Source organism: Tenacibaculum sp. 1B UA (assembly GCF_033978845.1).
In the GTDB taxonomy this organism is placed as follows: Bacteria; Bacteroidota; Bacteroidia; order Flavobacteriales; family Flavobacteriaceae; genus Polaribacter.
In genome coordinates this window covers 1-57,671 of record NZ_JAKVUA010000013.1, presented here as the reverse complement: position 1 = coordinate 57,671, position 57,671 = coordinate 1, and the positions used below count along the sequence as shown (strand labels likewise).

At 30.9% G+C, this 57,671-nt stretch carries 57 protein-coding genes, 2 tRNA genes, 1 other RNA gene and 1 pseudogene (1 of these 61 running past the window's edge); 35 read left to right on the top strand and 26 right to left on the bottom strand.

The window, feature by feature from the left end; translation table 11 throughout:
- Together clpB and MK851_RS10935 are read left to right on the top strand one after the other, a co-directional pair.
- Window positions 1-663: the 3' end of an ATP-dependent chaperone ClpB gene (clpB, locus tag MK851_RS10940; RefSeq protein ID WP_320243881.1), read on the top strand. It extends 1,941 nt beyond the left edge of the window; only the last 663 of its 2,604 coding nucleotides appear in the window; the start codon falls outside the window, past its left edge; it ends in the stop codon at window positions 661-663.
- Between the two features lie 96 nt (window positions 664-759).
- The gene (locus tag MK851_RS10935) at window positions 760-1,272 is read left to right on the top strand and encodes a SixA phosphatase family protein (protein ID WP_303508228.1); all 513 of its coding nucleotides are present in this window, start codon (window positions 760-762) and stop codon (window positions 1,270-1,272) included.
- Here the strand turns inward: MK851_RS10935 and MK851_RS10930 are convergent.
- Window positions 1,269-1,991, bottom strand: coding sequence for a DUF6503 family protein (locus tag MK851_RS10930; protein WP_303508231.1), 723 nt, complete (start codon window positions 1,989-1,991; stop codon window positions 1,269-1,271). The genes MK851_RS10935 and MK851_RS10930 overlap by 4 nt on opposite strands.
- A gap of 133 nt (window positions 1,992-2,124) precedes the next feature.
- On the bottom strand, window positions 2,125-2,760 hold the full coding sequence (locus MK851_RS10925; protein WP_303508234.1) for an OmpW/AlkL family protein: 636 nt from the start codon (window positions 2,758-2,760) through the stop codon (window positions 2,125-2,127).
- A 122-nt stretch (window positions 2,761-2,882) separates the two neighbouring features.
- On the opposite strand from MK851_RS10925, the gene smpB reads away from it, so the two are divergent.
- The 5 genes from smpB to MK851_RS10900 all read left to right on the top strand — a co-directional run bounded on the left by smpB (window position 2,883) and on the right by MK851_RS10900 (window position 6,534).
- On the top strand, window positions 2,883-3,341 hold the full coding sequence (gene smpB, locus MK851_RS10920; RefSeq protein WP_303508237.1) for an SsrA-binding protein SmpB: 459 nt from the start codon (window positions 2,883-2,885) through the stop codon (window positions 3,339-3,341).
- Window positions 3,341-4,237, top strand: a complete 897-nt coding sequence (locus MK851_RS10915) for a hypothetical protein (RefSeq protein WP_303508240.1) — start codon at window positions 3,341-3,343, stop codon at window positions 4,235-4,237. Before smpB ends, MK851_RS10915 begins: the two co-directional genes overlap by 1 nt.
- On the top strand, window positions 4,224-4,805 hold the full coding sequence (locus MK851_RS10910; RefSeq protein WP_303508242.1) for a Maf family nucleotide pyrophosphatase: 582 nt from the start codon (window positions 4,224-4,226) through the stop codon (window positions 4,803-4,805). Before MK851_RS10915 ends, MK851_RS10910 begins: the two co-directional genes overlap by 14 nt.
- Before the next feature lie 54 nt (window positions 4,806-4,859).
- On the top strand, window positions 4,860-5,810 hold the full coding sequence (locus MK851_RS10905; RefSeq protein ID WP_320243875.1) for a transketolase family protein: 951 nt from the start codon (window positions 4,860-4,862) through the stop codon (window positions 5,808-5,810).
- A gap of 112 nt (window positions 5,811-5,922) precedes the next feature.
- On the top strand, window positions 5,923-6,534 hold the full coding sequence (locus MK851_RS10900; RefSeq protein WP_320243873.1) for a porin family protein: 612 nt from the start codon (window positions 5,923-5,925) through the stop codon (window positions 6,532-6,534).
- 69 nt (window positions 6,535-6,603) lie between these two features.
- Here MK851_RS10900 and MK851_RS10895 read toward each other — a convergent pair whose 3' ends face one another.
- Window positions 6,604-7,473, bottom strand: a complete 870-nt coding sequence (locus tag MK851_RS10895) for a peptidylprolyl isomerase (protein ID WP_320243870.1) — start codon at window positions 7,471-7,473, stop codon at window positions 6,604-6,606.
- 79 nt (window positions 7,474-7,552) lie between these two features.
- Here MK851_RS10895 and MK851_RS10890 point away from each other — a divergent pair, with 79 nt between their 5' ends.
- Both MK851_RS10890 and MK851_RS10885 read left to right on the top strand, forming a co-directional pair.
- Window positions 7,553-7,942 carry an RNA-binding S4 domain-containing protein gene (locus MK851_RS10890; protein WP_320243868.1) on the top strand — a complete coding sequence of 130 codons (390 nt, stop codon included), beginning with the start codon at window positions 7,553-7,555 and terminating at the stop codon, window positions 7,940-7,942.
- A 31-nt stretch (window positions 7,943-7,973) separates the two neighbouring features.
- Window positions 7,974-8,477, top strand: a complete 504-nt coding sequence (locus tag MK851_RS10885; RefSeq protein WP_320243866.1) for a phosphoribosyltransferase family protein — start codon at window positions 7,974-7,976, stop codon at window positions 8,475-8,477.
- Here the strand turns inward: MK851_RS10885 and MK851_RS10880 are convergent.
- Complete coding sequence (locus MK851_RS10880; RefSeq protein WP_303508259.1) at window positions 8,469-8,987, bottom strand: shikimate kinase; 519 nt, start codon at window positions 8,985-8,987, stop codon at window positions 8,469-8,471. The genes MK851_RS10885 and MK851_RS10880 overlap by 9 nt on opposite strands.
- Before the next feature lie 107 nt (window positions 8,988-9,094).
- Here MK851_RS10880 and MK851_RS10875 point away from each other — a divergent pair.
- A tRNA-Lys gene (locus MK851_RS10875) sits at window positions 9,095-9,167 on the top strand.
- A 37-nt stretch (window positions 9,168-9,204) separates the two neighbouring features.
- Window positions 9,205-9,290 (top strand) — tRNA-Leu (locus tag MK851_RS10870).
- Window positions 9,291-9,416: 126 nt separating this feature from the next.
- Here the strand turns inward: MK851_RS10870 and MK851_RS10865 are convergent.
- A complete protein-coding gene (locus MK851_RS10865; RefSeq protein WP_320243863.1) occupies window positions 9,417-11,135 on the bottom strand; it encodes a thiol-activated cytolysin family protein in 1,719 nt (572 codons plus the stop codon).
- A gap of 223 nt (window positions 11,136-11,358) precedes the next feature.
- On the opposite strand from MK851_RS10865, the gene MK851_RS10860 reads away from it, so the two are divergent.
- The 4 genes from MK851_RS10860 (at window position 11,359) to MK851_RS10845 (ending at window position 18,539) form a co-directional block, all read left to right on the top strand.
- Window positions 11,359-12,141 carry a carboxypeptidase-like regulatory domain-containing protein gene (locus tag MK851_RS10860; RefSeq protein ID WP_303508264.1) on the top strand — a complete coding sequence of 261 codons (783 nt, stop codon included), beginning with the start codon at window positions 11,359-11,361 and terminating at the stop codon, window positions 12,139-12,141.
- A gap of 80 nt (window positions 12,142-12,221) precedes the next feature.
- Window positions 12,222-13,688, top strand: a complete 1,467-nt coding sequence (locus MK851_RS10855; RefSeq protein WP_303508268.1) for a S41 family peptidase — start codon at window positions 12,222-12,224, stop codon at window positions 13,686-13,688.
- Between the two features lie 111 nt (window positions 13,689-13,799).
- Window positions 13,800-17,468, top strand: a complete 3,669-nt coding sequence (purL, locus tag MK851_RS10850) for a phosphoribosylformylglycinamidine synthase (protein ID WP_320243859.1) — start codon at window positions 13,800-13,802, stop codon at window positions 17,466-17,468.
- Between the two features lie 645 nt (window positions 17,469-18,113).
- Window positions 18,114-18,539 carry a helix-turn-helix transcriptional regulator gene (locus MK851_RS10845; protein ID WP_320243857.1) on the top strand — a complete coding sequence of 142 codons (426 nt, stop codon included), beginning with the start codon at window positions 18,114-18,116 and terminating at the stop codon, window positions 18,537-18,539.
- A 237-nt stretch (window positions 18,540-18,776) separates the two neighbouring features.
- Here MK851_RS10845 and fabG read toward each other — a convergent pair whose 3' ends face one another.
- The 8 genes from fabG to MK851_RS10805 form a co-directional block, all read right to left on the bottom strand.
- Entirely contained in the window at window positions 18,777-19,523 is a 747-nt protein-coding gene (gene fabG / locus MK851_RS10840) for a 3-oxoacyl-[acyl-carrier-protein] reductase (protein WP_303508275.1), read from the bottom strand.
- An 82-nt stretch (window positions 19,524-19,605) separates the two neighbouring features.
- On the bottom strand, window positions 19,606-20,478 hold the full coding sequence (gene sucD / locus MK851_RS10835; RefSeq protein WP_303508278.1) for a succinate--CoA ligase subunit alpha: 873 nt from the start codon (window positions 20,476-20,478) through the stop codon (window positions 19,606-19,608).
- A 74-nt stretch (window positions 20,479-20,552) separates the two neighbouring features.
- A complete protein-coding gene (locus tag MK851_RS10830) occupies window positions 20,553-21,473 on the bottom strand; it encodes a UDP-3-O-(3-hydroxymyristoyl)glucosamine N-acyltransferase (protein ID WP_320243854.1) in 921 nt (306 codons plus the stop codon).
- Between the two features lie 39 nt (window positions 21,474-21,512).
- Complete coding sequence (gene efp, locus MK851_RS10825; RefSeq protein WP_303508284.1) at window positions 21,513-22,079, bottom strand: elongation factor P; 567 nt, start codon at window positions 22,077-22,079, stop codon at window positions 21,513-21,515.
- Between the two features lie 45 nt (window positions 22,080-22,124).
- Window positions 22,125-22,910: an acyl-ACP--UDP-N-acetylglucosamine O-acyltransferase gene (lpxA, locus tag MK851_RS10820; protein ID WP_320243852.1), complete on the bottom strand. Its 786-nt coding sequence runs from the start codon at window positions 22,908-22,910 to the stop codon at window positions 22,125-22,127.
- Between the two features lies 1 nt (window position 22,911).
- Window positions 22,912-24,303 (bottom strand): bifunctional UDP-3-O-[3-hydroxymyristoyl] N-acetylglucosamine deacetylase/3-hydroxyacyl-ACP dehydratase, encoded by a 1,392-nt coding sequence (locus tag MK851_RS10815; protein WP_303508288.1) that lies wholly within the window; start codon window positions 24,301-24,303, stop codon window positions 22,912-22,914.
- Window positions 24,296-25,336 (bottom strand): UDP-3-O-(3-hydroxymyristoyl)glucosamine N-acyltransferase, encoded by a 1,041-nt coding sequence (lpxD, locus tag MK851_RS10810; protein WP_303508292.1) that lies wholly within the window; start codon window positions 25,334-25,336, stop codon window positions 24,296-24,298. Before lpxD ends, MK851_RS10815 begins: the two co-directional genes overlap by 8 nt.
- 65 nt (window positions 25,337-25,401) lie before the next feature.
- Window positions 25,402-26,634 (bottom strand): HD domain-containing protein, encoded by a 1,233-nt coding sequence (locus MK851_RS10805; RefSeq protein WP_320243849.1) that lies wholly within the window; start codon window positions 26,632-26,634, stop codon window positions 25,402-25,404.
- A gap of 152 nt (window positions 26,635-26,786) precedes the next feature.
- Between MK851_RS10805 and MK851_RS10800 the strand changes: the two genes are divergently transcribed.
- The 5 genes from MK851_RS10800 to MK851_RS10780 are packed head-to-tail and all read left to right on the top strand — an operon-like array spanning window position 26,787 to window position 31,013.
- Window positions 26,787-28,334: a bifunctional response regulator/alkaline phosphatase family protein gene (locus MK851_RS10800; protein ID WP_320243939.1), complete on the top strand. Its 1,548-nt coding sequence runs from the start codon at window positions 26,787-26,789 to the stop codon at window positions 28,332-28,334.
- A gap of 30 nt (window positions 28,335-28,364) precedes the next feature.
- On the top strand, window positions 28,365-28,946 hold the full coding sequence (locus MK851_RS10795; RefSeq protein ID WP_320243847.1) for a DUF1287 domain-containing protein: 582 nt from the start codon (window positions 28,365-28,367) through the stop codon (window positions 28,944-28,946).
- Between the two features lie 41 nt (window positions 28,947-28,987).
- Complete coding sequence (tsaE, locus tag MK851_RS10790; protein WP_320243845.1) at window positions 28,988-29,401, top strand: tRNA (adenosine(37)-N6)-threonylcarbamoyltransferase complex ATPase subunit type 1 TsaE; 414 nt, start codon at window positions 28,988-28,990, stop codon at window positions 29,399-29,401.
- Window positions 29,402-29,407: 6 nt separating this feature from the next.
- Entirely contained in the window at window positions 29,408-30,604 is a 1,197-nt protein-coding gene (locus MK851_RS10785) for an alanine dehydrogenase (protein WP_320243843.1), read from the top strand.
- A gap of 37 nt (window positions 30,605-30,641) precedes the next feature.
- Entirely contained in the window at window positions 30,642-31,013 is a 372-nt protein-coding gene (locus MK851_RS10780) for a DUF4258 domain-containing protein (RefSeq protein ID WP_115901364.1), read from the top strand.
- Here MK851_RS10780 and MK851_RS10775 read toward each other — a convergent pair.
- Genes MK851_RS10775 through MK851_RS10765 form a run of 3 tightly spaced genes read right to left on the bottom strand, consistent with a single transcriptional unit; the run spans window position 31,010 to window position 34,243 of the window.
- Complete coding sequence (locus MK851_RS10775) at window positions 31,010-31,603, bottom strand: YdeI/OmpD-associated family protein (RefSeq protein ID WP_320243841.1); 594 nt, start codon at window positions 31,601-31,603, stop codon at window positions 31,010-31,012. The two genes, MK851_RS10780 and MK851_RS10775, sit on opposite strands and share 4 nt — an antisense overlap.
- Window positions 31,603-32,031, bottom strand: a complete 429-nt coding sequence (locus tag MK851_RS10770) for a VOC family protein (RefSeq protein WP_320243839.1) — start codon at window positions 32,029-32,031, stop codon at window positions 31,603-31,605. Before MK851_RS10770 ends, MK851_RS10775 begins: the two co-directional genes overlap by 1 nt.
- A gap of 16 nt (window positions 32,032-32,047) precedes the next feature.
- Window positions 32,048-34,243, bottom strand: a complete 2,196-nt coding sequence (locus MK851_RS10765) for an ATP-dependent DNA helicase RecQ (RefSeq protein WP_320243837.1) — start codon at window positions 34,241-34,243, stop codon at window positions 32,048-32,050.
- A 146-nt stretch (window positions 34,244-34,389) separates the two neighbouring features.
- Between MK851_RS10765 and MK851_RS10760 the strand changes: the two genes are divergently transcribed.
- The 4 genes and pseudogenes from MK851_RS10760 to lptB form a co-directional block, all read left to right on the top strand.
- Window positions 34,390-35,361 (top strand): KpsF/GutQ family sugar-phosphate isomerase, encoded by a 972-nt coding sequence (locus MK851_RS10760; RefSeq protein ID WP_320243835.1) that lies wholly within the window; start codon window positions 34,390-34,392, stop codon window positions 35,359-35,361.
- Between the two features lies 1 nt (window position 35,362).
- Window positions 35,363-36,184 carry a twin-arginine translocase subunit TatC gene (gene tatC, locus MK851_RS10755; protein ID WP_320243833.1) on the top strand — a complete coding sequence of 274 codons (822 nt, stop codon included), beginning with the start codon at window positions 35,363-35,365 and terminating at the stop codon, window positions 36,182-36,184.
- Window positions 36,159-36,506, top strand: a complete 348-nt coding sequence (locus tag MK851_RS10750; protein ID WP_303508322.1) for a carboxymuconolactone decarboxylase family protein — start codon at window positions 36,159-36,161, stop codon at window positions 36,504-36,506. The genes tatC and MK851_RS10750 overlap by 26 nt, the downstream gene beginning before the upstream one ends.
- A gap of 87 nt (window positions 36,507-36,593) precedes the next feature.
- Window positions 36,594-37,328 (top strand): annotated as a pseudogene (lptB, locus tag MK851_RS10745) (LPS export ABC transporter ATP-binding protein); the annotation flags it as partial.
- 556 nt (window positions 37,329-37,884) lie between these two features.
- Here the strand turns inward: lptB and MK851_RS10740 are convergent.
- Entirely contained in the window at window positions 37,885-38,637 is a 753-nt protein-coding gene (locus tag MK851_RS10740) for a CDP-alcohol phosphatidyltransferase family protein (protein WP_320243830.1), read from the bottom strand.
- Window positions 38,638-38,736: 99 nt separating this feature from the next.
- On the opposite strand from MK851_RS10740, the gene MK851_RS10735 reads away from it, so the two are divergent.
- Complete coding sequence (locus MK851_RS10735) at window positions 38,737-39,714, top strand: YheT family hydrolase (protein WP_320243828.1); 978 nt, start codon at window positions 38,737-38,739, stop codon at window positions 39,712-39,714.
- An 82-nt stretch (window positions 39,715-39,796) separates the two neighbouring features.
- Window positions 39,797-40,984, top strand: a complete 1,188-nt coding sequence (locus MK851_RS10730; protein WP_320243826.1) for a DUF4105 domain-containing protein — start codon at window positions 39,797-39,799, stop codon at window positions 40,982-40,984.
- On the opposite strand, the gene aroQ is transcribed toward MK851_RS10730, so the two are convergent.
- The 3 genes from aroQ to MK851_RS10715 all read right to left on the bottom strand — a co-directional run bounded on the left by aroQ (window position 40,961) and on the right by MK851_RS10715 (window position 42,678).
- Window positions 40,961-41,377 carry a type II 3-dehydroquinate dehydratase gene (aroQ, locus tag MK851_RS10725; RefSeq protein ID WP_320243824.1) on the bottom strand — a complete coding sequence of 139 codons (417 nt, stop codon included), beginning with the start codon at window positions 41,375-41,377 and terminating at the stop codon, window positions 40,961-40,963. The two genes, MK851_RS10730 and aroQ, sit on opposite strands and share 24 nt — an antisense overlap.
- 98 nt (window positions 41,378-41,475) lie before the next feature.
- A complete protein-coding gene (locus MK851_RS10720) occupies window positions 41,476-41,961 on the bottom strand; it encodes an outer membrane beta-barrel protein (RefSeq protein ID WP_320243822.1) in 486 nt (161 codons plus the stop codon).
- A gap of 195 nt (window positions 41,962-42,156) precedes the next feature.
- Window positions 42,157-42,678 carry a hypothetical protein gene (locus MK851_RS10715; RefSeq protein WP_320243820.1) on the bottom strand — a complete coding sequence of 174 codons (522 nt, stop codon included), beginning with the start codon at window positions 42,676-42,678 and terminating at the stop codon, window positions 42,157-42,159.
- 96 nt (window positions 42,679-42,774) lie between these two features.
- On the opposite strand from MK851_RS10715, the gene MK851_RS10710 reads away from it, so the two are divergent.
- A complete protein-coding gene (locus MK851_RS10710) occupies window positions 42,775-43,695 on the top strand; it encodes a tyrosine recombinase (protein WP_320243818.1) in 921 nt (306 codons plus the stop codon).
- 20 nt (window positions 43,696-43,715) lie between these two features.
- On the opposite strand, the gene ffs is transcribed toward MK851_RS10710, so the two are convergent.
- Window positions 43,716-43,814, bottom strand: an RNA gene (ffs, locus tag MK851_RS10705) — signal recognition particle sRNA small type.
- Between the two features lie 176 nt (window positions 43,815-43,990).
- On the opposite strand from ffs, the gene MK851_RS10700 reads away from it, so the two are divergent.
- From MK851_RS10700 to MK851_RS10685, 4 genes are all read left to right on the top strand, one after another.
- Window positions 43,991-44,518 carry a DUF4199 domain-containing protein gene (locus MK851_RS10700; protein ID WP_320243816.1) on the top strand — a complete coding sequence of 176 codons (528 nt, stop codon included), beginning with the start codon at window positions 43,991-43,993 and terminating at the stop codon, window positions 44,516-44,518.
- A gap of 79 nt (window positions 44,519-44,597) precedes the next feature.
- Complete coding sequence (locus MK851_RS10695; protein WP_320243814.1) at window positions 44,598-45,554, top strand: glycosyltransferase family 2 protein; 957 nt, start codon at window positions 44,598-44,600, stop codon at window positions 45,552-45,554.
- Between the two features lie 33 nt (window positions 45,555-45,587).
- Window positions 45,588-47,297, top strand: coding sequence for a phospho-sugar mutase (locus MK851_RS10690; protein WP_320243812.1), 1,710 nt, complete (start codon window positions 45,588-45,590; stop codon window positions 47,295-47,297).
- A complete protein-coding gene (locus tag MK851_RS10685) occupies window positions 47,297-49,123 on the top strand; it encodes an ABC transporter ATP-binding protein (RefSeq protein ID WP_303508355.1) in 1,827 nt (608 codons plus the stop codon). The genes MK851_RS10690 and MK851_RS10685 overlap by 1 nt, the downstream gene beginning before the upstream one ends.
- 57 nt (window positions 49,124-49,180) lie before the next feature.
- Here MK851_RS10685 and MK851_RS10680 read toward each other — a convergent pair whose 3' ends face one another.
- From MK851_RS10680 to MK851_RS10660, 5 genes are all read right to left on the bottom strand, one after another.
- The gene (locus tag MK851_RS10680; RefSeq protein WP_303508357.1) at window positions 49,181-50,602 is read right to left on the bottom strand and encodes a CCA tRNA nucleotidyltransferase; all 1,422 of its coding nucleotides are present in this window, start codon (window positions 50,600-50,602) and stop codon (window positions 49,181-49,183) included.
- Window positions 50,603-50,631: 29 nt separating this feature from the next.
- Window positions 50,632-52,632, bottom strand: coding sequence for an LTA synthase family protein (locus MK851_RS10675; protein WP_320243809.1), 2,001 nt, complete (start codon window positions 52,630-52,632; stop codon window positions 50,632-50,634).
- A 72-nt stretch (window positions 52,633-52,704) separates the two neighbouring features.
- On the bottom strand, window positions 52,705-53,259 hold the full coding sequence (locus MK851_RS10670) for an L-threonylcarbamoyladenylate synthase (RefSeq protein WP_320243807.1): 555 nt from the start codon (window positions 53,257-53,259) through the stop codon (window positions 52,705-52,707).
- A gap of 2 nt (window positions 53,260-53,261) precedes the next feature.
- Window positions 53,262-54,227, bottom strand: coding sequence for a Stealth CR1 domain-containing protein (locus MK851_RS10665; protein ID WP_303508366.1), 966 nt, complete (start codon window positions 54,225-54,227; stop codon window positions 53,262-53,264).
- An 8-nt stretch (window positions 54,228-54,235) separates the two neighbouring features.
- Entirely contained in the window at window positions 54,236-55,051 is an 816-nt protein-coding gene (locus MK851_RS10660) for a 2,3,4,5-tetrahydropyridine-2,6-dicarboxylate N-succinyltransferase (protein WP_320243805.1), read from the bottom strand.
- Window positions 55,052-55,169: 118 nt separating this feature from the next.
- Here MK851_RS10660 and ruvX point away from each other — a divergent pair, with 118 nt between their 5' ends.
- From ruvX to mazG, 4 genes are read left to right on the top strand one after another with little or no spacing between them, the layout of a single operon-like run.
- Window positions 55,170-55,580 carry a Holliday junction resolvase RuvX gene (gene ruvX, locus MK851_RS10655; protein WP_320243803.1) on the top strand — a complete coding sequence of 137 codons (411 nt, stop codon included), beginning with the start codon at window positions 55,170-55,172 and terminating at the stop codon, window positions 55,578-55,580.
- 54 nt (window positions 55,581-55,634) lie between these two features.
- Complete coding sequence (gene def, locus MK851_RS10650; RefSeq protein ID WP_115901388.1) at window positions 55,635-56,219, top strand: peptide deformylase; 585 nt, start codon at window positions 55,635-55,637, stop codon at window positions 56,217-56,219.
- A gap of 26 nt (window positions 56,220-56,245) precedes the next feature.
- Entirely contained in the window at window positions 56,246-56,668 is a 423-nt protein-coding gene (locus tag MK851_RS10645) for a DUF5606 domain-containing protein (RefSeq protein ID WP_320243799.1), read from the top strand.
- Between the two features lie 3 nt (window positions 56,669-56,671).
- Window positions 56,672-57,451 carry a nucleoside triphosphate pyrophosphohydrolase gene (mazG, locus tag MK851_RS10640; RefSeq protein WP_320243797.1) on the top strand — a complete coding sequence of 260 codons (780 nt, stop codon included), beginning with the start codon at window positions 56,672-56,674 and terminating at the stop codon, window positions 57,449-57,451.
- The last annotated feature ends 220 nt before the right edge of the window (window positions 57,452-57,671 follow it).

Here is a 57,671-nt window from a genome sequence, read left to right as displayed (position 1 = left end):
CCGGGATACGTAGGTTATGATGAAGGTGGGCAATTAACAGAAGCTGTTCGTAGAAAACCTTATTCTGTTGTGTTGTTAGATGAAATTGAAAAAGCGCATCCTGACACCTTTAACGTCTTATTACAAGTATTAGATGAAGGTAGGTTAACTGATAATAAGGGTCGTGTTGCTGATTTTAAAAACACCATTATTATTATGACCTCTAATATGGGAAGTCATATTATTCAAGAAAAATTTGATACTATGAAAGGTGATATTCATACAACTATGGATTTAGCAAAAACAGAAGTTTTAGGACTGTTAAAACAATCGGTAAGACCTGAGTTTTTAAATAGAATTGATGATATTATTTTATTTACTCCGCTATCTCAAGATAATATTAAAGAAATTGTAAAACTACAATTGAATAGCGTTAAAAAAATGATAGCGAAACAAAACATAATTTTTGATGCTACTGATGAAGCTATTGCTTATTTAGCTATAAAGGGATATCAACCAGAGTTTGGTGCACGTCCTGTAAAGCGAGTGATTCAAAAAGAGGTTTTAAATCAATTATCTAAAGAAATTTTATCAGGACAAGTAACTACTGATAGTATTATTTTACTAGACGCTTTTGATAATGAATTGGTATTTAGAAATCAATCTGATTTAATAGAAAGTTAACTATTTATTTTATAGTTAGTTTATAGAGAGCGGTGTTTAAAAAAGCATCGCTTTTTATTTTTTAACTATATTGGCTCTTCAAAACAATTACTTATCGTGAAAAAATATCTTTTAGGTTGTATTCTTGCTTTTAGTACATTAATTTCTTGCTCTCAAAAAGAAGTTAATACTACTTATTACTTAATTCGTCATGCTGAAAAGGACAGAACAGATCAAAAAAATAAAAATCCGAACTTAAACGATATTGGACAACAGCGAGCTGAAAAATGGAAAAAATATTTTGAAGACATTCATTTAGATGCTATATATTCTACCAATTATAATAGAACAATACAAACTGCGACACCTGTAGCAAAAAGTAAAAAATTAGAAATTACCATTTATGATCCAAATAAGGTCTACGATGATAATTTTAAGAAAAACACAAAAGGAAAATCTGTTTTAATAGTTGGTCATAGTAACACTACTCCTTCTTTTGCTAACAAAATTTTAAATATAAAAAAATACGAGCAAATGGATGAAAATGATAACTCTAGTGTATTTGTTATTTCGGTTAAAATATCTTCTGATAAGAAAGAAGTATCCTCTAAAAGGTTAACAATTGATTAGTTTAATTTAATATCATTTAAAACAATTTCAGAAAGTTTTTTCAGCTTACCTTCTTCATATAATTTATCAATAGTGTAAAAGTCAATATCCTTATTTAAAGGCTTATAATTGTTATAGTCTACAAAACGGATACCGTTTACTATTTTTTCCTCTTTTACATCCCTAAAACGTACTCCTCCTCCATTTGTATGATATTTATACGCTAAATATTCTACCTGAAAACTATCTTTTGCAAACCAATATATAAACACATCATCAAAATCTTCTCCTCCGCCCTCTTCTGCAAAAGTGACTCTAATTTTATAATACTCCTTTCCTTTTATCATAACAGGCTCTAGTAACTTTTTTTGAACTGCTTTATCATTTAACCCAAAAGGTAAGACTGAAAAATAATGAACCGAATTCACAGAGTTGCTATAGCGATTTTTATCTTTTTCTGTTAGTTCAACTAAGCTATCATTTACAAAGCGTCTGAAATTCTCATTCGATAACACATCTTTTATTATTACTGAGTCATTTTTTATAGTTCTAACTAATTTAAAAGTACCATTATTTCTAGTCGCTTTGTAATGATTTTTTCTAAAGTTAAAGGAAATTGTAGCGTTTCCTATTTCATTTAATTTAGAATACTCTATTGACTTATCTATTATTTGTTGGGCTGTAAATTTTGGCTTACATGAAACAATTAATAAAAGTAGTGAAATGTATAAATATCGCATAAAATTTTGTTTGTTTTGGTCGTTAAATCGTAAACAAATTTACAAGTATTCATTAATTTTACTTGTTAAGTTTAACATAAAAAATAGAGCTACAATTACGTAGCTCTATACAAGGGGATTAAAACTTATTGGTTTAAAACCTCATACCTACTCCAAAACCAATTAGTAACGGGTTAATATCTACTTCAGCTGGTACTGTTGCTACACCTGCATTTACAGAAACATTAGTACTTAATCCAATATACTTAGCATCTACGTTTAAAAACCAAGTATCGTCTAAATCATAATCGAAACCTAATTGAAGTGCATATCCAAAGCCATTTTCATAGTCTACATCAACCACTGCTCCTGGATCAAAATTATAAAAAATAGTATAATTTACACCAGCTCCTACGTAAGGTTTAAAATCACTTATATTAAAATGATATTGCAATGTTAATGTTGGAGGTAACAACCAAACATCACCTAAATTAACATTTCCTAAGGTCGTATTTACAGCTTTTACATCATGGTTAGTCGTTCCTAAAATTAATTCAGCTGCTATATTTTCTGTAAAATAGTATGTAAAATCAAGCTCAGGAATAAAGTTTTTACCTATTTCAACATCACCACCAATAGTACCAATTGTTGCTGATTCATTAGGTAAAACAGTTACCCATCTAAAACGCGCTTGCCATTTTTTAAAATCATTTTTTTTAGAAGTCTCTTGTGCATTTACATTACTAAAAAACAAGGTTCCTAATACAATACTTAATATAATTTTTTTCATGATTATAAATTTAATTTTTGAGCAAAATTACACTCCACTCTTCCCTAAAAACATGACTTTAATCATAGCCTAATAATTTTATTTAACAACTTAAAATTATAGTTATATTTGTGTTCTATTTTATGCAAAAAAAGATTAACATACAGAATAAAAAGGCTCGTTTTGAATACGAGATACTTGATAGATACACAGCAGGAATTCAACTTACTGGTACTGAAATAAAATCAATACGACAAAGCAAAGCTCGAATTACTGAAAGTTTTTGTGAGTTTAATGATAAAGGAGAACTTTTTGTAGTGAACATGTACATTGAGGAATATGCCTTTGGACACCATTACAACCATAACCCTAAAAGTGAGCGCCGTTTATTGCTAAATAAACGTGAATTAAAAAAACTTGAAAGAGAAGTTGAAGCTAAAGGTAGTACAATTGTTCCTTTGCGTTTATTTATTAATGAAAATGGTTGGGCTAAATTAGATCTTGCTCTTGCGAAAGGAAAGAAAACTCACGATAAGAGACAAAATATTAAAGACCGTGATAATAAACGTGATTTAGCCAGAATTAAAAAGACTTATAATTAATGAATGATACTTTTTTAAATATCATACAGTGGAAGAAAATTGTATACTTTATTTTTATTTTATTCTTATTTAAGTTTTCTTTTTTACACGGTTATGGTTTTAAAACAACCCTTTCTTTTCTTGATTTAGGACTATTATCTATTTCTAGCGCTTTTTTATTAGCATCTGGCTATCTGACAAGTTTTTACTTCAGAAGTCCACAAAAAAAAACTAAATTCCCTTTACAAAAAGCAAAAAAAACATCTATCTACCTAATGTTTATAGGTATTATAATAGGTTTATTTTTATCTGTTAAAATAAGTAAGCCATGGTATGGTTTTATTTTTATTACTTGCCCCATCATTGTGTACTTATATTCTAAAAATAATATTCAAAAAACTTTTTTCAGTAATATTGTCACTTCTTTCCTAAAGCCTTTTGCTTTACTAACACTTTTATGGTTTGATTTCCCTCTTAACTTATCTATAGAACAATGGGAGCTTTTTTACGACCTGCAACTAATAACTATTGGTTATGTAGTTATCTCTTTTTTGAGTAATATCGTTATTGAAATAATTATTGACATTATTAATATAAATCAAGATAACTTAAACAAACAAAGTACTTTACCTGTTTTATTAGGTAGGAAGAGAGCTAAAGATATAGCTTTGATGCTATCTGCAATAGGTTGTTTTTTTGTGTTTTCTATAGCAATTGCTTTTATTAAAAATAAATTCATTTTTTCAACTATTATGTTATTAGGAACAATTCCTGAGCTATACTTTATTTACCGTTTAATGGCAGCTTCTGAAACTAAAGATTACCAAATTTTACATAAAATTAGTTACTTTAACTTCTTTTTTGCCCTCTTAAGTGTCCCCATCATAGCTTACTATATTAAATATGTTATCAACTAAACTATCAAAATACGCTATTATTCTTGCTTCAAACTCTCCTAGAAGACAAGAATTAATAAAAAGCTTAGATATTCCTTTTTCTATCAAAACAAAGAAAGTAGAAGAAATCTACCCAAAAGAGCTAAACCATGCAGAAATAACTAATTTTTTAGCCGATTTGAAAGCTACCCCTTTTAAAAAAGATTTAAAAGAAAATGAGTTATTAATAACATCTGACACTATCGTATGGATACATAGCAAAGCTTTAGGGAAACCTAAAAACTACGAGGAAGCATTTCAAATGCTCAAGGAACTATCCAATACCACACACGAAGTTATCACCTCTATATGCATTACTAGTAAATCATTTCAAAGAACTATAAATGATACTACTATTGTTAGCTTTAAAGAATTATTAGACGAAGAAATTGATTATTATATAAACACTTATAAGCCTTTTGATAAAGCTGGAGCCTATGGTATTCAAGAATGGATTGGTAAAATAGGAATTATAAAAATTGAAGGAAGTTATTTTAATGTGATGGGATTTCCTGTTCATAAACTTTACAAAGAATTATCAAATTTGTAGCTTTACATCTATATAAAAGATTATTTTTGACGCGTATTTACACAACACAAACTGATGAAAAAATATACTTATACAGAAAAAAAAGATACCCGATCTGGGTTTGGTGATGGTTTAACCGAGTTAGGACAAAAAAATCCTAATGTTGTAGCTTTATGTGCAGATTTAACTGGTTCATTAAAAATGAATGAATTTGCCAAAAATCACCCTGAGCGTTTTTATCAAGTAGGAATTGCTGAAGCAAATATGATAGGAATTGCAGCTGGATTAGCTATTGGAGAAAAAATTCCTTTTACGGGTACATTCGCAAACTTTTCAACTGGTAGAGTTTATGACCAAATTCGTCAATCAGTTGCTTATTCTGACAAGAATGTAAAAATTTGTGCTTCTCACGCAGGATTAACTTTAGGTGAAGATGGAGCAACACACCAAATTTTAGAAGATATTGGATTAATGAAGATGTTGCCAGGAATGACTGTAATAAACACTTGTGATTACAGCCAAACAAAAGCTGCAACTTTGGCTATAGCAGAGCATAAAGGACCTGTATATTTACGTTTTGGTCGTCCAAAAGTACCAGTGTTTATGACCGACCAACCTTTTGAAATAGGAAAAGCTATCCAACTTACCGAAGGTAACGATGTGACTATTGTTGCTACTGGCCATTTAGTATGGGAAGCTTTACAAGCTGCTGAACAATTAGAAGCTAAAGGTATTTCTGCTGAAGTAATTAATATTCATACTATAAAACCATTAGATGAAGAAGCTATTTTAAAATCTGTTGCCAAAACAGGTTGTGTAGTTACTGCGGAAGAGCATAATAAATATGGTGGTTTAGGAGAAAGTGTTGCTCGTTGTTTAGCTACTAACAACCCTACTCCACAAGAATTTGTTGCTGTAAATGATAGTTTTGGTGAATCTGCTACTCCAGATCAATTAATGAAAAAATACGGTTTAAACGATGAAGCCATAGTAAAAGCAGTTGAAAAAGTTATTTCTAGAAAATAAAAAAATATAAACAACTAAACAATAAATACATCACTTTTAAGGTTTAAAGTGATGTATTTTTTTATATAAAAGTAAATACTTAACTCAATTATAATAGTGTAAATTAATAACAATGAAAAAAGCAATTTTTATCTTATGCCTTCTAATAGGAGGCTCACAGTTAGCACAGAGCCAAATACAAGGAGGTATTAAAGGAGGTATTAACTACAATTCTGACTCTTTTTCTGATGTAAAAAATGATGTCTTTGATGGAGCAAAAAGCAAAACAGGTTTTCATGCTGGTGCTTGGTTACGTATAAAACTACCTGCTACCGGTTTATACATTAGACCTGAATTGGTATATACACAATTAAGTAACGAGGTTTCTTATGAACCTTCTGGTTTTACTGCCAAAACTACTACTTACGAAATTCAAAAAATAGATATTCCTGTTTTATTAGGCTTAAACTTTTTAAAAGTAGGACATGTTTTTGCAGGACCTTCTTTTCAGTATATTTTAGATTCTGATTTTGATATTGAAGATCTTAAACAAGTAAATTCTGATGGTTTCTCTGTTGGTTTACAACTTGGTGCTGGTGTTGAACTTGGTAAACTAGGTTTAGATGTTCGTTGGGAAAGAGCTTTGTCTGATACTGAAGCTGAATTTGTAGATTCTAATGTTGGAAACGTAATTTTTGATACTCGTGTAAACCAAATTATTATAGGCTTGTCATACAGGTTTTAAACATCTAAAATTTTAAGCATAAAAAACCGAAGTTTAATAAACTTCGGTTTTTTATATGTTTTTTTAACTCTAAAAAATATCTCTGTTTAGATAATCTGGTATTGTAGGCTTATTTGGATCACTAAAATCATTTGCTGGATTTCCATCTCCGTTTTTATCCTCATCTTTTGATAAAACACCATCACCATCATCATCGGTATCTAAATAATTAGGAACACTGTCTCCATCTGTATCATCATTTCTAGGATCACCATCACCATCAGGATCTTCATCAATTGAAGCAACTCCATCTTGATCATCATCTGTACCAGGAACCAAATCCCATAATTCAATGTAAAATAATAAAATTGAATTCGGAGCTATAGAAGTAGTCCCTCCATTTGCATAAGCTAAACCTGAAGGAATAAACAAAATTCCTTTTCCACCATTTTCATAGTTAATAGGCCCTCCATTAGTTACATTATTCCCTCCCTTAAAATGGACAAAACTGTGAGTCCAGCCTCTAATAACTCTATTTAAAGAAAACCAAGCAATATTATTATCAAAATCGGGACTTAAACTATCTTTTCTAACTATTCTTTGTCCTCTATATTTAGCATAAACAGAATCCATTACTGTTGGAAAACCTTTATCTACATCAGGAGTCCCAACGCTATTTACATAATAATACAACTTATAATTTATATCATTTTCAGTTACTTCTTTTATTACTAATTTATCATCATCAAATAATGGTGTTTTCCCACTAGTAATTGGCTTCACTGAGTCTAAAGCCTCATTATAATAGTTGTTCTTTAAAAATACAACTAGAGAGTCGTTATCAATTATAGCCTGTGCTTCATGGTCAAAATTGTCAACTACTGAGTTGCTATCACTACCACAAGCATACAAAAAAGTACCTATAATGGCAGTATAAAATAGATGTTTAAATTTTATCATTTAATTCTGAAATTTTAACGCGCAATTTACCATTTTTATACCTTTGTAAAAAATGAAACGATAAAAATTAACTTTTTATATGAGAATTGACAAATATTTGTGGTGTATTCGCTTATTTAAAACCCGTAGTATTGCCACTGATGCTTGTAAAAAGGGACATGTTAAAATAGAGGGTACTAACCTAAAACCATCAAAAGAAATATTTGGTAATGAAGAAATAACTATTCGAAAAAACCAAATTAATTATAAAATAAGGGTTTTAGACATTCCTCCTAGTCGTGTAGGTGCTAAATTGGTTGATTTATATAGAAAAGATGTAACTCCTAAAGAAGAGTTTGAAAAAACGGAATTACTAAAGTATTCCAAAGATTACTATCGTAAAAAAGGGGCGGGACGTCCTACTAAAAAAGATCGCCGTGATATTGACGATTATTACGATGATTCTAATAAAAATGATGTTAATTTGTAATCCTAAAGTAAGTTTAAACCAGCAAACAAAAATGACTGACACGAACAATATTATCTTAAATAATACTCAAGTTGAACAAAAAATTCGTCGAATAGCCTTTCAAATTTATGAAAGTAATAGTAACGAAACAAAAATTATTATTGCTGGTATTGCTGATAATGGATATTTTTTAGCAGAAAGAATTTCGAACATTTTGAGTGAAATTTCTCCTTTAGAAGTAACTTTATGTAAAGTTTCAATAGACAAGAGAAATCCTATAAGTCCAATTACAACCTCTATTAACAGTAAAGAGTACCAAAATAAAGCATTAGTTTTAGTCGATGATGTTTTAAATTCAGGAACTACTTTAATATACGGTGTAAAGCATTTCTTAGAAGTTCCTTTAAAAAGATTTAAAACAGCGGTGTTAGTTAACAGAAACCATAAAAAGTATCCTGTAAAAGCTGATTTTAAAGGAATTTCTTTATCTACGTCTATTAAAGAACATGTAGTTGTAGAATTTAAAACTAATGAAACAATAGCTTACTTAACCTAGTAACTCTTGTAACTCTCCTATTATTTCATAAACACTTTTATTATCAACTACTAATTTATATGTTGCTTGATTATAATAATAACTTCTTTCAAACAAGTGCTTAGCAACAAACTCTGCTAATTCCTCTTTATTTAAACGGGCTACTAGTGGACGTTGACTTTTTTCGTTTCTTAGTCTGTCTACAATTGTATTTATACTTGTTTTTAAGTATACAGACTTCACATTTTTAAAATTTAATAGCACATCCATATTTCCTGCGTAACAGGGGGTACCACCTCCCAGAGATAGTATAAAACCTTCTTCTTTTTCTAAAAGTTCTTTTAAAAATACATGTTCCTGTTTTCTAAAATAAATTTCTCCTTTCAACTCAAAAATATCAGAAACCGTTTTTCCTTCCCTTTTTTCTATATATTCATCTAAATCAATAAACGGAATATGCTTCTTTTCTGCCAAAAACCGTCCAATTGTCGATTTACCGCTAGCCATATACCCTAATAATATAATTTTCATAAACTAGTAATTAAGCAGTTACAAATATGGGTAAAAAATATTACAAAAAAGCTTTTCAGATTTAAAGAACAGTTGTATATTTGCAACCGCTTTCACAAAGAAGCAATGACCGGGTAGCTCAGTTGGTAGAGCATCTCCCTTTTAAGGAGAGGGTCCTGGGTTCGAGCCCCAGCCCGGTCACAAAAAGTTAAGCATATGCTTAACTTTTTTAGTTTATGCACGTATGGCGGAATTGGTAGACGCGCAGGCTTGAGGGGCTTGTTTCCTACGGAAGTGCAGGTTCGACTCCTGTTACGTGCACCAAAAAAAGCACAATACATTTTGTATTGTGCTTTTTTATTTCTGTAGAATTCAAATAATCTAAATTTTATAAAAAAAAACAAAGAGGCTAAAAAGCCTCCTTGTATTAAATACAAATAATTAATTTATTTAGTTTAAAATGTATGTATCATAATCTAAATAACAAGTATCTCCTTGAACAATGGTTCTTACACCGTTCCAAGTTTTATTATGAAAACCATCTCCTACTGTATAATTATCTACATACGGATTATGCCTTGTATAATCTTCCCATTTTTTTAAACTAAGATTATACTCATATTCATTAAAAGCCTTTTCTCCATCTCTATAAACATAACATCCAGAGTCACACTCCCCTATTACAGAAACTACCCTAAAACGTTCACCTGCTTTTGCTTTTACCATAAAATCAATTACTTTTCCATCAGCTACACTTCTTTTTTGGTTAAATTTATAATAATCTAATCCTACATGATCTTCAATTCCGTATCCCCAGTAAATTTTATTCCCTGTTAAATACCAAGTTCCTAATTCTTGATCATACTTTTCTACATAAAATCTACCAAAAAGCTCTCCTCCACTAGTTCCATGATCACTACCATATAGTGCCACATTAGTTGGGTCTACCCTTATCTTATCATAATACACTAAATCACATTCTTTAATAGTATATTCTAAATTTGAACTTACTTTGAAAGGTCTATTATCATATGTATAATTTACTTTATAAGAAATAGGATACCCTGGATTATCAACTGATACCTCTGCTCCTTCTTTCAAAAAGTCAACTACTCTATCTAAGTTATTAGCCATAGCAGCTAAAGATGATGCAATACCTGAAGTAGCATTACCTCCTAATTGTTTTACTTTAACAGTGGACTCACTAAAAATAGATTTATATCTTGCTTCTAATTCTGCATTTACTTGTGTTCCTACTGCTTTGTAAGCAAAATTTAATGCTGCTTCAACTTCTTTAGCACTACTACTTGATTCATAAATTAATGTATATAGTTTTCCATAAGTTACTGATTCTATATAAGAAGATGGATTTTGTTGATCTTCACTTACATTTAAGTAATCAGTAACATACGGTTTTAACCTATCGGGAGAAACATTGTTGTTAAACCATCCATTTTTTCCTATAATTCCTTCTTTAGGAGAAACTGAGGCTGTAAAAAAGCGTTGTTTTAAGGTAACCGCATATCTAGTTTTTTGAGTAGAGAAATCTACCCCAAAACTACCAGATACTTTTACACTAGGTCCAGAATATCCTGCATTTAAAGAAAGTTGAAACTGTTTTTCATCATGAATTCTTTGAATACTAATATCAAAGCTAGCAGGAAAATTAGCTTCACTTTTATAATATGCATTTAAAATAGCATTTAAATTGTCTTGAACTTTACCTGGTGTTGGTTCTTCAATGGTTCTTGAAGTAGAAGCAGATGTTCCTGACAACACATTAACTCTTACCTCTACTGAATTCCTGTCTTCTCCAAAAATTGGTATAGACACAGGAGCTCCTTCTTGTATAGATCTTGCAGCTACCAAATTACCAGGCCATAATAAAGAACTATTGGCATCTAGAATAAAAAAATCTGAATCTGTTTGAGTAAATGATATTTCTTTATTAACACAATTCTCTTCCATAGCTATTCTTTTAGCTTTAGAAGAAGTGTTATCATACAGTTCACTAATATTTAAATTATGAATACCATCAGATGTATCTGGTGTTATAAATTGAGCTATCTGCTCTTTACTAGAATTTATTTCAGAATTCTGAAATAAATCGTCTTTTTGACATGAAATAATTGAAAAAAGGGTTAATCCAAGTATTTTTAGATTTTTCATTTATTTATTTTTAAATTTAACATTGTACTAATTACGACCTCGAGGAGTAATTAAACATCCTTAAATACATTTTCCCTACTTTTTTATTTGTTTTTTTTTAATTATCACATACATTTTTATTGTTTATTTAAATTTTTACTAAGCAACAACACAATTCTTTATATAGTGATTAATTTCACAAATTATTAACGCCTACAAAGCCTATTATTCTTATTTTCGCCCTATGCAAAAACAAATATTATTCCTAGTAGCAATAGTGTTTAGTATATCTATTCAGGCGCAAGACAAACTAAAAGGACAAATAATAGACTCAGAATCTAAAAAACCTTTAAGTGCAGCTCATATTTTAAACCTTAATACTGTTGTAGGTACCATTACAAATGAGAATGGGCTATTTGACCTCGTTGCTCAAACAAACGATACTGTTTTAGTTTCTTATTTAGGTTATGCTTCTATTAAACTGAAAGTTACCAACGACCTTTTAAAAGGAAACGAAGTTGTTATATCTTTGGAAGAAAAACCTGAGGAAGTGAAAGAAGTTGTAATTAAATCAACAGAATTGATAGGTGTTTTAGAAGTCGATGTAAAACAAGTTCCAAAAGATCGTTTTACTAGAATCCATATTAATGGATTACCACAAACGTATGAAGTTGGAAGGCCTCAAAAAATATCTTCTCCTATAGCTAAACTATTGAATCCGGTTGATTTAGTGTATAACCTCTTTGGTAAAAAACCTAAACAATTAAAAAAACTTAAAAAACTTAAAAAAGAAGATGACTTGCGTAAAATGTTAGCAGGTAAATTCGATCGTGAGGTAATGATGGAATATTTAGAAATGGATAGATCTGAACTAAATAAGTTATTATCGGATTGTAACTATTCTGAATACTTTATAAAAAAAGCTAGTGATTTACAACTCATAGAAGCTGTTTTAAACTGCTACGAGAATTATAAGACAACAAAAAAAGGGAAAATAGAAAGAAATAGAATCCCTGATAAAAAGTAACTTTTTTGTTAAAAAAGTAGGGTAAGTGATATTTTATCTGTTATATTGTTTGATAGATTAACAAAAAACTCCTTTAAATAATGAGAAAAACTATATTACTATCTTTTATTTTTACAATTCTTTTAAGTTGTAGTAAAGATGATAAGATAATACCTAAAGATGGGGCTGAACCAGTAGATGAAGTTAAACTAAACAATAAAGAAAATAACTTTGTGTGGAAAGCCATGAACTCATGGTACAATTGGCAAGAAGATGTTCCTAGTTTAGCCGATAATAAAGATGATAACACTAATGATTATTACACTTACTTAAACTCATACAGTACTCCTAGTTCTTTATTTGAAAGTCTTAAACATGCAAACGATGACTTTTCTTGGTTTATAGAGGACTATGTTGCACAGCAGCAGCAATTTCAAGGAACATCAAAAACTTTTGGTTTTAGACCTAAACTAGTTCAAGTTGGTACTACTGATTATGTTGTGATGTATATTCAACATGTTTCAAAAAATTCTCCTGCTGATATTGCTGGTTTTAAAAGAGGTGATATTATAAATGCTATTAACGGAACTGTAATGACCATAACCAACTATAAAAGTGTTTTTAATGGTTATTATGAAGAAAATGCAGAGTTTTCTTTTACGGAGAAAGATGGAAAAACTCTTAAAGAAAAGAAAGCAATAACACAAGCTGTAGTATCTGATAACCCAGTACATCTAACTAAAGTTTTTGACAATATTAATGGTAAAAAAGTTGGATACTTACTATACAACGGATTCAGATCATCTTATAATGACGAATTAAATGCTGCTTTTGCTGAATTAAAGTCTGCAGGCATTCAAGAACTAATACTAGATTTAAGAATTAATGGTGGTGGATCTGTAGAAACATCTTCTTATTTAGCAAGTATGATACATGCAGAAGCAGATAAAGATAAATTTGCTGAATTAAAATTCAATAATAAACACTCTCAACAAGACTCTCCTTATTATTTTGATAATACTTTAAATGTTTATGAAACTGATGGGAAAAAGACTAGTGAAGAAGCTATAAATAGGTTATCAGGTATAAACAAGTTATATGTTTTAACCTCTGGTAGTACTGCATCAGCAAGTGAAATGATTATAAATGGGTTACGCCCTTTTATTGAAGTTAAGTTAATCGGTACCAAAACAGTAGGTAAAAATGAAGGGTCAATAACGTTATATGACTCACCTAGTAGTGATTACACTAATGTAAATGGAGCTAATTCAGCTCATAAAATGGCTATGCAACCTATTGTTTTTCAGATATACAACAAATTAGGTCAAAACGATTATGGAGATGGATTTGAGCCAAATATCTTAATTGAAGAATGGAAACATTGGAATAATATCTTACCTTTTGGAGACGAAAATGAAATAGTACTAAAAACAGCTCTAGACGATATCAGAGGAATAGCCGCTAAATCATCTTATGAGGTGAAAAGCTTTAAACATATTGATATAAATGTATCTACTAATAAATTTGAAAAAGAAATGTACATTGACCATCATTACTTTAACAAATAAGATTAAGACTATATAAAAGCAGCAAAATTTTGCTGCTTTTTTTATGCTCATATTTCATACAAAAGAACTAAATTTACACCTTTCAAAAAACACACACAAACACAACTAATAATGATTCATTTCTTTGGAAACGTAAACAGCAAGGTTTTTGCTGTTCAAACAATAGAAGAATTAACATCTGAAACAATTTCTAAATTAACTTGGTTATTTGGCAACCAACCGAAAATAAATGCGGCGTCTCTTGACGCCTTTTTTGTAGGCCCAAGAGCAGCAATGATTACTCCATGGAGTACCAATGCTGTAGAAATCACTCAAAACATGGGAGTTTCTGGAATTATCAGAATTGAAGAATTTAAAGCGGTAGCTGATGATTTTTCTAATTTTGACCCCATGATTTCACAAAAGTTCAATGGGTTGCATCAAGAAACATTCACCATTGATATTCAGCCAGAACCTATTTTAGAAATTGATGACATCGCAGCTTATAACGAGCAAGAAGGTTTAGCCTTAAACGATGAAGAAATTACCTATTTAGAAGAAGTTGCTACTAAAATTGGTAGAAAACTAACAGACTCTGAAGTATTTGGATTCTCTCAGGTAAATTCAGAACATTGTCGTCATAAGATTTTCAACGGAACCTTTGTTATAGATGGAGAGGAAATGCCTACTTCTTTATTCAAATTAATTAAAGAAACATCTAAGCAAAATCCAAACGATATTGTTTCTGCTTATAAAGACAATGTAGCTTTTGTTAAAGGTCCAAAAGTAGAGCAATTCGCTCCGAAAAGTGCAGACAAATCTGATTACTACCAAATAAAAGAATTTGAATCTGTTATTTCATTAAAAGCTGAAACACACAACTTCCCTACTACTGTAGAACCTTTTAATGGTGCTGCAACAGGTTCAGGAGGTGAAATTCGTGATAGATTAGCTGGCGGAAAAGGTTCATTACCATTAGCTGGAACTGCTGTTTATATGACTTCATATTCTCGTTTAGAAGAGAATCGTTCTTGGGAAAAAGGAATGGAAGAGCGTAAATGGTTATACCAAACACCAATGGATATCTTAATCAAAGCTTCTAACGGAGCCTCTGATTTTGGTAATAAATTTGGGCAACCTTTAATCTGTGGTTCTGTCTTAACTTTTGAACACGAAGAAGATGCTCGCAAACTTGGTTTCGATAAAGTAATCATGCAAGCAGGTGGTATTGGATATGGTAAAAAAGAACAAGCATTAAAAGATACTCCACAAGAAGGAGATAAAATAGTAATTCTTGGAGGTGAAAACTACCGTATTGGTATGGGAGGAGCTGCGGTATCTTCTGCTGATACTGGAGAATTTTCTTCAGGAATCGAATTAAATGCAGTCCAGCGTTCAAATCCTGAAATGCAAAAACGTGCTGCCAATGCTGTTCGTGGTATGGTAGAAAGTGATGAGAACTTTATCGTTTCTATTCACGATCATGGAGCTGGTGGGCATTTGAACTGTTTATCTGAATTAGTGGAAGATACAGGTGGAAACATCGATTTAGATAAATTACCAGTAGGTGACCCTACGCTATCTGATAAAGAAATTATCGGTAATGAATCACAAGAACGTATGGGATTGGTAATTGCTGAGAAGCACATCGAAACCCTAAATAAAATAGCTGAACGTGAGCGTTCACCAATGTACACTGTTGGTGATGTTACAGGTAATCATCGTTTTACTTTCGAATCTAAAACCAATGGAAACAAACCAATGGATTTAGCTTTGGAAGATATGTTTGGTAGTTCTCCTAAAACAATCATGACTGATAAAACAGTTTATAGAAACTACGCTGACGTAAATTATTCAAAAGAAAATTTTACCAATTATTTAGAACAAGTACTACAGTTAGAGGCAGTTGCTTGTAAAGATTGGTTAACCAATAAAGTTGACCGTTGTGTTGGTGGAAAAGTAGCGAAGCAACAATGTGTTGGTTCTTTACAAATTCCATTAAACAATGTTGGTGTAATGGCGTTAGATTATAAAGGTAAAGAAGGAATTGCTACTACAATTGGACACTCTCCTATTTCTGGGTTAATTGATCCTGAAGCTGGAAGTAAAAACTCAATTGCTGAAGCTTTAACAAATATTGTATGGGCTCCTTTAAAAGATGGTTTACAATCGGTTTCATTATCAGCAAACTGGATGTGGCCTTGTAAAAATGAAGGTGAAGATGCTCGTTTATACAAAGCGGTAAAAGCTATTTCTGATTTTTCTATTGATTTAGGAATCAATGTTCCAACAGGAAAAGATTCATTATCAATGAAACAGAAATATCCAAATGAAGAAGTAATTTCTCCAGGAACGGTAGTTATTTCAGCTGCGGCTAACTGTAACGACATTACAAAAGTAGTAGAACCTGTTTTACAACCAAATAAAGGAAACATCTATTACATCAACTTATCTCAGGATGATTTTAAATTAGGCGGAAGTTCTTTTGCGCAAATAGTAAACAAAATAGGAAACTCTACTCCTACTATTTCTGACAACAACTTCTTTAAAGCTGCTTTTGATGTAATTCAAAACTTAATTAAAGAGGAAAAAATTGTTGCAGGTCACGATGTTGCCTCTGGAGGGCTGATTACTACCTTATTAGAATTATGTTTTGCTGATGTAAATATAGGTGCAAACCTAGATTTATCAAGCTTAGATGAAGTAGACAGTATTCAATTATTATTTGCCGAAAACTCAGGAATTGTATTCCAAGCAGTTGATAATTCAGTAGAGCAAGTTTTAACTGATAATAATATTGAATTCTTTACTATCGGCTCTGTAACAGAATCTGATCGATTAAATATTAAAAATGGTTCAGATGTTTTTTCTTTATCTATTTCTGAATTAAGAGATACTTGGTACAAAACATCATACTTATTAGATCAAAAGCAAACGGCGAACGATTTAGCTAAAGATCGTTTTGATAATTATAAAAACCAACCTTTAAAGTATACATTCCCAACTCATTTTACAGGAAAGCTTACTGAAACTGTGGGTACTGTAACTAACAGACCTAAAGCTGCCATCATTCGTGAAAAGGGTTCAAACTCGGAACGTGAAATGGCAAATGCGATGTATTTAGCTGGTTTTGATGTGAAAGATGTTCACATGACAGATTTAATTTCTGGTCGTGAAACTTTAGAAGATATTCAATTTATTGGAGCTGTTGGAGGTTTTTCTAATTCGGATGTTTTGGGTTCTGCTAAAGGATGGGCTGGAGCATTTTTATATAATGAAAAAGCGAACACTGCTTTGAAAAACTTCTTTAAAAGAGAAGATACACTTTCTGTTGGTATTTGTAACGGATGTCAGTTGTTTATGGAGTTAGAATTAATCAATCCAGAACATAAGAATCATGGTAAGATGTTACACAACGATTCTAAAAAGCACGAAAGTTCATTTACATCTGTAAAAGTTCAAGAAAATAATTCAGTAATGTTATCTAGTTTAGCAGGAACTGAATTAGGAGTTTGGATTTCTCACGGAGAAGGGAAGTTCAATTTACCTGAAACTGAAGATAATTATAATATTGTTGCTAAGTATGGATATGAAGGATATCCTAACAACCCAAACGGTTCAGATTATAACACAGCAATGCTATGTGATAAGACTGGTCGTCATTTAGTAACTATGCCGCATATTGAGCGTTCTACTTTCCAATGGAACTGGGCAAACTATCCACAAGACAGACAAGATGAAGTTTCTCCTTGGTTAGAAGCTTTTGTTAATGCAAGAAAATGGATAGAAAATAAAAAATAGGTAGAATACTACATTCTCAACAACAAAAAGCACTCTGTAAACAGGGTGCTTTCTTTTTTTTTACAAAAGTAAACAATAAATTTTACGATTTACATTTGTTAATCATTGAATTATGGTAACATTTGTAATATTCTTCTTATTTAACTTCTATTCTACACACATAATATATTTATAAAAGCACTTTGAAAGGATATGATTAAACCTATAAGTAATTTAAAGTAGTTATAGAAGTATTATAAAGTTTAAAGCTTGATTCATATTTATTTAAATAAACTACCGCAGAATCATTATTATCAGCCTATAAAGTTACTTATTTGACGTTAAAGTCAGTTAAATAAGGATAAATGGCTATTTAAGCACATTATGTTTATTAAAAAAGAGAAGTGTTTACGTTTATAAACTCAACAAATTAAAAAATCAACTTAATTACAAATGTAACTCAATACATTTAACAAAAGAATAGAGTTTCTCTATACCAAACACTTAAAATACTGGTTTACAGAAATTTATATGTTATTTGTTAAAGTATTATGTAACCTTATTTTTGAGTTATTTTGAAAAACATCGAACTTTTATTGTATGTAATTGTAAAATAATATATATTTACAACTGTAAACAACCTCTAGTGTTTACACAAGTAAACAAATGATAGAAAGACTAAAACAGATATTAGATTATTACAATTTATCGGCGTCAAGTTTTGCAGATAAAATAGATGTTCCAAGATCTAGCATTTCTCACCTATTATCAGGAAGAAATAAACCAAGCTTAGATTTTATTATAAAAGTTGAGACAGCTTTTGATGAAGTTGACTTGAATTGGTTAGTATATGGTAAAGGGGATTTTCCTCCAAATACAGAAAAATCAAAAGAGGAGATAAAAATAGAGAAAAATGAAGCTCATTCTTTATTTACTGAAAATACTGTATTTGACCAAGAACCCGAAAAAAAATCAAATACGCAATTCTCAGAAAGTCATAAAAAGAGGAAAGAATCTGACTCTTTCAGGGAAGTTAAGAATATTTTGGTTTTATACGACGATGGAACCTTTGAAGATTACAAAAAAAAATAATGTCATAATTGAATCTCTGAAAATTTGATGATTTTAAAGTTCAACAAATCCTTAGGTTTGTTTTCATCTACACAGTTTCAATTTATAAATCATTAGTAACTAAACTCTCTCCTAAAACTTATTTTACCATAAGTTGAGTTTGTTAACTTGGTCCCCCAAATGTAATTCCTCTTAAATAAAAAATCCTGTATTATGAAAAATAATACAGGATTTTTACTCATATTTTAAGTATATAATCTAGGTTAACATTCCTCCGTCTACAGATAAAGTCTGCCCAGTAATATACGAGCTCATATCTGATGCTAAGAAAACACAAGCATTTGCAATATCTTGTGGTGAACCTCCTCTTTTTAAAGGAATTTCATTTCTCCAACCTTCAACAACTTTTTCATCTAACTTTGCAGTCATTTCAGTTTCGATGAAACCAGGCGCAACTACATTACTACGAATGTTACGCGATCCTAATTCTAATGCTACTGATTTTGAGAACCCTAAAATCCCTGCTTTTGAAGCTGCATAATTTGCTTGACCAGCATTTCCTTTTAATCCAACAACAGAACTCATATTGATAATTGAACCTGCACGTTGTTTCATCATTGGACGAATTACGGCTTTTGTTAAATTGAAAACAGATTTTAAGTTTACTTCAATAACTTTATCAAAATCATCTTCAGAAATACGCATTAATAAATTATCTTTAGTAATACCTGCATTGTTTACCAATACATCAATTGTTCCGAATTCTTCTAAAACATTTTTTGCTAATTCTTGTGCTGCATCAAACTCTGCCGCATTTGATTGATATCCTTTAGCGCTTACCCCTAATTCTTTTAATTCATTTTCTAAAGAAGTTGCTGCCTCAACAGAAGAATTGTATGTAAATGCAATATTACATCCTTGGTTTGCAAACTCTAATGCAATTCCTCTACCAATACCTCTAGTAGCTCCTGTAATAATTGCTGTTTTATTTTCTAAAAGTTTCATTTATTAGTTGTTTTAACAGGGGCAAATATAAAAATAAATTCCCGTTAAAAAACGGGAATTTATTTTTATATATAAGTGTTTATTATGCTAAAACCTTAGCTACCATTTCTCCAATTTTAGCAGGAGACTCTACAACGTGTACTCCATTTTCAGCTAAAATTTTCATCTTTGCTTGCGCAGTATCATCGGCACCACCAACAATAGCACCTGCGTGTCCCATTGTTCTACCTGCTGGAGCAGTTTGTCCTGCAATAAAACCAACTACTGGTTTACGATTTCCGTCAGCTTTAATCCAACGTGCAGCTTCAGCTTCTAAGTTTCCCCCAATTTCACCAATCATAACGATTGCTTCAGTTTCATCATCATTCATTAATAATTCAACTGCTTCTTTAGTAGTAGTTCCAATAATTGGATCTCCACCGATACCAATAGCAGTAGTAATTCCGTATCCTTGTTTTACAACTTGATCAGCAGCTTCATATGTTAAAGTTCCTGATTTAGAAACAATACCTACTTTACCTTTTTTGAAGATAAACCCTGGCATAATTCCAACTTTTGCTTCTTCTGGAGTAATAACACCTGGACAGTTAGGCCCTACTAAAGTACAATCTAACTGATCAATATATGCTTTTACTTTTACCATGTCAGCTGTAGGAATTCCTTCAGTAATACAAATGATTACTTTAATTCCTGCTTCAGCAGCTTCCATAATAGCGTCAGCAGCAAATGCTGGTGGTACAAAAATAATTGAAGTATCAGCTGCTGCTTTTTTTACAGCTTCATCAACTGTATTAAAAACTGGTTTACCTAAATGCTCTTGACCTCCTTTACCTGGTGTTACACCACCAACTACGTTTGTTCCGTAATCGATCATTTGGCCAGCGTGGAAAGTTCCTTCGCTTCCTGTAAAACCTTGAACTATAATTTTTGAATCTTTATTTACTAAAACACTCATTGGTTTGCTTTTTTATTATTTTTTAAGACAGACAAAAATAACTTTTTAATTGTGTTTTCACAATTAATTTTAGGTTACTTTTTTTCTTTATTTGTTGCATTTTTTAAATAGATAACTTCTCGCAATGTTTGTCTATATTCTCTTTGAGGTGTTCCATAATAGATTCCTTTTTTAAGAGACTTTGACACCCCAGTTTGCGCCATTAAAATGGTTCCCTTTTCAATCGTTAAGCCGCTAACAATACCTACCTGCCCCCAAATTGTCACTTCATCTTCAATCACTGTACATCCAGCAATACCAGTTTGTGCAGCAATTAAGCATTTTTTTCCTATAACAGTATCGTGCCCAATATGAACTTGATTATCAATTTTTGATCCCTCACCTATCAGAGTATCGCCTGTTACCCCTCTATCTATAGTACATGAGGCTCCTAAATCTACGTTATCTTCAAGTATCACCCTACCTCCAGATATTAATTTATCGAACCCTTCTGGTCTATTTTTATAATAGAAAGCATCAGCTCCTAAAACTGTGTTGGCATGAATTGTTACATTATCACCTATCACACAATTACTGTTAATTGATACGTTTGCGTGAATTAAACAATTTTCACCAACTGTTACGTTTTCTCCTATAAATACATTTGGTTGTATAATAGTACCTTCTCCGATAACTGCTGACTCAGCAATACTTTTCTTTGAGGCTATAAAAGGATTAAAATGTTTAGTTATTTTATTAAAATCCCTAAAAGGATCTTCAGAAATTAGTAGTGATTTTCCTTTTGGACAATCTACTTTTTTGTTTATTAATATTGTAGTTGCTGCTGAGTTTAGTGCCTTATCATAATATTTGGGGTGATCTACAAAAACAATATCTCCTTTTTCAACGACATGAATTTCATTAATCCCTGTAATAGGAAAACTATTCTCTCCAACAAATTCAGCATTTAATAAATCTGCTATTTGCTCTAAAGTTTGAGGTTGTTTAAATTTCATCTTTAAAAAGAAATTCCCGCTAAAGCGGGAATATTAAATTTATTCTTTGATACGCTCTGTATAAGCGCCTTTTTCCGTATCTATTTTAATCTTGTCACCTTCATTAATAAATAAAGGTACATTGATTCTTGCTCCTGTTTCTACAGTAGCTGGTTTTGTAGCATTCGTAGCTGTGTTACCTTTTACGCCTGGTTCAGTATGAGTTACTTCTAAAATAACGTGTGATGGCATTTCTACTGATAATGGCATATTATCTTCAGTATTAATTAAGATAGTAACCACTTCACCTTCTTTCATTAAATCTGGCGCATCTAATGTTGATTTTTGAAGTGTTATTTGATTATAATCTTCTGTATTCATGAAGTGATACGTGTCTCCTTCTGGGTATAAATACTGAAATTTATGTGTTTCTACACGTACATCTTCAATTTTATGACCTGCTGAAAAAGTATTGTCTATCACTTTTCCTGAAGTAACACTTTTAAGTTTTGTACGAACGAAAGCAGGTCCTTTACCTGGTTTTACGTGTAAAAACTCAATAATTTTAAATATATCGTGATTATATTTTATACATAATCCTTTTTTAATATCTGATGTTGATGCCATTTATTTGATCTTTTATAGTTGCTCTTATAAGTGCAATTTTAATAATTAATTTGTTTTAAAATATCCTTTCATGATTCCGCGGTGTGAATCTTTGATAAACTGAATAATTTCATCACGCTCAGAAGTTGCTTCCATTTCAGCTTCAATAATATCTATCGCTTGAGAATTGTTATAGTTTTTTTGAAATAAAATACGGTAAACATCTTGAACCTCTCTAATTTTTTCAGTTGTAAAACCCCTTCTTCTCAACCCTACTGAATTAATTCCCACGTATGATAACGGTTCTCTTGCTGCTTTTACAAAAGGAGGTACATCTTTACGAACTAACGATCCTCCTGTAACAAAAGCATGATTACCTACTGAGGCAAATTGATGTACTGCTACCATACCTGCAAGTACTACATTATCTCCAACAGTTACGTGACCTGCTAAAGTTGAATTGTTTGAAAAAATACAATTATCTCCCACTTTACAATCGTGTGCAATATGACAATACGCCATAATTAAACAATTGTCACCTATAACAGTTTTCATTCTATCTGAAGTCCCTCTGTTAATAGTAACGCATTCTCGTATAGTAACATTATCTCCTATTTCTACAACTGTATCCTCATCGTTATACTTTAAATCTTGAGGAATTGCTGAAATAACTGCTCCAGGGAAAATTCGACAGTTTTTACCGATGCGCGCACCTTCCATAATGGTTACATTAGAACCTATCCATGTTCCTGAACCTATCTCTACATTCGCATGAATCGTTGTAAAAGGTTCTATAACTACATTACGAGCTATTTTTGCTTGAGGGTGTACGTACGCAAGTGGTTGATTCATATTACTTTACTTTTGAAATTTGTGCCATTAACTCTGCTTCACACACTAACTTTCCGTTAGCATAGGCGTAAGATTGCATATGACAAATACCTCTACGGATTGGTGCAATTAATTCTGCTTTAAAAATTAATGTGTCTCCTGGTAATACTTTTTGTTTAAATTTAACATTATCCATTTTCATGAAATATGTTAAGTAATTTTCAGGATCTGGAACTGTATTTAAGACTAAAACTCCTCCACATTGTGCCATTGCCTCTACTTGAAGAACTCCGGGCATTACTGGTGCTCCAGGAAAATGTCCTACAAAAAAATTCTCGTTCATAGTAACATTCTTCATTCCAACCACATGTTGATCAGACAGCTCTATAATTCTATCAATTAACAAAAACGGTGGTCTGTGAGGTAAAATATCCATTATTTTATGAATATCCATTAATGGTGGCTGATTCAAATCATAAGAAGGAATATTATTTCTCTTTTCCTTTTTTATAATTTTAGCTAACTTCTTCGCAAATGTAGTATTTACTGAGTGTCCTGGCTTGTTTGCTATTACCTTTCCTTTTATTCGAGTACCCGTTAGAGCTAAATCTCCAATCACATCTAACAATTTATGACGTGCAGCTTCATTAGCCCAATGTAGTGTTAAGTTATCTAATACTCCATTAGGTTTTACAGTTATATTATCTTTTTTAAAGGCTTTTTTAAGCTTTTCCATTGTACTCTCAGACAATCCCTTATCTACGTAAACGATGGCATTGTTTAAATCTCCTCCTTTAATTAAATCGTTTTCCAACAACATTTCAATTTCATGTAAAAAACTAAATGTTCTTGCTGCTGATATTTCTTCTTTAAAATCAGTGATTGTATTTAATGTAGCATTTTGAGTTCCTAGAATTTTAGTTCCAAAGTCTACCATAGTAGTTACTTGGTACTCATCTGCTGGCATCAAAATAATTTCACTTCCTGTTACTTCATCTTTGTATGAGATAATTTCATTTACCACATACTCTTCTATTTCAGCTTCTTGTTCAATAATTTCAGCTTTTTCTAAAGCTTCAATAAAAAACTTAGAAGACCCATCCATAATAGGAGGTTCAGAAGCATTAATTTCTATTAATAAATTATCAATATCTAAACCAACAGCTGCTGCTAAAACGTGTTCAGAAGTTTGTATTTGCACTCCGTTCTTTTCAAGGTTTGTTCCTCTTTGCGTATTCGTTACATAATCCGCCTTTGCTTCTATTATTGGTTCTCCTTCTAAATCAACTCGCTTAAAAGCAAATCCATGATTTTCTGGTGCTGGTTTAAAAACCATGTTAACCTCATTACCTGTGTGCAATCCAACACCTGATAATCTAACTTCTTTTTGTATTGTTTTTTGTTTCTTACTCATTTTTTACTTTTTGAGCCTTCAACTCTTTTTCTATTTTATGTACTGTAGATGCTAATTTTGGTAAATTCTTAAAGTGTACGTAAGACTTACTATAGTCTGAATAGCCAAAAGCTGGAGACCCTTGTACAACTTCTTCATCTTTTAAATTTTTCCCTATTCCTGATTGAGCTTGGATTTTTACGTTGTTTCCAATAGTTATATGGCCAACAATACCTACTTGCCCCCCAATCATACAGTTCTCCCCTATTTTGGTAGATCCTGCAATTCCTGTTTGAGAAGCTATCACAGTATTTTTACCTATTTCAACATTATGAGCTATTTGAATCTGGTTATCTAACTTTACTCCTTTACGAATTATTGTTGATCCTAGAGTAGCTCTGTCGATAGTCGAATTAGACCCCACATCAACATTATCTTCTATAATAACATTTCCTATTTGTGGTATTGCCTTATATTCTCCATTTTCATTTGGTGCGAAACCAAAACCATCTGCTCCTATTACTGTTCCTGAATGAATTTTACAATTCTTTCCTATTACAGTTTCTGAATATATCTTTACTCCTGCAAAAACAACTGTATTATCTCCAATTCTTACATTATCTCCAATGTAAGAATTAGGGTATATTTTCACATTGTTACCTAATACCACACTCTCTCCAATATAGGCATAAGCTCCAATATACTCATTATCACCTATGGTTACTGAATCAGCTATAAAGTGAGGATTTTCTCTCCCTACTTTATTGTTCTTTACCTCATTATAAAACTCTAAGAGTTTTGAAAATGATTTATATGCATCTTCAACCTTTATCAAAGTTGTTTCTATTTCCTTTTCAGGAACAAAACTCTTATTTACAATAGCTACCGATGCTTGGGTTGTATATATATATGAGTTATACTTAGGATTAGATAAAAAGGTTAATGAACCTGTTGTCCCTTCTTCTATCTTAGAAAGTGTAGATACTTCAGCTTCCGGATTCCCTTCAATCTCTCCTTCTAAAATATCGGCTATTTGTTTTGCTGTAAATTTCATTATCTGCAAAAGTAATTATTTTTGTTCAAATACTTCTTGATTAGAGTTTGTTTCTAAGTATTCATCTACTTTATTTTCTTTGGGTAACACAGGTAATATTTCACTACAGGCTTTGTTAATGCTTTAAGGTTTAACTGGTCAGATGCTTTTGCTATATCTTTTAACTTGCCTTTTTTTGTGTAAATTTTTATAGGCTTCTTTGTATTGTATGCTTGATGTTTTATTTTATTTGAAAAAACAAAATACTCAAGTTCTTTTTCGCTTAACTCTACAAGCTTTCTAAGCTTTCCACGCCTTTTCTCAATATACTCCTCAGTAAATGGTTTCTCTTGAATTTCAATCTTTAACAAACTTCTGTCTATAATTTTTGTTGCTAATGTAGATAACACAAAATCCTCATGATTTTTCCATTCTTTTATCGCAGATAAAACATCATAATCATCTAACTCAGAAAATATCTGTAATGTTTTACTTGAAAAATTTTCTTTATTTATTGGACTGTATAAAAAATACTTTAAAGCTCTACTAGAAGGAAGCTCTACCCCTTTCGTAGCCAACTCCTTTGCTCTTTTTAATATACTAACTAAAAGGTTTTCTGCTACTAAACCTGTTTTATGTAAATACACTTGCCAATACATTAAACGTCGAGCTATAACAAATTTTTCTACCGAATAAATCCCTTTTTGCTCAATAACTAATTCGTTATCTACTACATTCATCATTGCTATTAAACGGTCTGATGATATGTTTCCTTCAGCAACCCCCGTAAAAAAACTATCTCTTTTTAAGTAATCTAATCGGTCAATATCTAATTGACTCGATATTAATTGATATAAAAATTTACGTGGATGCTTTCCTTCAAATACTTGAATAGCCAAACTTAATTTCCCTTCAAATTCATCATTCAAAGCTTTCATAAATTTTAATGAAATTTCTTCATGAGTAATTTCATTCACAATACTATGTTCTAACGCATGTGAATATGCTCCATGACCTATATCATGTAACAAAATAGCTATATACAAAGCATTTGCTTCTTCTTCTGAAATTTCAATATTTTTCATTTGTAACACATGTACTGCTTTTTGCATTAAATGCATACAACCTATTGCGTGATGAAAACGTGTATGGTTAGCTCCAGGATATACTAAATTTGATAATCCCATCTGTGTTACTCTACGTAACCTTTGAAAATATGGGTGCTCGATAATATCAAAAATTAGTGAATTTGGTATAGAGATAAACCCATAAATAGGGTCATTAATTATCTTTAATTTGTTGGTTTTTGATTTCTTCAAAATGTATAAATCCTTGAATTTTAAACAAAAAAATCATAATTTATCTACAAAACCAAATTAACCAGCGTTTAATTAACGTATTTTTAGCTTTTATAAACACAACAAAACTACTTTTAACCGTTATTTAGGTAATAAATAAGTTGGAAATTATGATGAGAAACATACACATTCTATGGGTAGATGATGAAATAGACCTATTGAAACCACATATATTATTTTTAGAGAAAAAAGAGTATAAAGTTACCACATGTACCAATGGTACAGATGCCATTGACTTGGCTAGCGAAAATAATTTTGATATTGTTTTTTTAGATGAAAATATGCCTGGTATTACCGGTTTAGAAACGCTTTCTGAAATCAAACAAAAAAATGCAAACCTCCCTGTGGTAATGATTACCAAAAGCGAGGAAGAATATTTGATGGAAGAAGCTATTGGCTCTAAAATTGCAGATTACTTAATCAAGCCTGTAAATCCTAATCAGATATTATTGAGTTTAAAAAAGAATTTAGACCACTCTCGTTTAGTTTCAGAAAAAACAACATCTAGCTACCAACAAGAATTTAGAAAAATTTCTATGGATTTAGCTATGGTTAATTCTTATGAAGAGTGGGCTGAACTTTACAAAAAACTTGTTCACTGGGAACTTGAGTTAGAAAATATTAATGATACTGGAATGTTAGAGATTTTGGAATCTCAAAAATCTGAAGCTAACTCGCAGTTTTTTAAGTTTATTAAAAAAAACTACCAACGTTGGCTAACAGGAGACAATAAACCTACTTTTTCACATACTTTATTTAAAGATTATGTAGTCCCAAACTTATCAAAAGACCAAGGTGTTTTATGGGTCATAATTGATAATCTTCGTTATGATCAATACAGAGTCTTAGAGCCTTTTATTAATAATTATTTTAAAAAGGAAGACGAATATTCTTACTACAGCATTTTACCAACAGCAACTCAATACGCACGAAATGCTATATTTTCTGGGTTAATGCCTTCTGAAATGGAAAAAAGACACCCAAACTATTGGAGAAATGATACAGAGGAAGGAGGAAAAAACTTATTTGAAGCTGATTTTTTGGACAATCAAATAAAACGTTTAGGATTAAATATTACACATGAATATTACAAAATAGTTTCTCTAAAAAGTGGTAAAGAATTAGCAGATAACTACAACGGAACTAAACAAAACGATTTAACAGCTGTTGTATATAATTTTGTAGATATGTTATCGCATGCTAAAACAGAAATGGAAGTTATAAAAGAATTGGCTGGCGATGATAAAGCTTATCGTTCTTTAACTGTAAGCTGGTTTAAAAACTCTCCGCTTTACGACATTATTCAAAAAGCGCAAAAATTAGGACAAAAGCTTATAATTACAACAGACCACGGTACTATAAACTGTAAGCATCCTACAAAAGTTATTGGTGACAAGAACATCAGCTCAAATTTACGTTATAAAACGGGTAGAAGCCTAAGTTATGAAGATAGAGACGTGTATGCAGTTAAAAATCCAAGAGACATTTTTTTACCAACAATAGCTATTAATAGTCCTTTTATTTTCACTAAAGAAGATTTGTTTTTTGCGTACCCAAACAATTATAATCATTTTGTTAAGTATTATAAAAACACGTATCAACATGGAGGAATTTCATTAGAAGAAGTTATCATTCCTTGTGCTGTTTATAATCCAAAATAGTTTTTAACTTATTTTAAAAATTGTCTTGAAATGAAAATTAAATTTATACTGTTTTTCGCTTTTTTTACTTGTTTTTACTCCTTACAAGCTCAAGAAAACAAACTTTCTTTTGCTGCTTTAGAACTAACAAAAAATAAAGTTACTTATGACCCAAGTTACTTTTCTATACCTTATCCCAAAGGAGATATTCCTAAAGGCAAAGGAGTTTGTACTGATGTTATTATTCGTGCTTCCCGTAAATTAGGAATAGATTTACAGCAAGAAGTTCACGAAGATATGAAAGCTAACTTTTCTTTATACCCTAAAATATGGGGACTTAAAAGAACGGATACTAACATAGATCATAGAAGGGTACCTAATTTAATGACTTTTTTTAAGAGAAAAGGAACAGTTAAAAAAATCACTTTAAACCCCAATAATTATTTACCTGGAGATATTGTTTGTTGGAACTTGGAAGGAGGTTTAACTCATATTGGCATAGTTTCTTCTAAAGAATCACCAACCAATAATAAACGATATTTAATTGTTCATAATATTGGACTAGGTCAAGTTTTAGAAGATTGTCTATTCAATTTTAAAATTATTGGTCACTACAGATATAAGAACAAATAAACTATAGTAATTAATAATCTTCTTTCCTATTTTTGCTACTTATGAACAGAAATTATTCTCTAAACGAATTAACAGCAATAGCTAAAGAGATTATTGCTACTACCCAACATAAAATATTGCTTTTTTATGGAGAAATGGGAGTTGGTAAAACAACCCTAATTAAAGAAATATGCAACGTTTTGGGGGTAGAAGACATTGCCCACTCTCCTACCTTTTCATTGGTTAATGAATACAAAACTATCTCAAACAAAACAGTATATCATTTTGATTTTTATCGTATTGAAAACGAAGAAGAAGCGTATGATATGGGAATTGAAGATTATTTATACAGTAATAATTGGTGTTTAGTTGAGTGGCCTGAAAATGTTAAAAATTTACTACCTTTAGATACTGTTTCAATATCAATTAGCTTGCTAGAAAATGGGCTACGAAACATTCAATTAAAAACTAACTAAATTTAGATGGGTTCTATTTCACCTTTTACCAAAGAGCAGTTAATGCCACAAACCGAAATGCTTGAAATTAAAAAGCAAAAAGGAGATTTATTTATAGGGTTGCCAAAAGAAACTCATTTTGAAGAAAAACGAATTAGTTTATCTCCCGATGCTGTAGCTGCTTTAGTTGCCCATGGACATAGAATTGTAATTGAAACTGGTGCTGGTGAAGGAGCTAATTATAGCGATAAAGAATATTCTGACGCTGGTGCAAAAATATCATACGACGTAAAAGAAGCTTTTACTTGTAATATTGTACTAAAAGTAGAACCACCATCTTTAGAGGAAATTCAGATGTTAAATCCCCAAACAGTTTTAATTTCTGCCTTACAATTAAAAACACAAGATAAAAAGTATTTTGAAGCGCTCGCTAAAAAACGGGTAACTGCAATTGCTTTTGATTATATCAAAGATGAACATGGCGTATTTCCTATTGTAAAGTCGTTAAGTGAAATTGCTGGAATTGCCTCTATGCATATAGCTGCAGAACTTATGACAGCTTCTAACGGAGGGAATGGTTTATTACTAGGAAATATTGGGGGCGTTCCTCCTACTGATGTTGTTATTCTGGGAGCAGGAACTGTTGGAGAGTTTGCTGCTAAAGCAGCAGTAGGCTTAGGTGCACGTGTAAAAGTATTTGATAATTCAATAACAAAGCTTCGTAACTTACAATCGTGTGTACAAGCTCCTATTTATACGTCAACCATTCAACCTAAAACATTGCAAAAAGCTTTAATGCGTTGCGATGTTGCTATTGGAGCTCTTAGAGGAAAAGATCGTTCTCCTGTAGTTGTTACTGAAGAAATGATTGAACAAATGAAAGATGGAGCTGTTATTGTTGATGTTAGTATTGATAGAGGTGGCTGTTTTGAAACCTCTCAAGTTACCACACATAGTAACCCTACTTTTGCTAACCATGGAGTAATTCATTATTGTGTTCCTAACATTCCTTCTAGATACTCTAGAACAGCATCTGTATCTATTAGTAATATCTTTACACCTTATTTATTAGAAATTGCAGAAGAAGGAGGTTTTGAAAATGCAGCTCGGTTTGATAAAAGTTTACGTAACGGAATGTATTTCTACCACGGAATTTTAACCAATAAAACTGTAGCAGACTGGTTTGAACTTCCTTACAGAGATATTAATTTATTGATTTTGTAATTTGATTTTACTTACTTTTGCATTTCAATTTTAAATTATGCATTTGTTAAAACGTTTTGGGTATTATTTAATAGGAATTGCCTTAGGGAGTTTAGTGGTACTTTTTATTTGGAAAGGTAAAGATGTTTCTTTTGATTATGGAATGGATGCTCGTACTTTAAAAACCATTAGAATAAAAAAACGTTTGTTTTCTGACAGTGCTCAACAAACATTAGCTACTTCAAAAATTGATACAGCTACTATTTCTACTATTTTAAACCATGGAGATGTTGCTTTTGGAAAAAGCAAGCCTCGTTTAAAACCATGTGCTGAGTACTTTATTACTGGAAAAGACAGCTTAAGTCACATTAACTTATATATTATACGTTGTGACTCAACTGCTACAATTAATAAAATTACGATTAACTAACAGTTTTTATATTTATCATACAAACCTACTCTATTTAATATCATCGGAATTATTTTTTCGAGTCGTTTTACTTTGGTTACTTCCCTTTTTGCCTCGGAAATATAATCAGAAAATTCCCTTTGTTTACTCAAGGTAAACTCATTAAAAGTTTCTTTTAACCTATCATTTTTGTCTAATGTTAACTGTAACTCTTTAGGAATAATTAAAGGTTTCGTATTCCTTTTAGGCTTTAGTTCTTTTCCTTCCTCAGAATTTTTAATAGCTTCTAATACATATTGCTTAACCAATTCTGTATTAATTTCATTTAATTCCTTAAACCTCCATTGACGCATTGCTTGGGTTTTTCCTTCTTGAGCATTTACCAATACCTTTTCTTTATCAGTTAAAAAACTTCCCTGAAAAAACCACAAACCACAATAGTTTTTAAAGGCTGATAAGCCTACTATATTTTTCCCTCTATACACATAAACAGGAGATCCCCATTTAATAGTTTCTTCAAGAGGGAGGTCAAGAAAAACAGAACGCAAGAGGTTTAACTCTTGCGCCCAATTACTTTTATCTTGTATATATTGTGTTACTTTAATATTCATTATACTATTTGTTCCTCTAAAGATATCATCCAATTTATACCGTATTTATCTCGTAACATTCCAAACTTACCGCCCCAAAAAGCTTCCTCAAAAGGCATCATTACGAAAGCTTCACCAGTAGAAAGTCCATCAAAAATAGCAACCGCTTCATCTTCATCTTCTGTATTTATATTTACTGCAAAATTATTTCCTTTAGTAAATTCCTCTTTTTCATTAAAAAAATCAGATGCCTTAAGAGAAAAATTACCTGCTTCTACAGTACAATGCTTTGTTAATTCCATTGCTTCTTCTGGAATATTTTTACAAACCTCTTCTGGAGCGTCTTTAAACTGCATTAATACCGTCATTTCACCTCCTAATACATCTGCATAAAAAGTCATTGCTTCTTTACAGTTCCCATTAAAATGTAAATAAGTACTTGCTTGCATATCTTTTTTGAGTTTTTTAGTTAGCGATATCACTTGTAAATTTAATACGCATTAATCGCAATTCATCATCATCGTAATCACCATCAAACTCATCTAAAGCTTCTTGAATCTTATCTGTCTCAGCTTCCATAAAATAATCATGAATCTCTTCTTGCTGATCTTCATCTAACAAATCATCAACAGCATAATCAATATTTAATTTAGTTCCTGAAAAAACAATAGCTTCCATTTCTTTTATTAACTCAGACATTTCCAAACCTTTTGATTTAGCAATATCATCTAAAGGTAATTTTCTATCTGTATTCTGAATGATATAAAGTTTTAATCCAGAATTAACTCCTGTGCTCTTAACTATTAAATCATCCGGACGCATAATTTCGTTGTCTTCTACATATTTTGTAATAAGTGCAACGAAATCTTTACCATATTTTTTAGCTTTACCTTCTCCAACACCATGAACTTTTCCTAATTCATCTAATGTTACCGGGTATTTAAGTGCCATATCATCTAGAGAGGGGTCTTGAAAAACTGCAAATGGCGGAACTCCTAAACGTTTTCCCACTTTTTTTCTTAAGTCTTTCAACATAACTACTAACTTATCATCTACTCCTCCTGCTGATTTTTCGATAGTTAGAATTGTACCGTCATCTGCAGTTTTATATACATGATTTTCAGTCATCATAAAGGAAATTGGGTTACTAATAAACTCCTTACCTTCTTTAGTTAGTTTTAAAACACCATATTGTTCTATCTCTTTCTTTATTAAGTCAGCCACTAATACTTGACGAATCAAAGCCATCCAATAATGGTTATCTTTTGTTTTACCGATACCAAAAAAAGGCTGAGCAGTTGTTTTGTGAGACTTTAATAATGCATTTTCTCTACCAATTATTGTGTTTACAATTTCTTTTGGTTTATACATTTCGCTAGTATCTCTTATAACAGAAAGTAAGGTTACAACTTCATCTTTAGCTTCATTCTTTTTCTTAGGATTTCGCATATTGTCATCCATTTCTGCACCATCTCCATTTACATCATCAAACTCTTCTCCAAAATAGTGTAACAAATATTTACGCCTGTTCATTGAAGTTTCTGCATATCCAACCACTTCTTGTAAGAGTGCATGCCCTACTTCTTGCTCTGCTACAGGCTTATTTGCCATAAATTTTTCAAGCTTCTCAATATCTTTATACGAGTAGAATGTTAAACAATAACCTTCTCCTCCATCACGACCAGCCCTACCTGTTTCTTGATAATAACTCTCTAAGCTTTTAGGAATATCATGATGTATTACAAAACGAACATCTGGCTTGTCAATACCCATACCAAAAGCAATTGTAGCTACTACAACATCACAATCTTCCATTAAAAACATGTCTTGATGCCTTACACGTGTTTTAGCATCTAAACCCGCATGATAAGGAACTGCATTGATACCATTTACTTGTAAAACTTGTGCTATTTCTTCTACTTTTTTGCGACTCAAACAGTATATAATTCCAGATTTTCCTATTCGTTGTTTTATAAAACGAATAATATCTTTTTCTACATCTTTTGTTTTTGGTCTAACTTCATAGAATAAGTTTGCTCTATTAAAAGATGCTTTAAACACGTTAGCATCTGTCATTCCAAGAGTTTTAAGAATATCCTCTTGTACTTTTTCCGTTGCAGTTGCTGTTAAACCAATAATTGGCACATTATCAATTTGTTTAATAATGTTTCGTAGATTCCTGTATTCAGGTCTAAAATCGTGTCCCCATTCAGAAATACAATGCGCTTCATCAATTGCTACAAACGATATTTTTTGCCTTCTTAAAAACTCAGCATATTCTTCTTTAATCAAAGATTCAGGAGCTACATACAATAATTTTGTAATTCCTGCTTCAATATCTGATTTTACTTGGGCAATCTCCGACTTATTTAAGGAAGAATTTAATACATGGGCTATTCCATGATTTTCAGAAATCCCTCTAATGGCATCTACTTGGTTTTTCATTAAGGCAATTAATGGTGACACCACAATTGCTGTACCTTCCTTCATTAAGGCAGGTAATTGATAACATAGCGATTTACCACCACCAGTAGGCATTATAACAAATGTGTTTTTATTTTCTAAAACACTGTTAACCACATCTTCTTGTAGCCCTTTAAACTGGTTAAATCCGAAGATTTTTTTTAATGATCCATATAAATCCGTCTGCTCTTTATTCATCTTCTAATATCAAAAATTAAAAACGAGAACTAATTTACAAAAATTCCCAACAATATATAACGTAAACTTTCTTTTTATTAAAAAAGATTTTCTTCTCAAATATTCCTATTTTTACACTTTAAAAATATACTTAAAAAAATTTTAACTTGAAAGACGCAAACGCTATTCTCTCAACAGCAAAAGAAACTATCCTTTTAGAAAGTAATGCTATTGCTAATTTAGCAAAATTATTAAATAGCTCGTTTACGGACGCAGTTAATTTCATATTTAATTCTAAAGGTCGTGTTATTGTAACTGGTATTGGAAAAAGTGCCAATATTGCTACTAAAATGGTCGCTACTTTTAACTCAACAGGTACACCTGCTGTTTTTATGCACGCTGCTGATGCTATACATGGTGATTTAGGTAACGTACAGGATAACGATGTAGTTATTTGTATTTCTAAAAGTGGAAACACTCCTGAGATAAAAGTATTAGTTCCTTTAATCAAGAATTCTAACAATAAAATTATCGCTATAACAGGAAACCCTGATTCTTTCTTAGGAAAAAACGCCGATTTTTTACTAAACTCTTATGTAAGTAAAGAAGCTTGCCCTAATAACTTAGCTCCTACAACTAGTACAACGGCTCAGTTAGTTTTAGGGGATGCTTTAGCTGTTTGTTTATTAGACTTAAGAGGTTTTACTAGTAGCGATTTTGCTAAATATCACCCAGGAGGTGCTTTAGGAAAACGTTTATATTTAAGAGTTTCTGATCTTATTAAAAACAACGAATTACCTAAAGTAAAAAGTACCGATAAAGTTACTCAAGTTATTGTTGAAATTTCTGAAAAACGTTTAGGAGTGACAGCTGTTGTTGATAATAATGACAAAATCACAGGAATTATTACCGATGGAGATATTCGTAGAATGTTAAGTAAAACGACAAAAATAGACGAGCTTACCGCTACAGATATTATGAGTACTACACCAAAAACAATTGATGTAGATGCCATGGCTGTTGAAGCTTTAGATAACTTAGAAAATAACAATATCACACAGATTTTAGTTACTGATACTAATAACAATTATGTAGGTGTAGTACATTTACACGACTTAATTAAAGAAGGAATATTTTAAGATGGCAGAAAAAGAAATGTCTTTTTTAGACCATCTTGAAGAACTAAGATGGCATTTAGTGAGGAGTTTTGTAGCTATCTTTATTGTTGCAATTGTAATTTTTGCAAACATTAATTTTGTTTTTAATGAGATCCTTTTAGCTCATTTAAAACCTGATTTTACAACTTATCAATTCTTTTGTAAAGTATTTTCTTCTATCGGAATTGATAGTAGTTTTTGCGCAATTAAATTTAAACAAACACTACAAGCTTTAAACCCTACTCAACAATTAATGACTGGGATTTGGTCTTCTTTAATTTTAGGATTTGTAGTAGCCTTTCCGTATATTTTATGGGAGTTTTGGCGTTTTATAGCCCCTGGGCTGCACGAAAGTGAGCGGAAAAAATCAAAAGGTTTTATTTTCACCTCTTCTTTTCTGTTCTTTCTAGGGATTTTATTTAGCTATTACGTTATTTTACCAATGTCTGTATACTTCTTTTACAACTTTGAAATATCAGACGCTATACAAAACAATTTTAAGTTAGAGGCTTACATTAGCCTTATTACAAATACATTATTGGGTGTTGCTATATTTTTTGAACTTCCTGTCGTTATTTTCTTCCTAACTAAAATAGGATTAATTACACCAGGGTTTTTACGAAAATATCGTAAACATGCATTAGTCGTGGTATTGGTATTATCTGCTATTATTACTCCGCCAGATGTGGCTAGTCAAGTAATTGTATCAGTACCTATCATGATTTTATATGAAATGAGTATTTATGTTTCAAAATTTGTCTTAAAACAACAACAAAAGAATGTCACAAAAAGTCCAAGAGTTTAACGACTACCGTGCTAAAATGAACGAAAAAATTTTAGCATCAGATAATAAAGTAATCAAACGTATTTTTAACTTAGACACCAATGCTTTTACAGAAGGGCATTTACCTGTTAAAACTAAAGAATTACTAGGTTTGGTAGCATCTGCAGTGCTACGTTGCGATGATTGCATTGCTTATCATTTAAAAACAGCTTACGAAAACGGTGTAACCAAAGAAGAAATGATGGAAACCATGAGCATTGCTACATTGGTTGGCGGAACTATTTTAATCCCACATTTACGAAGAGCTGTAGAGTTTTGGGAAGCTTTAGAAAAAGACGCTTAAATTTATACCTATATTGATTTAAGAAGTTTTTAAGAAACAGTTTTATTACTTTTATACTTTAAACAATTCCATTTTCAACAATAATAAATGAAATTAAGAGCAGACAACATACAAAAAATATACGGTAGTAGAAAGGTAGTTAAAGGAATTTCTTTAGAGGTTGAACAAGGTGAAATTATTGGGTTATTGGGTCCTAATGGAGCTGGTAAAACAACTTCTTTCTATATGATTGTAGGTATGATTAAACCTAACGATGGTCATATTTTTTTAGATAATGAAGAAATTACTACCGATGCTATGTATAAACGTTCTCAAAAAGGAATTGGTTATTTAGCCCAAGAAGCTTCAGTTTTCAGAAAACTTTCTGTAGAAGACAACATTATGTCGGTTCTTGAATTTACTGACAGAACTAAAACTGAAAGAAAACAGCGTTTAGAGGAGTTAATCGATGAGTTTAGTTTAGGACACGTACGTAAAAACCGTGGTGATTTATTATCAGGTGGTGAACGTCGTAGAACAGAAATAGCACGTTGTTTAGCTTCTGATCCTAAATTCATTTTATTAGATGAGCCTTTTGCTGGTGTAGACCCAATTGCTGTAGAAGATATTCAAGGAATTGTAGCACAATTGAAGAATAAAAATATTGGTATTTTAATTACCGATCATGATGTACAAGCAACCCTAGCGATTACTGATAGAACTTACTTAATGTATAATGGAGGAATTTTAAAAGAAGGAACTCCTGAAGAACTTGCTGAAGATGAAACTGTTCGTAGAGTGTATCTTGGAAAGGATTTTGAGCTTAAAAAGAAAAAATTTGATAATCAAGCTGTAACACAAAACCATTTCATTATCGAAAATGCTAAAGAAGATGATCTTTTCTCTTCTTTCTCTGAAGTTTATCATAACCACAACTTAAAAGATGGTTTTAAGCTATATAGAAAAAAAGGGAATACTAATTCATTTCTTGTTATACCTGCGGATAGTATGAGTTTCATTAATTTCTGTAATTTATGTATTGATATAGAAGGTTTAAATGTAAAAGGGAATATTAAAGTGTCTGATCATAGCTATAAAAAAATAGCCAATTATAACGATTGGTGTAACTTTAAAATAGATTCAGATAGAGTTACATTAACCAATAGAAACAACGAGAACTGGGATGTGTATAAGAACGGAGAGTTTTCAAAAAATAAATTGATGGATAAAGCCTTTGTTGAAGATAAAATATCTTTAGACAATTACCATTTTATAAGTAACATTTTTGAACCTCAAAAAAATACCTAAAAATAACTTTCAAAATCAAAACAAAAAACACGTTGATAATCAACGTGTTTTTTTTGTTTCATTTAAGATGTAACCTTATTTTTTTTGAATTCTATTTTGAAGAAAGTTTTTTATCTGAATTACTCACAACAGACAATACCACATAAGAAAGAATAATCATTGGAATTGCTACTATTTTTAAAGTGATAATTAATATAATTGATAAAACTAAAAACACATACTTAATCACGTTATCTTTAAAATAAAAGTTTTTAAATTTTAAAGAAAATAACGGAATTTCAGCATTCATTAAATATGTAAATAATACTGTAATTAGTATTAAAAAGTATTGATTTTCGATTAAACCTATTAAAAACGACTCTTGATCAAACTGAGCAATCAAAGGTAGAGAGATAACAAACAAACTCATTGCTGGTGTAGGTACTCCTATAAAACTATCCGACTGTCGTTCATCAATATTAAATTTCGCTAAGCGATATCCTGCTCCTAATGTTAACAACAACCCTAAATAAGGCAAATTACTTCCTGTTACTCCATATTCATCAACTCCAAAGTATCCAACAGCATCAATATCTAAAGCATTTACTAGCATTTGCATCATTACAATTCCTGGTACTACCCCACTCGTTACCATATCCGCTAGACTATCTAACTGTTTTCCTAATTCACCTTGTACTTTTAACATACGCGCAGCAAATCCATCAAAAAAATCAAAAAGAATCCCTAACATAACTAAAACAGCTGTTGCAAAAAAATCACCTTTAATAGCAAAAACAGTAGCAATAGTACCACATAACAAATTTCCTAAAGTCAGTAAATTGGGGATATATTTTTTGATATTCATAGTATTCTTAATTTATAGCGAAAATAAGAAATCATTTAATCAGTTTTACATTTAAGTCTTTTTTTATCATATTTGTTAAAAACCGCTAGTACGAAAAACATGCCTATAATTACCAAAACATTTTCTCCCAGTTTACCTTTTAGAAATGCACATTTTAATACGGTATATCGTCCTTTGTTTATGAAAGATACAATTAATTACCAACGAAAAAGAATTACTACTTGGGATGCTGATTTTATCGATTTAGACTTTTCTTTAGTCGAATCTAAAACACTCGTCTTATTAATTCATGGATTAGAAGGTAGTTCAGAGTCAAATTATATGATTACAACATCTAATCATTTAAATAAAATAGGCTTTGACACAGTTTGTATGAATTTAAGAGGGTGTAGCGGAGAAGATAATGTACTTTTAGAGACTTATCATAGTGGAAAAACAGACGATGTTGATTTTGTCATTAAGTACTTAAAAAGTAGCTATAATTATGAAAACATTATAATCATTGGCTTTAGTTTAGGAGGAAACTTAACTTTAAAATACTTAGGAGAATATAGCGATATACCTTCAGAAGTAAAAGGAGGAATAGCTGTATCTGTTCCTGTAGATTTAACTTCTTCTCAAGCTGAATTAAACAAACTAAAAAACAAAATTTACCTAAATGAGTTTTTACGTACTATGAAGTTAAAACTGTTACAGAAAGCCGAAAAGTTTCCTGTTTTTCAGCTCGACAAAGAGCTTTTATTCAAAGCAAGTAAATTCAGACATTTAGAAAAACAATATACAGTTCCTATTTTTGGCTTTAAAAGTTCGGAAGATTATTGGCAAAAAGCAAGTGCAAAACCCTTTATTCCAGAAATAAAAGTTCCTACATTACTTATAAATGCCTTGAATGATAGTTTTTTATCACAAGAGTGTTACCCTATAAAAGAAGCAAAAGAAATGAAGAACTTCTATTTACTAACTCCTAACTATGGTGGTCATGTTGGTTTTATGTCTTCTTTTTCTAACACAGAAAACAGATGGTTAGAACAACAAATAGCTCATTTTATTCGAGAAACTATCGGAATAACATACTAAAACAATAACATTAAAAAGCTTTAGTTATGTTAATTGTATTTATGATATTTGTAAAACACCAACATATACCTTGTTAGAATTTATGATGATAAAAAAATATACTTTTTTTCTTTTAACCTTACTTAGTATAAACACTGGTTTTTCTCAAAAAGTAAACTCATTAGGGTTATCTAAGTTCTCTCAAATAAGTATTATCACTTCAGGACCAGGAGAAGAATTATACGAAAAATTTGGTCATACTGCTATTCGGGTTAAAGACCCCGTTTTACAGTTAGATTTACTTTACAATTATGGTATTTTCGATTTTGACGACCCTAACTTTTATGTAAACTTTACAAAAGGTTTTATGAAATATAAATTGGCTCGTTACCCTTTTTATTTATCATTAAAAAGTGCACAACAAGACCAGCGTTGGGTTAAAGAGCAAATTTTAAATTTAACACAACAACAAAGAAATGAGTTTTTTCAGTTTTTAGAAACAAATGTGTTGCCTGAAAATGCAAGTTATTTTTACGATCCTTATTTTGATAATTGTGCTACTAGACCCCGTGATATTATTCAGAAAATTACAGGTGATAATTTAGTTTTTAAAGATGATTTTGTCAAAGAAAATTTATCATTAAGACAATTGATGAATAAAGAAATCAATCCAAATACTTGGGGTAGTTTAGGAATTAACATTGCACTTGGTAGTAAGTTAGATAAAATTGCTACACCTTCAGAATATTTATACCTTCCTGATTATGTTTTTACCGCTTTAAATGTATCTAAAATCATTAAAAATGAAAAAGAAGAAGATTTAGTACTAAAGACAAATACATTGCTCGATTTCAATGAAAAGGAATCCAAAAGTGATGCTATTAGTCCTTTTTTAGCAATTTTATTGTTTTCTTTATTTGGGTTATTTATTACTTACAAAGACATTAAAAACTCTAAAAGAAGCAGATGGATCGATTTTGTTTTATTTTTCACCACAGGAACTTTAGGCTTGTTAATTGTGTTTTTATGGTTCTTTACCAATCACTCCACAGCTCCAAATAACTTTAACTTTTTATGGGCGTTTGCTCCAAATATAATTGTAGCCTTTTCCTTGTTAAAAAAAGAACCTCCTATTTGGGTTTACAAATACTGTCTAGTTCTATTATTTTTTTTAATAATTATACCATTTGTATGGTTAACTAAAGTACAGTTATATACCTACCCTACAATTCCCTTATTTATATTATTGGGAGTTCGCTATTGGTATTTACAGAAAACTTTGAATCGCTAGTTCATATCCTTGTAAACCAAAGCCAAAAACAACTCCTTTAGCGTTCGGAGCTATATAACTAACATGACGAAACTCCTCACGTGCATGTATATTTGAAATATGTACTTCAACCACAGGAGTTTCTATACCTTTTACAGCATCACCAATACCAACAGAAGTATGGGTGTAAGCTGCTGCATTTAAGATAACACCATCATAATCAAATCCCACTTCATGCAATTTATCTATTATTTCTCCTTCAATATTCGACTGAAAATATTCTAAAATCGCATTCTTATAATTATTCTTTAGTTCCTTAAAAAAATCGTCAAAAGAATTTGATCCGTAAATTTCAGGTTCACGTTTCCCTAATAAATTCAAATTAGGTCCATTAATTATAATTATTTTTTTCATCCTTCATATTTATAAGGTAAAAATACTCTTTTTAACTTTTAAGCATAAAAAAAGGAAGCAAATTTGCTTCCTTTTTCTTCTTATTGTAAAATTTCTTACTATAAAGAGAAAGAATAAGTTCCTCCAATTCCAATTGTAGCTGGAGTTATATTAACATAATCAGTATCTAATACAACACCTGTATAGTCTACATGTAAGTTAATTTTTTCAGTTAATTGGTAACCTACGATTGGTCTGAAGTAAAAACCACTTTCAGTGTTTCCTGAAGGTCTTACACCAATACCATAACCTAAGTCAGCTCCTACTGAAAATTTATCAGCAAAACTATAACGACCTGCTACAGCTACAGGAATAAAAGCTAAGTCAGCTCCTTCTCCTTGAAAATGTAAATAAGATACAGATGGTCCTACTTTAAAACCTTCAGCAACATTAAATAAATAATTAGCTTCAATTGCTCCAGTTACATTAGCTTCATCAGCATCTCCAACAGGTAAACCAATAGTTCCACCAACGTTTAATTCTGTTTCTTGTGCGTTAACAGCTAAACCAAAAGCCATCATAGCAACTACTAAAAATTTTTTCATAATTTTTGTTTTATAAGTTTTGTTTTGAGCCGGCAAAGATACATTTAATTAAGAATCTAGTTGCTCTTTTTTTTTAAAAAAAGTCTTACAAATGTATTTAAAACCCTAAACTACTAATAACAAACCACTTATGTTCAAAATAAAAAAAAGAGACACAAATTTGCGTCCCTTTTTTACTCTTTATTGATATTCTTCTTAGAAGTGTAATGCAAATCCAACGTTTAATTGGAATACGTTATTATCTTCCGAATCACCTAAACCTAAGTTATATCTTAAACCTGGCTCAATACTTACCATATCTCCTAAGAAAATAGCATAACCAGCTTGGAATCCTAAATATGACGCATCATAAGCATCATAAGAAGCCCCTGAGTAATCAATTTGTACTGGAATCATACTAGAAATGTAGTATTTTGCTCCAATCTTGTAAGAAAAAGCATCATCAGCACCTCTATCATTATACCCTAATCCTAATTTAATTGCTAAATCGTCCATGATGAAATAACCTGCTTCAGCTCCAATACCCCAAGTTGTAGTTGATCCGGCTGGTGTATCTCTATTAGATAATTGGAACCCTGTAGCAGCTCCATGAGCAGCTCCAAAACCAGTGTTACCTTCTACTAACCACTTCCCTTTAGCTGTTTGTCCATTAGCTTCTTGTGCATTAGCTGTAAAACTAGCAGCTACCATAGCAATTACTAATAATAATTTTTTCATAATTTTTAAATTTATAATTTTAAGTTTGTGCCGCAAAAATAATTTTATTTTTACATCTATCAATATGCTTTTTAAAAAAACAGCTATTTTTTTATAATGAACTGGAAACAAGCAATATACGATTATATCAATTTTTTAAAAATTGAAAGAGGGCTTTCAAAAAACTCTATAGATAGTTATAAAAGAGATGTAAATAAGCTTTTTTTATTTGTAGATAATCTAGAAAACTCTCCTTCTCCAATTCATACAACTACAGAAACTATTCAGCAATTCATCTATGAAACTAGCAAAAGTATTAATGCTCGTAGTCAAGCTAGATTAATTTCAGGTTTACGTAGCTTTTTTGATTTTATGGTATTTGAAGATTATCGACAAGATAATCCAACCGATTTAATTGAAAGCCCAAATATTATTAGAAAACTCCCTGATACCTTAGAAAAAGAAGAGATAGATAAATTAATTGCTGCTATCGATTTAAGTCACCCACAAGGGGAACGCAACAAAACTATTATTGAAACCATTTACAGTTGTGGTTTACGTGTGAGTGAATTGATTAATTTACAATTATCCGATTTATTCTTCGACGAAGGATATATACGTATATTAGGTAAAGGAAATAAATATCGTTTTGTTCCAATACACATTACAACAATTCATAGACTTAACTTTTATATTAATGAAATCAGGTCTCAAATTACTCCAAAAAAAGAAGATGAAGATACTGCTTTCTTAAATAGAAGAGGAAAACGTTTAACTAGACAAATGATTTTTATTATTTTAAAAGAATTAGCTCAGAAAATAGATCTAAAAAAAAGTATTGGTCCACATACATTAAGACACTCCTTTGCTACATATTTACTAAAAAATGGAGCAGATTTACGTGTTATTCAACAATTATTAGGACATGAAAGTATTACTACAACAGAAATATATGTTCATTTAGATAATAGCTATCTTAAAGAAGTTGTTGAACTACACCATCCTAGAAGTAATTTGAATTTAACAGAAGAAGAATAAACGAAACTTTTGGGTACAAAAAAAGGCAAGCTACCTACATCACACCGCTACAACCTAATACCCTTGCTGCGTTCCCGCCCTGGGGGATTCAAAGGGAGCTGGTTGTGTAGGACTTGCCGAGGCAAATTTACAACCATTTTTTCGTAAAAAACAATAAAATTTGCATAAAAATTTTGTAACATTTCTAAGTTTTTGAATACTAATAATTTGTTGTCTATATTTTTTTGCTTTTAGCAGTAAAAAATAAACATAACAGTAAAAAGAATATATTTGTATCACTAACTAAATTCACACAATGGAAAATCAAGCAAACAGTAAAAACATTATTTTAAACTATGGGTTAGTTTATGGAGGTCTTATAGTTTTGACCAATCTTATTATTTATGCTTTAGGAATGACTTTTGATACTGTAGGAGGTATAATTAATATGATTGTATTAGCTGCATGCATCATAGTACTTCCTATTTTAGCTATAAAAATATTTAAAAAAGAAAATAATAATTTATTATCATGGGGACAAGCGTTAAAAATTGGTGTAGGTTTAGTAGCAGTAGGTGCTCTAATTAGTATTATATATAGTCATATTTTCACTGGCATTATCGAGCCTGATTTTTATAATCAATTGAATGAATTCCAAACCCAACAATTTTTAGATGCTGGATTAACTGATGAACAAATAGAAAGTCAACTAGCAATGCAATCAAAGTTTCAAGGAACTATTATTGGTGATGCTTTAGGGTTGTTATTTTATGTTTTTCTTGGTTTTATAGTATCCGCAATAGCTGGTGCTATTATGAAAAAAACAGAAGAAGAACAATATTAATATAGTTTTAAATAGGTAAATGTTTTACGTATAACGAATACTTTGTAACTTTACCTTTTTTAAACACTGAACAAAATATATGGATATATCGGTAGTAATACCACTTCTTAATGAAGAGGAATCTTTACCAGAATTATATGATTGGATTGCAAAAGTTATGCAATCCAATCAGTTTTTATATGAACTTATCTTTATTGATGATGGTAGTACTGATAATTCTTGGAAAATAATACAAGAGTTATCTCAAAAGCATCAAGAAGTAAAAGGTTTACGATTTCAAAGAAATTATGGTAAATCCCAAGCCTTAGACGCTGGTTTTGGGTTAACTCAAGGAAGAGTAGTTATTACCATGGATGCGGATTTACAAGATAGCCCTGACGAAATCCCTGAACTTTATAAATTAATTACTAAAGAAAACTTCGACTTAATATCTGGATGGAAAAGGAAACGATACGATAATGTTGTAACCAAAAATATTCCCTCAAAATTGTTCAATTGGGCTGCTCGAAAAACATCAGGGTTAAAATTACACGATTTTAACTGTGGTTTAAAAGCTTATAAAAACGAAGTTGTTAAAGCAGTAAAAGTTAGTGGTGAAATGCACCGTTATATTCCTGTATTAGCTAAAAATGAAGGATTCAATAGAATTGATGAAAAAGTGGTACAACACCAAGCTCGTAAATATGGAGTAACCAAATTTGGAATGGATCGTTTTGTAAATGGTTTTTTAGACTTAATTACCATTTCATTTCTTTCAAAATTTGGAAAAAGACCAATGCACTTTTTTGGCTTATGGGGAACATTAATGTTTATTTTTGGTTTTTTCTCAGCTTTCTTTATAGGAGCTATGAAAATATACCAACTTTCTACAGGAGTAAAAGCCATATTAGTAACTAGTAATCCATGGTTTTACATTGCCTTAACCTCAATGATTTTAGGTACATTACTTTTTTTAGCTGGTTTTTTAGGTGAGCTAATTATTAAAAGTAATCCGCAGCAAAAACATTATACAATCAAAGAAAAACTGAACTTTTAAACCCGTATCTTTGTACGCTTTTTAATTTGATACATGAAAGAGATTTTAAACAAAGCCGAACAATGGTTATCTGATACATTTGATTCAGAAACACAACAAGAAATTCAGCAGCTAATTGATACTAATGCTGACGATTTAGCCGATCGTTTTTATAAAAATTTAGAATTCGGGACAGGTGGAATACGTGGTATTGTAGGAGCAGGAACCAACCGAATAAATAAATACACTTTAGGAAAAGCTACTCAAGGTTTAAGTAATTATTTACGTAAAACACACTTAAATAAAGAATTAAAAGTAGCTATTGGGTACGATTGTCGTCATGATAGTGAATGGTTAGCTAAGGTGGTAGCGAACGTACTATCTGCTAACAATATTCAAGTGTTTTTATTTGAAGATATGCGCCCTACCCCAGAATTATCATTTGCTGTAAACTATTTAGGGTGCGATGCAGGAATTGTACTAACTGCTTCTCACAACCCTCCTGAATATAACGGTTATAAAGTATATTGGAATGATGGTGGACAAATTGTTCCTCCTCAAGATCAAGAAATTATTAATGAAGTAAACTCTTTAGCTTTTGCAGATATCAATTTCAATGCTAATGAAAGTTTAATTTCCTCTATTGGAAATGAAATTGACGAAGCTTTTTGGAAAGCTTCCTTAAAAAATGGAACATTTGATATAGAAGGGCGAGAAAATTTAAAAATAGTGTTTACCCCATTACATGGGACTTCTATTAAATTAATTCCTGAAGTTTTAAAACGGGCAGGATATACTCAGGTTCATATTATTGAAGAACAAGCTACTCCTGATGGGGATTTTCCTACAGTTAAATCTCCAAACCCTGAAGAACCAGCTGCTCTTAAAATGGCTGTTGATTTAGCAAATAAAATTGACGCTGATATTGTATTAGGAACCGATCCTGATTCAGACAGAATAGGTGTTGCTGTAAGGGATTTGGATGGAAATATGACCTTGTTAAACGGAAATCAAACTATGAGTATGATGACCGATTTCTTAATCAACGACTGGAAAAAACAAGGAAAACTAAACGGAAAGCAATTTGTAGGGTCTACGATAGTTTCTACTAATTTAGTCAATGAAATTGCCGATTATTATGGAGTTGAAACTAAAGTTGGATTAACTGGTTTTAAATGGATAGCTAAAATGATAAAAGACCATCCTGAACTTAATTTTATTGGTGGTGGTGAAGAAAGTTTTGGTTATATGGTAAGTGATTTTGTTCGTGATAAAGATGCAGTTACCTCTGCCCTACTTGCCTGTGAGATAGCAGCTGATACAAAAGCTAAAAATAGTTCTTTCTATAAGGAATTATTAAATTTATACACACGTCATCATTTTTACAAAGAACACTTAATTTCTTTGGTTAAAAAAGGAATGGATGGTGCGCAACAAATCAAACAAATAATGATTGACTTACGTAACAATCCGTTAACTGTAATTGACAATTCAAAAGTTAAATACTTATATGACTATCAATCTTCAATAAGAAAAAATTTACTAACTGGTGAAGAAACTGTAATTAATATTCCTAAATCAAACGTATTGATTTATCATACCGAAGATGGAACCAAAATCGCTGCACGACCAAGTGGTACTGAACCTAAAATTAAGTTCTATTTTAGTGTAAAGTCTGTTTTAGATTCAATTGAAAATAAAAAGGAAACTGAAGCTAATTTAGATACTAAAATTCAACGTATTATAAAAGAATTGAACCTATAATGAATTATTTTAAAAAGATTATTAAATACGCTATTCCATACAAAAAGCATGGATATTTGAATGTGTTATTTAACATCTTATATGCTCTTTTTTCTACACTTTCTTTCTTGGTATTAATGCCTATGTTAGAAGTTATTTTTAAACCTAATGCTATTAAAGTAACTGAAAAACCTGTTTTTGAAAGCATTACAAAAATAATTGACTATTTTAAAGCGAATGTTTCTTATTATGTTCATGAAATTGCTGGTGACGATAAATCAAAAACACTCATGGTAGTTGTAGGTTTAGTTATCACTACATTCTTTTTTAAGAATATTTTTAACTACTTAGCTATGTACTTCATTACCTTTTTAAGAAATGGTGTTTTAAAAGATATTCGAAACGATTTATATAGAAAAACTATAGAATTACCTATTGCCTACTTTTCAGAAAAAAGAAAAGGAGATACCATGGCTAGAATAGGAACTGATGTATTAGAAATTCAGCATTCATTTTTATCGGTTTTAGAAATGTTGGTAAGAGAGCCTTTAACTATTATTTTCACGATCACCGCAATGATAGCCATTAGCTTTAAGCTTACCCTTTTTGTGTTTGTTTTTATTCCTATTTCCGGATATGTTATTTCTCTAATTGGTAAAAGCTTAAAGCGAAAGTCAGATAGTGTACAAAAAGAGCAGGGATATTTTTTATCACTTTTAGAAGAAACTTTAGGAGGATTAAAGGTGATTAAAGGCTTTACCGCTGAAAAAGAGTTTCAACAAAAATTTGAAAAATCAACCAATCGTTTTTACCATTTTTCTAATACTCTACTTAATAGAACAAATTTAGCAAGTCCTGCTAGTGAGTTTTTAGGAATTGGTGTTATTGCTGTATTGCTTTGGTATGGAGGTATCTTAGTTTTAGAAGAAGGAACCTTACAAGGAGAAGATTTTATTGCTTATATGGGTTTAGCTTATAATATTTTAACACCAGCAAAAGCTATTTCTAAAGCTAGTTACGGAGTTAAAAAAGGAAATGCTGCTGCTGAACGTATTTTAGAAGTTTTAGAAACTGAAAATCCTTTAAAAGACAAGTCAAATGCTGTTGATAAGAAATCTTTTAACTCTCAAATTACAATCGAAAGCATTTCTTTTAAATATGAAGATGATTATGTTTTAAAAGATTTCTCCTTAACCATTCCTAAGGGAAAAATGATCGCTTTGGTGGGACAATCAGGAAGTGGTAAATCAACCATTGCTAACTTATTAACTCGTTTTTATGATGTAAATAAAGGCACTATTCTACTTGATGGAATAGATATAAGAGACCTTAAAATACATTCATTAAGACAACTAGAAGGTTTAGTTACACAAGACTCTATTTTATTTAACGACACTGTAAAAAACAACATTACTTTAGGCGTTGAAGGTAAAAGTGACGAAGAAATTATTGAAGCTGCTAAAATTGCCAATGCACATGAGTTTATTAAAGATTTACCAAATGGTTATGATACCAATATTGGAGATAGTGGAAATAAATTGTCTGGAGGGCAAAAACAACGTTTAAGCATTGCCCGTGCTGTTCTTAAAAATCCACCAATTATGATTTTAGATGAAGCAACTTCTGCTTTAGATACCGAATCAGAAAAACTAGTACAAGACGCTTTAGAAAAAATGATGGAAAACAGAACCTCTGTTGTGATTGCGCATCGTTTATCTACCATTCAAAAAGCAGATATGATTGTAGTCATGAAAAAAGGCAAAATTGTAGAACAGGGAACTCACGAAGAATTGATATCTAAAAGTGGAACTTACAAAAAGTTGGTAGAAATGCAATCTTTAGGATAACAAACTAAAAAAGAGAAGCATCATGCTTCTCTTTTTTTTAAAACTCTTTTATTATTATTAGCTCACTTTTAAACCTAACTGAATTCCTTTTTCTAACATAAATTGATACGAAGCATCATGTTCATTAGGAATTTTCCCGTCTAAAATAGCTTCTTTGATAGCTTCTTTTATTTGGCCAATTTCTCTGCAAGGTTGTAAATTAAAGGTTTTCATAATTTCTTCACCTGTAATTGGTGGTTGAAAATTACGAACTCTATCACGTTCTTCTACTTCTTTAATTTTCTGGCGAACAATCTCAAAATTCTTATGATAACGTTTAAATTTCTTCGGGTTTTTAGTCGTAATATCTGCTTCACATAAGATCATCAATGATTCTACATCATCACCAGCATCAAAAATTAAACGACGCACAGCAGAATCAGTCACTTCACTTGCTAATACAATCGGACGAGAGCTTAACATCACCATTTTCTGAACAAACTTCATCTTATTATTCAATGGCATTTTTAAACGTTTAAATAATTTATATACCATTTTAGCCCCTACAAATTCATGTGAATGGAATGTCCAACCTATTTTTTTATGGTAACGTTTGGTTGGTGCTTTACCTATGTCATGTAATAATGCTGCCCAACGAAGCCAAACATCATCAGTATTTTGAGCGATATTATCAACTACTTCTAACGTATGGTAAAAATTATCTTTGTGTTTTTGCCCCTCTACCTCTTCTACTCCTTTTAAAGCTATCAATTCTGGCAGAATTCTTTCTAGTAGCCCTGTTTTTTCAAGTAGTAAAAAACCAATTGATGGAACTGGGGCCTCTAATATTTTATTCAACTCAACCACAATACGCTCACGAGTAATAATATCAATTCTCGTTGTATTTTTTGTAATTGCATTTAACGATTTCTCTTCTATTTCGAAATTTAATTGTGTTGCAAAACGAATGGCACGCATCATACGCAACGGATCGTCAGAATATGTTATATCTGGATCTAGCGGCGTTCTTATAACTTTAGCCTCTAAGTCAGCTATTCCCCCAAAAGGATCAAGTAACAATCCGAAATCATCTTCATTTAAACTCAATGCTAATGCATTTATCGTAAAGTCTCTCCTGTTTTGATCGTCTTGTAAGGTTCCTTCAGAAACTTTAGGGTTTCTACTCTCTTCTGAATAAGATTCTTTACGTGCCCCTACGAACTCAATTTCAACATCTTTAAAACGTAACATTGCTGTTCCGTAAGTTTTAAACACTTGAACTTTTGGCTTACTAGGTAATAATTCAGCTACTTTTTGAGCTAATTCTATACCACTACCTACAGCTACCACATCTACATCTTTGGCTGTTCCTCGTTTTAAAATAAAATCACGTACAAAGCCACCAATTACATAACTCTCTAGTTGTAACTCTTTAGCTGCTTGATATATATATTGAAATATTTCTGCGGAAATGGCTTCTTTAAAATATTGTTTTTGCATATACTACACTTTAATAACCTTATACTGTATTATTTCTTTTTATTTTTATAATACAAATATTTTGTACTATGATAAAAACTATTTAATAAACTATCCATCTCTTTTGTTTTAGTAGGGTATTGTTTACTAATATCATTTAAACTAGTTGTATTTAAATTAATGAGTTTTGATTTTTTATTAAACACTGTTTGATAAAAATATAAAGAGTCTTGAATAACTCCTGATGCTGGCTCTCCATCAATATTTCTATAAATAAAAGAAAAATGGTTTGTCCTCGTAGAGTCTAAAGCATTAATACCTAAAGTATAATTTATATGATTTATTTTAGCTAGTGAGATTACAGTAGGTACAACGTCTACTAAATGAGTATTCCTTGTGATTTTTTGTGCTTTTACTAATTTAGGAGCATGGATAAAAAAAGGTGTATTATGCCTTAAAATACCTAGTTTATCTTCTGTAGGTTTATAATAATTAATATCTTTCATTCCTCCTTGATGATCTCCAAAAAACACGAACATTGTGTTGTCAAAATAACCACTTTTTTGTGCTCTTTTTAAAAATCGTTTAATATTAAAATCTAAATAACGAATAGCATTTAACTGTGCTAAACTTCGGTATGCTGATTTATTTAATAATTCTTCATCTATTTCCTTTTCATGTATAGGTCGGTAGGTATCCTTTACTTCTGGTACTGTAAAAGGCATATGATTTGTAGCTGTTTGTATGTAAGCTACAAAAGGTATATTTCTATTGTGTAATTTTTGAAGTTCTTTATCAGATTCTTTAAATAAATCATAATCATCAATACCCCAAACATCTGCTCTATCAGTTTCTCCATAACTACCTTCTTCAAATATCTTTAAATCTTTTATATTAGATTGGAAAACAGCTCTAATATTAGCCCAATTAGCACTACCTCCTAAAAAATACAACTTTTCATAACCTTTAAATTGATCAAATAATACACGTTGATCAATAATCATTGGGTTTCTTGAGGCTGATTTTATATTGTCTACATCTGGTAAACCTGTTATACTAGCAAATACACTACCTGCTGTGGTAGATTTGTGTACATAATGGTTGGTAAAATTAATACTATTATCCAAAAGGCTATCTAACACAGGAGTACTATTTACAGGGTTTCCGTAATAACCCAATGCTCCATTTCCAGTTGATTCTAACATAACAAAAACGATATTAGGCTTTTTTTGATACTTAATAGAGTCTTTATAACTTATTTTTCTTGTAAAACTTAACGTATCTGAATTTATACCTAAATGTTTATTTGTTATTTTTATATATTCTTTTGTCTTTTCTAAATCAAAACCTTCAGACCTAAATTTAAAACTATCAAAAAAATATAATATTGGGTTAAGTGCAAACTGATTAATGTTTTTATCTTTTGAAAAAAAAGCTTCACTCCAACGCAATGGGTAATGTTTTAAACTACCATAACCTCCTAGACCTAACAGTAACACTGCTAAAACTCCAAAAAAAATTCGATTTTTTTTAGGTGAAGTAAAATCTATCTTTTTGAAAATTGAGTAGATTATTTTATGAAGTTTTATCACTAAAAACAGAAATATAAGAATTCCTATTCCTCCTTTAAAAATAGGGTAACTTTCCCAAAAAACTTTTGAAGAAATCCCTAAGTTTTCTAAAAAACGAAGTGCGTTTGCATTGACTCTTAAATTTAAATAACTAAAATGTCCGAAATCGAACAGATAAAATACGAGAATTATAAAATATAATATAACACTGTAATAAACACTAAAAGATTTATACTTTTTATTTTCAAAGAAATTTTTAATAAACAAATAACATAATGCCAAAGGTATATAAGAAAAAACTGCTAATCTTAAGTCAAACCTAGCACCTAAAAAAAGAGCTTTGCTAATATCATTAGTATCTACAGGTAGATTATTTATAAAAAACACATAAAAAATAATTCTAAAAATAAAAAGTAATACAAATAGCACAACAACATTTGTAAAAATGTATTTTAGATAATTAGGTATTCTAGCACTCATAAAGTAATATTAAGTTTGCAAAAATATAAACTTAATATCACAAAACACAGTATAAGGAAAGTGATTATTAAACTATTTTCTTATTGTTATAATTTTATCTTTTTCTATTTTTAAAATTGTAGAAGCTTTTGTTGAAACCTTGTCTGTATTAACCTTTACAACAAAATTAACATTTTGTTTTATTTCTTCACTTATTTCTGAAAACGATTTTGGTGTAGGCTCTCCACTTACATTTGCAGAAGTAGAAACAATAGGTTTTCCAAACTCTCTAATTAACTGAATACAAAACTCGTCCTTTGGAATACGAATAGCAATTGTATTATCAGATGCAATGGTATTGGAAGCTAATCCTTTTGAACTATTATAAATAATAGTAGTTGGTTTTTCTGATGTCTTTAAAATTTCAAAAGCTTTTTCAGGGATGTTTTCTACATGGTTTTGCAACATTTCAATAGAGTCTACCAAAATGATAAGGCTCTTCGATTCTTCCCTATTTTTTAATTTATATATCTTTTTTACAGCCTCTTCATTTGTAGCATCACAACCTAACCCCCAAACAGTATCTGTTGGGTAGAGAATTGTGCTACCTTTATTTAAAAAAAATAATATTTCTGATGTTTTATTCAACGTTATTTAAATTTCAATTCAAACCAGTTTAAAATAAAATTAAGTTTATTTTCTGGAGCTTGATCTAAACTTTGAAGACATAAAAATAATTTATTCTGATTTTTTGATCTTTTTAGTATTTTATATTTTAGCCAAAAAAAAGGTTTTTTAAAATTCTGAATATAAACTAATTGATAATCTTTTAATAATTCAAATGAGTTATTTTTAATTTCCAAATGATTAACCAAAGATTCTGTTAAGAATTGAGAAGGATGCCTAAATCGATGACTTATATTGTTTATAAATTCATTTGGATTCTCTTCGAAATATTTTTTAAAAGTAGATTTTCTCATAGGCATAGGAACATGATGTAGCTTATAATACTTTTTAAACCCTAATTTTTTTGCTATGATTTGTTGCGCCTTAAAATGTCCTGCGAAACTTTCCTTTTTAGGTTTACCTATTAACTTTAAAAAAGATTTATACACTTTTTTATGTAATATATTTTCATCAAAAGATTTCCATTCCCCTCTTAACCTAGGTACATTATTTTTGAAATAGTCTTCAGGAGATGTTTTATTAATTAAAAAAAAATCATCGCACATACATATAAAATGTTCAGATAAACCTGGAATTTTATATAGCATGCTTGCTATTGCTCTAGAATTAAATGTTGGCAAATATTCTTCATACCCTTTAAAAACATCCATATGATCAACCATTTTGACCTTCTTGTACAAACTATTTCTCTGTTCTTTATCTAACAAAAATTTAGGTACTTGATTATCTGTAAGTATAAAAATATTCCTTACAAAACTTGCATTTTTAATTACAGATTTAACAGCAAATTCAATTTCATCTACTTGATTATATCTAGATTTTATTTCTTTACTCGAAAGCTCTTTCTTTGCTTTTAAATAAGTATTCATCTTATTCCTATGCTTAGGATCACTTCCATCAACCCACATAAAAACTACATCTATTTCCATATACGTTCTTAAACCGCTACATCATACTCTCTAAGAGCATCGTTTAACGACGTTTTCTTGTTTGTACTCTCTTTTCGTTTACCAATAATTAAAGCACAAGGAACTTGATATTCACCTGCGGCAAACTTCTTCGTGTAACTTCCAGGAATTACTACCGAACGTGCTGGTACTACTCCTTTCATTTCAACTGGTTCATCACCTGTTACATCAATAATTTTAGTACTCATTGTTAATACAACGTTCGCTCCTAAAACAGCTTCCTTCTCTACTCTAACTCCTTCTACAACGATACAACGAGAACCGATAAAAGCTCCGTCTTCAATAATTACTGGTGCTGCTTGTAAAGGCTCTAAAACCCCTCCAATTCCTACTCCACCAGATAAGTGTACGTTTTCACCAATTTGTGCACAAGAACCTACAGTTGCCCAAGTATCTACCATAGTTCCTTCATCAACATACGCTCCAATATTTACATAACTAGGCATTAAAATAGTTCCTGCTGAAATATAGGCTCCGTGACGAGCTACAGCATTTGGTACTACACGAATTCCTTTTGCTTCATACCCTCGTTTTAATGGAATTTTATCGTGGTATTCAAAAATACCAGCCTCTAATGTTTCCATTTTTTGAATTGGGAAGTATAACACTACTGCTTTCTTTACCCACTCATTTACCTGCCATCCATTGTCAGTTGGCTCAGCAACACGTAAATCTCCTGCATCTAATAAATCTACTACTTTTCTAATAGCATTAATCGTAGTTTCTCCTTGTAACAACTCGCGGTTATCCCACGCTTTTTCTATAATTGATTGTAATTCTGTCATTTTTCTAAATATTTTCAGCAAAAATAAAACTGCTTTCCATAATATACCGCGAAGATACATTTTTTAAACAGATATTTCTTCCTTGTTTAATTTAGCTACCTTTACAAAAACTTATAGAATGGGCAGAATAGTAGCCATAGATTTTGGAAAAAAAAGAACAGGAATTGCGGTAACCGATGAGCTTCAAATTATAGCCTCAGGATTAACAACTGTAAACACCTCTGAACTTATCGCATTTTTAAAAGACTATACACAAAAAGAAAATGTAGAGCTCTTTTTAGTAGGCAAACCAAAACAAATGGATAATTCTGATAGCGAAAGTGAAGTACTCATAACTCCTTTTCTACAGAAGCTTGAAAAAGCTATCCCTTCTATCCCTATAAGACGTGTAGACGAGCGTTTTACCTCTAAAATAGCTTTTCAAACTATGATTGATAGCGGTTTGAAGAAAAAACAACGTCAAAACAAAGCTTTGGTAGACGAAATAAGTGCGACAATCATCTTACAATCGTATTTATACAACAAATAATTTTCTACCAAAAGCATTCTTTGTATTTTTGCGTTCCTTAAAATTAAAAAGTAAATGATTTTACCCATTGTAGCATACGGAGATCCCGTTTTACGTAAAGTAGGAAAAGAAATCGATAAAGACTATCCGCAGTTAGAAAAACTAATTGCCGATATGAAAGAAACTATGTACAATGCTAACGGACTTGGTTTAGCAGCTCCTCAAATAGGAAAAGACATTCGTTTGTTTATTATTGATGCTTCTCCTTTTGCAGAAGATGACGATTTAAGTGAAGAGGAAAAAGAAGTTTTTAAAAACTTTAATCGCGTATTTATCAATGCTAAAATCATTGAAGAAGAAGGTGAAGAATGGGCTTTTAACGAAGGATGTTTAAGTATTCCTACCGTTAATGAAGATGTTTTTCGTCAAGAAAAAGTTACTATTGAGTACCAAGACGAAAACTTTGAAAAACACACAGAAACGCTAAGCGGATTACCTGCACGTGTTTTTCAGCATGAATACGATCATATTGAAGGAGTTTTGTTTACCGACAAACTTTCTTCACTAAAGAAACGATTAATTAAAAAGAAATTAGACAATATTTCTAAAGGGAAAGTAAACGCTGGATATCGCATGCGTTTTCCTAATGCTAAGAGATAATAGTTATACACTAAAAACATTAAGACATGGAATTTAACAAAATTATATCGGTAACAGGTAAACCAGGTTTGTATGAAATTTTATCACAAACTAAAACAGGAGTTATCGTAAAATCTATTGTTGACGGTAAACGTTTTCCTATTACTGCAACTCATAACGTAAGCTTATTAGAAAATATTGCTATTTACACGTACGAAGAAGAAGTGCCTTTAGCGCAAGTATTTAAAAATATTGCCGATAAAGAAGATGGTAAAGATGCAATTTCTCACAAAGAAAGTGCTAATAAGTTAACGGAGTACTTCGGAGAAGTTTTACCTGGGTTTGATGAAGAACGTGTGTATGCTTCAAACATTAAAAAAGTAATTCAGTGGTACAACATTTTAGCAAAAGCTGAATTTGATTTTAGTACGTTAACTGAAGCTGAAGAAACAACTACAGAAGAAGCTTAAATCGTGAATACTCGTAAGCAACAGTTAGCCGCCTTTAATCGTTTGTTAGACATCATGGATGACCTTCGTGAGCAATGCCCGTGGGACAAAAAACAAACCTTAGAAAGTCTACGTCACTTAACTATTGAAGAAACCTACGAGTTAGCAGATGCTATTTTAGACAACGATTTACAAGAAATAAAAAAAGAACTAGGCGATGTGCTTTTGCACATCGTCTTTTATGCTAAAATAGGTAGCGAAAAACAAGCTTTCGATATTGCTGACGTTGCCAACGCCATCTCAGACAAACTCATCGACCGTCATCCACATATTTATGGCGATGTAGTTGTTGAAAGCGAAGAAGAAGTAAAACAAAACTGGGAAAAACTTAAACTAAAAGAAGGTAATAAATCGGTTTTAGAAGGCGTTCCTAAAAGTTTACCAGCAGTGGTAAAAGCCAATCGTATTCAAGATAAAGTTGCAGGTGTAGGTTTTGATTGGGAAGAGCCCCATCAAGTGTGGGAAAAGGTTCAAGAAGAGCTTTCTGAGTTGAACGACGAAATTAAAAACAACAATCAAGAGAAAATAGAAAAAGAATTTGGAGACGTGTTGTTCTCCATGATTAACTACGCGCGTTTTATTGGGGTAAACCCTGAAAACGCCTTAGAAAAAACCAATAAAAAATTCATCAATCGCTTTCAGTTTTTAGAAGAAGCTGCTAAAAAAGAAGGCAAACAACTTTCTGACATGACCCTCGCTGAAATGGATGTGCATTGGGAAAATTCAAAGGAATTTTTCAAATAATCGACTACCGTCATTCCGAATGAAATGAGGAATCTCACTCAATAAAGTTTCTAATACTCTTTAGAAATACAAACGGTTAATTATAAAATATAACTCCACTGAACTCTGAGTTTTCTCACACTTCGCTATCGCTTGGCTCGAAATTGTAAAGGTTAACTAATTCGTTGACAAAATCTTATATTTTGTTATGCGTATAAATACAGATGATTTAACTCTAGTT

Coding starts and splice junctions, on each gene's coding strand:
- MK851_RS10930 (WP_303508231.1), bottom strand. CDS start 1,991: ATGCGATATTTATACATTTCACTACTTTTATTAATTGTTTCATGTAAG.
- MK851_RS10925 (WP_303508234.1), bottom strand. CDS start 2,760: ATGAAAAAAATTATATTAAGTATTGTATTAGGAACCTTGTTTTTTAGT.
- smpB (WP_303508237.1), top strand. CDS start 2,883: ATGCAAAAAAAGATTAACATACAGAATAAAAAGGCTCGTTTTGAATAC.
- MK851_RS10915 (WP_303508240.1), top strand. CDS start 3,341: ATGAATGATACTTTTTTAAATATCATACAGTGGAAGAAAATTGTATAC.
- MK851_RS10910 (WP_303508242.1), top strand. CDS start 4,224: ATGTTATCAACTAAACTATCAAAATACGCTATTATTCTTGCTTCAAAC.
- MK851_RS10905 (WP_320243875.1), top strand. CDS start 4,860: ATGAAAAAATATACTTATACAGAAAAAAAAGATACCCGATCTGGGTTT.
- MK851_RS10900 (WP_320243873.1), top strand. CDS start 5,923: ATGAAAAAAGCAATTTTTATCTTATGCCTTCTAATAGGAGGCTCACAG.
- MK851_RS10895 (WP_320243870.1), bottom strand. CDS start 7,473: ATGATAAAATTTAAACATCTATTTTATACTGCCATTATAGGTACTTTT.
- MK851_RS10890 (WP_320243868.1), top strand. CDS start 7,553: ATGAGAATTGACAAATATTTGTGGTGTATTCGCTTATTTAAAACCCGT.
- MK851_RS10885 (WP_320243866.1), top strand. CDS start 7,974: ATGACTGACACGAACAATATTATCTTAAATAATACTCAAGTTGAACAA.
- MK851_RS10880 (WP_303508259.1), bottom strand. CDS start 8,987: ATGAAAATTATATTATTAGGGTATATGGCTAGCGGTAAATCGACAATT.
- MK851_RS10865 (WP_320243863.1), bottom strand. CDS start 11,135: ATGAAAAATCTAAAAATACTTGGATTAACCCTTTTTTCAATTATTTCA.
- MK851_RS10860 (WP_303508264.1), top strand. CDS start 11,359: ATGCAAAAACAAATATTATTCCTAGTAGCAATAGTGTTTAGTATATCT.
- MK851_RS10855 (WP_303508268.1), top strand. CDS start 12,222: ATGAGAAAAACTATATTACTATCTTTTATTTTTACAATTCTTTTAAGT.
- purL (WP_320243859.1), top strand. CDS start 13,800: ATGATTCATTTCTTTGGAAACGTAAACAGCAAGGTTTTTGCTGTTCAA.
- MK851_RS10845 (WP_320243857.1), top strand. CDS start 18,114: ATGATAGAAAGACTAAAACAGATATTAGATTATTACAATTTATCGGCG.
- fabG (WP_303508275.1), bottom strand. CDS start 19,523: ATGAAACTTTTAGAAAATAAAACAGCAATTATTACAGGAGCTACTAGA.
- sucD (WP_303508278.1), bottom strand. CDS start 20,478: ATGAGTGTTTTAGTAAATAAAGATTCAAAAATTATAGTTCAAGGTTTT.
- MK851_RS10830 (WP_320243854.1), bottom strand. CDS start 21,473: ATGAAATTTAAACAACCTCAAACTTTAGAGCAAATAGCAGATTTATTA.
- efp (WP_303508284.1), bottom strand. CDS start 22,079: ATGGCATCAACATCAGATATTAAAAAAGGATTATGTATAAAATATAAT.
- lpxA (WP_320243852.1), bottom strand. CDS start 22,910: ATGAATCAACCACTTGCGTACGTACACCCTCAAGCAAAAATAGCTCGT.
- MK851_RS10815 (WP_303508288.1), bottom strand. CDS start 24,303: ATGAGTAAGAAACAAAAAACAATACAAAAAGAAGTTAGATTATCAGGT.
- lpxD (WP_303508292.1), bottom strand. CDS start 25,336: ATGAAATTTACAGCAAAACAAATAGCCGATATTTTAGAAGGAGAGATT.
- MK851_RS10800 (WP_320243939.1), top strand. CDS start 26,787: ATGAGAAACATACACATTCTATGGGTAGATGATGAAATAGACCTATTG.
- MK851_RS10795 (WP_320243847.1), top strand. CDS start 28,365: ATGAAAATTAAATTTATACTGTTTTTCGCTTTTTTTACTTGTTTTTAC.
- tsaE (WP_320243845.1), top strand. CDS start 28,988: ATGAACAGAAATTATTCTCTAAACGAATTAACAGCAATAGCTAAAGAG.
- MK851_RS10785 (WP_320243843.1), top strand. CDS start 29,408: ATGGGTTCTATTTCACCTTTTACCAAAGAGCAGTTAATGCCACAAACC.
- MK851_RS10780 (WP_115901364.1), top strand. CDS start 30,642: ATGCATTTGTTAAAACGTTTTGGGTATTATTTAATAGGAATTGCCTTA.
- MK851_RS10775 (WP_320243841.1), bottom strand. CDS start 31,603: ATGAATATTAAAGTAACACAATATATACAAGATAAAAGTAATTGGGCG.
- MK851_RS10770 (WP_320243839.1), bottom strand. CDS start 32,031: ATGCAAGCAAGTACTTATTTACATTTTAATGGGAACTGTAAAGAAGCA.
- MK851_RS10765 (WP_320243837.1), bottom strand. CDS start 34,243: ATGAATAAAGAGCAGACGGATTTATATGGATCATTAAAAAAAATCTTC.
- tatC (WP_320243833.1), top strand. CDS start 35,363: ATGGCAGAAAAAGAAATGTCTTTTTTAGACCATCTTGAAGAACTAAGA.
- MK851_RS10750 (WP_303508322.1), top strand. CDS start 36,159: ATGTCACAAAAAGTCCAAGAGTTTAACGACTACCGTGCTAAAATGAAC.
- MK851_RS10740 (WP_320243830.1), bottom strand. CDS start 38,637: ATGAATATCAAAAAATATATCCCCAATTTACTGACTTTAGGAAATTTG.
- MK851_RS10735 (WP_320243828.1), top strand. CDS start 38,737: ATGCCTATAATTACCAAAACATTTTCTCCCAGTTTACCTTTTAGAAAT.
- MK851_RS10730 (WP_320243826.1), top strand. CDS start 39,797: ATGATGATAAAAAAATATACTTTTTTTCTTTTAACCTTACTTAGTATA.
- aroQ (WP_320243824.1), bottom strand. CDS start 41,377: ATGAAAAAAATAATTATAATTAATGGACCTAATTTGAATTTATTAGGG.
- MK851_RS10720 (WP_320243822.1), bottom strand. CDS start 41,961: ATGAAAAAATTTTTAGTAGTTGCTATGATGGCTTTTGGTTTAGCTGTT.
- MK851_RS10715 (WP_320243820.1), bottom strand. CDS start 42,678: ATGAAAAAATTATTATTAGTAATTGCTATGGTAGCTGCTAGTTTTACA.
- MK851_RS10710 (WP_320243818.1), top strand. CDS start 42,775: ATGAACTGGAAACAAGCAATATACGATTATATCAATTTTTTAAAAATT.
- MK851_RS10700 (WP_320243816.1), top strand. CDS start 43,991: ATGGAAAATCAAGCAAACAGTAAAAACATTATTTTAAACTATGGGTTA.
- MK851_RS10695 (WP_320243814.1), top strand. CDS start 44,598: ATGGATATATCGGTAGTAATACCACTTCTTAATGAAGAGGAATCTTTA.
- MK851_RS10690 (WP_320243812.1), top strand. CDS start 45,588: ATGAAAGAGATTTTAAACAAAGCCGAACAATGGTTATCTGATACATTT.
- MK851_RS10685 (WP_303508355.1), top strand. CDS start 47,297: ATGAATTATTTTAAAAAGATTATTAAATACGCTATTCCATACAAAAAG.
- MK851_RS10680 (WP_303508357.1), bottom strand. CDS start 50,602: ATGCAAAAACAATATTTTAAAGAAGCCATTTCCGCAGAAATATTTCAA.
- MK851_RS10675 (WP_320243809.1), bottom strand. CDS start 52,632: ATGAGTGCTAGAATACCTAATTATCTAAAATACATTTTTACAAATGTT.
- MK851_RS10665 (WP_303508366.1), bottom strand. CDS start 54,227: ATGGAAATAGATGTAGTTTTTATGTGGGTTGATGGAAGTGATCCTAAG.
- MK851_RS10660 (WP_320243805.1), bottom strand. CDS start 55,051: ATGACAGAATTACAATCAATTATAGAAAAAGCGTGGGATAACCGCGAG.
- ruvX (WP_320243803.1), top strand. CDS start 55,170: ATGGGCAGAATAGTAGCCATAGATTTTGGAAAAAAAAGAACAGGAATT.
- def (WP_115901388.1), top strand. CDS start 55,635: ATGATTTTACCCATTGTAGCATACGGAGATCCCGTTTTACGTAAAGTA.
- MK851_RS10645 (WP_320243799.1), top strand. CDS start 56,246: ATGGAATTTAACAAAATTATATCGGTAACAGGTAAACCAGGTTTGTAT.